The sequence below is a fragment of the Magnetospirillum moscoviense genome, assembly GCF_001650635.1.
Taxonomy (GTDB): domain Bacteria; phylum Pseudomonadota; class Alphaproteobacteria; order Rhodospirillales; family Magnetospirillaceae; genus Magnetospirillum; species Magnetospirillum moscoviense.
Genome location: NZ_LWQU01000123.1, coordinates 1 through 53644 on the forward strand (window position 1 = coordinate 1; position 53644 = coordinate 53644).

The 53644-nt window shown below is 66.8% G+C and carries 49 protein-coding genes; 26 read left to right on the forward strand and 23 right to left on the reverse strand.

Going from position 1 to position 53644, the window contains the following annotated elements; all coding sequences use genetic code 11:
* Positions 1–320: 320 nt before the first annotated feature.
* Complete coding sequence (locus A6A05_RS06500) at positions 321–1985, reverse strand: methyl-accepting chemotaxis protein (RefSeq protein WP_068498628.1); 1665 nt, start codon at positions 1983–1985, stop codon at positions 321–323.
* A gap of 189 nt (positions 1986–2174) precedes the next feature.
* Positions 2175–3050 carry a branched-chain amino acid aminotransferase gene (locus A6A05_RS06505; RefSeq protein ID WP_068498630.1) on the reverse strand — a complete coding sequence of 292 codons (876 nt, stop codon included), beginning with the start codon at positions 3048–3050 and terminating at the stop codon, positions 2175–2177.
* A 92-nt stretch (positions 3051–3142) separates the two neighbouring features.
* Between A6A05_RS06505 and A6A05_RS06510 the strand changes: the two genes are divergently transcribed.
* The 3 genes from A6A05_RS06510 to A6A05_RS06520 are packed head-to-tail and all read left to right on the forward strand — an operon-like array spanning position 3143 to position 5653.
* Positions 3143–3640: a MarR family winged helix-turn-helix transcriptional regulator gene (locus tag A6A05_RS06510; RefSeq protein WP_068498632.1), complete on the forward strand. Its 498-nt coding sequence runs from the start codon at positions 3143–3145 to the stop codon at positions 3638–3640.
* Between the two features lie 5 nt (positions 3641–3645).
* A complete protein-coding gene (locus tag A6A05_RS06515) occupies positions 3646–4326 on the forward strand; it encodes a response regulator (protein WP_068498634.1) in 681 nt (226 codons plus the stop codon).
* Position 4327: 1 nt separating this feature from the next.
* Positions 4328–5653: an ATP-binding protein gene (locus tag A6A05_RS06520; protein ID WP_068498637.1), complete on the forward strand. Its 1326-nt coding sequence runs from the start codon at positions 4328–4330 to the stop codon at positions 5651–5653.
* A gap of 142 nt (positions 5654–5795) precedes the next feature.
* On the opposite strand, the gene A6A05_RS20720 is transcribed toward A6A05_RS06520, so the two are convergent.
* Positions 5796–5933 carry a hypothetical protein gene (locus tag A6A05_RS20720; RefSeq protein ID WP_156520941.1) on the reverse strand — a complete coding sequence of 46 codons (138 nt, stop codon included), beginning with the start codon at positions 5931–5933 and terminating at the stop codon, positions 5796–5798.
* 250 nt (positions 5934–6183) lie between these two features.
* Between A6A05_RS20720 and A6A05_RS06525 the strand changes: the two genes are divergently transcribed.
* The 8 genes from A6A05_RS06525 (at position 6184) to A6A05_RS06560 (ending at position 15583) form a co-directional block, all read left to right on the forward strand.
* Complete coding sequence (locus A6A05_RS06525) at positions 6184–7104, forward strand: cytochrome c3 family protein (protein ID WP_172822208.1); 921 nt, start codon at positions 6184–6186, stop codon at positions 7102–7104.
* Entirely contained in the window at positions 7101–7715 is a 615-nt protein-coding gene (locus A6A05_RS06530) for a cytochrome b/b6 domain-containing protein (RefSeq protein ID WP_068498639.1), read from the forward strand. The genes A6A05_RS06525 and A6A05_RS06530 overlap by 4 nt, the downstream gene beginning before the upstream one ends.
* A 37-nt stretch (positions 7716–7752) precedes the next feature.
* The gene (locus tag A6A05_RS06535; RefSeq protein ID WP_172822210.1) at positions 7753–8802 is read left to right on the forward strand and encodes an ethylbenzene dehydrogenase-related protein; all 1050 of its coding nucleotides are present in this window, start codon (positions 7753–7755) and stop codon (positions 8800–8802) included.
* A 179-nt stretch (positions 8803–8981) separates the two neighbouring features.
* The gene (locus A6A05_RS06540; RefSeq protein ID WP_068498644.1) at positions 8982–10151 is read left to right on the forward strand and encodes an isovaleryl-CoA dehydrogenase; all 1170 of its coding nucleotides are present in this window, start codon (positions 8982–8984) and stop codon (positions 10149–10151) included.
* A 2-nt stretch (positions 10152–10153) separates the two neighbouring features.
* On the forward strand, positions 10154–11761 hold the full coding sequence (locus tag A6A05_RS06545; protein ID WP_068498645.1) for a carboxyl transferase domain-containing protein: 1608 nt from the start codon (positions 10154–10156) through the stop codon (positions 11759–11761).
* 4 nt (positions 11762–11765) lie between these two features.
* On the forward strand, positions 11766–12548 hold the full coding sequence (locus A6A05_RS06550) for an enoyl-CoA hydratase/isomerase family protein (RefSeq protein ID WP_068498648.1): 783 nt from the start codon (positions 11766–11768) through the stop codon (positions 12546–12548).
* A gap of 4 nt (positions 12549–12552) precedes the next feature.
* Positions 12553–14556, forward strand: coding sequence for an acetyl/propionyl/methylcrotonyl-CoA carboxylase subunit alpha (locus A6A05_RS06555; protein ID WP_068498651.1), 2004 nt, complete (start codon positions 12553–12555; stop codon positions 14554–14556).
* Between the two features lie 115 nt (positions 14557–14671).
* Positions 14672–15583, forward strand: coding sequence for a hydroxymethylglutaryl-CoA lyase (locus A6A05_RS06560; RefSeq protein ID WP_068498653.1), 912 nt, complete (start codon positions 14672–14674; stop codon positions 15581–15583).
* 226 nt (positions 15584–15809) lie between these two features.
* Here A6A05_RS06560 and A6A05_RS06565 read toward each other — a convergent pair whose 3' ends face one another.
* From A6A05_RS06565 to rfaD, 6 genes are all read right to left on the reverse strand, one after another.
* Entirely contained in the window at positions 15810–16736 is a 927-nt protein-coding gene (locus A6A05_RS06565; RefSeq protein WP_068498655.1) for a ribose-phosphate pyrophosphokinase, read from the reverse strand.
* Positions 16733–17854, reverse strand: a complete 1122-nt coding sequence (locus tag A6A05_RS06570; RefSeq protein WP_068498656.1) for a hypothetical protein — start codon at positions 17852–17854, stop codon at positions 16733–16735. Before A6A05_RS06570 ends, A6A05_RS06565 begins: the two co-directional genes overlap by 4 nt.
* Positions 17855–17934: 80 nt before the next feature.
* On the reverse strand, positions 17935–18702 hold the full coding sequence (gene pgeF, locus A6A05_RS06575; protein WP_068498658.1) for a peptidoglycan editing factor PgeF: 768 nt from the start codon (positions 18700–18702) through the stop codon (positions 17935–17937).
* Between the two features lie 11 nt (positions 18703–18713).
* Positions 18714–19781: a class I SAM-dependent methyltransferase gene (locus A6A05_RS06580; RefSeq protein WP_068498660.1), complete on the reverse strand. Its 1068-nt coding sequence runs from the start codon at positions 19779–19781 to the stop codon at positions 18714–18716.
* 1 nt (position 19782) lies between these two features.
* Positions 19783–20589, reverse strand: a complete 807-nt coding sequence (gene lgt / locus A6A05_RS06585) for a prolipoprotein diacylglyceryl transferase (RefSeq protein ID WP_068498663.1) — start codon at positions 20587–20589, stop codon at positions 19783–19785.
* Entirely contained in the window at positions 20586–21572 is a 987-nt protein-coding gene (gene rfaD / locus A6A05_RS06590) for an ADP-glyceromanno-heptose 6-epimerase (RefSeq protein WP_068498665.1), read from the reverse strand. The genes lgt and rfaD overlap by 4 nt, the downstream gene beginning before the upstream one ends.
* A 189-nt stretch (positions 21573–21761) precedes the next feature.
* Here rfaD and A6A05_RS06595 point away from each other — a divergent pair, with 189 nt between their 5' ends.
* Entirely contained in the window at positions 21762–22109 is a 348-nt protein-coding gene (locus tag A6A05_RS06595) for an accessory factor UbiK family protein (RefSeq protein ID WP_068498667.1), read from the forward strand.
* Here the strand turns inward: A6A05_RS06595 and A6A05_RS06600 are convergent.
* On the reverse strand, positions 22098–23279 hold the full coding sequence (locus A6A05_RS06600; RefSeq protein ID WP_068498669.1) for a pyridoxal-phosphate-dependent aminotransferase family protein: 1182 nt from the start codon (positions 23277–23279) through the stop codon (positions 22098–22100). The genes A6A05_RS06595 and A6A05_RS06600 overlap by 12 nt on opposite strands.
* Positions 23280–23285: 6 nt before the next feature.
* Positions 23286–24275 carry a DUF2125 domain-containing protein gene (locus A6A05_RS06605; protein ID WP_068498671.1) on the reverse strand — a complete coding sequence of 330 codons (990 nt, stop codon included), beginning with the start codon at positions 24273–24275 and terminating at the stop codon, positions 23286–23288.
* Between A6A05_RS06605 and A6A05_RS06610 the strand changes: the two genes are divergently transcribed.
* Entirely contained in the window at positions 24274–24855 is a 582-nt protein-coding gene (locus A6A05_RS06610) for a gamma-glutamylcyclotransferase (protein ID WP_082910757.1), read from the forward strand. The genes A6A05_RS06605 and A6A05_RS06610 overlap by 2 nt on opposite strands.
* On the opposite strand, the gene A6A05_RS06615 is transcribed toward A6A05_RS06610, so the two are convergent.
* Positions 24856–25869 (reverse strand): ion transporter, encoded by a 1014-nt coding sequence (locus tag A6A05_RS06615; RefSeq protein WP_082910758.1) that lies wholly within the window; start codon positions 25867–25869, stop codon positions 24856–24858.
* A gap of 137 nt (positions 25870–26006) precedes the next feature.
* On the opposite strand from A6A05_RS06615, the gene cobA reads away from it, so the two are divergent.
* On the forward strand, positions 26007–26759 hold the full coding sequence (gene cobA, locus A6A05_RS06620) for a uroporphyrinogen-III C-methyltransferase (RefSeq protein WP_245644213.1): 753 nt from the start codon (positions 26007–26009) through the stop codon (positions 26757–26759).
* Complete coding sequence (locus A6A05_RS06625) at positions 26756–27517, forward strand: CbiX/SirB N-terminal domain-containing protein (protein WP_068498677.1); 762 nt, start codon at positions 26756–26758, stop codon at positions 27515–27517. Before cobA ends, A6A05_RS06625 begins: the two co-directional genes overlap by 4 nt.
* 38 nt (positions 27518–27555) lie before the next feature.
* Here A6A05_RS06625 and addA read toward each other — a convergent pair whose 3' ends face one another.
* Entirely contained in the window at positions 27556–31011 is a 3456-nt protein-coding gene (gene addA, locus A6A05_RS06630) for a double-strand break repair helicase AddA (protein ID WP_068498679.1), read from the reverse strand.
* 112 nt (positions 31012–31123) lie between these two features.
* Here addA and A6A05_RS06635 point away from each other — a divergent pair, with 112 nt between their 5' ends.
* Positions 31124–31903, forward strand: a complete 780-nt coding sequence (locus A6A05_RS06635; protein WP_172822211.1) for a substrate-binding periplasmic protein — start codon at positions 31124–31126, stop codon at positions 31901–31903.
* Positions 31904–31976: 73 nt separating this feature from the next.
* Here A6A05_RS06635 and pnp read toward each other — a convergent pair whose 3' ends face one another.
* The 10 genes from pnp to A6A05_RS06685 all read right to left on the reverse strand — a co-directional run bounded on the left by pnp (position 31977) and on the right by A6A05_RS06685 (position 43947).
* On the reverse strand, positions 31977–34166 hold the full coding sequence (gene pnp / locus A6A05_RS06640) for a polyribonucleotide nucleotidyltransferase (RefSeq protein WP_068498680.1): 2190 nt from the start codon (positions 34164–34166) through the stop codon (positions 31977–31979).
* Positions 34167–34355: 189 nt separating this feature from the next.
* Entirely contained in the window at positions 34356–34625 is a 270-nt protein-coding gene (gene rpsO / locus A6A05_RS06645) for a 30S ribosomal protein S15 (RefSeq protein WP_068498682.1), read from the reverse strand.
* Positions 34603–35559, reverse strand: a complete 957-nt coding sequence (truB, locus tag A6A05_RS06650) for a tRNA pseudouridine(55) synthase TruB (protein WP_068498684.1) — start codon at positions 35557–35559, stop codon at positions 34603–34605. Before truB ends, rpsO begins: the two co-directional genes overlap by 23 nt.
* Positions 35560–35561: 2 nt before the next feature.
* Positions 35562–36554 (reverse strand): acyl-ACP desaturase, encoded by a 993-nt coding sequence (locus A6A05_RS06655; RefSeq protein ID WP_342670015.1) that lies wholly within the window; start codon positions 36552–36554, stop codon positions 35562–35564.
* 66 nt (positions 36555–36620) lie between these two features.
* Complete coding sequence (locus A6A05_RS06660) at positions 36621–37028, reverse strand: F0F1 ATP synthase subunit epsilon (RefSeq protein WP_068498687.1); 408 nt, start codon at positions 37026–37028, stop codon at positions 36621–36623.
* 60 nt (positions 37029–37088) lie between these two features.
* Positions 37089–38513, reverse strand: coding sequence for a F0F1 ATP synthase subunit beta (gene atpD / locus A6A05_RS06665; RefSeq protein WP_068498689.1), 1425 nt, complete (start codon positions 38511–38513; stop codon positions 37089–37091).
* A 19-nt stretch (positions 38514–38532) separates the two neighbouring features.
* Positions 38533–39420 (reverse strand): F0F1 ATP synthase subunit gamma, encoded by an 888-nt coding sequence (locus tag A6A05_RS06670; RefSeq protein WP_068498691.1) that lies wholly within the window; start codon positions 39418–39420, stop codon positions 38533–38535.
* Between the two features lie 21 nt (positions 39421–39441).
* Positions 39442–40971: a F0F1 ATP synthase subunit alpha gene (atpA, locus tag A6A05_RS06675; protein ID WP_068498693.1), complete on the reverse strand. Its 1530-nt coding sequence runs from the start codon at positions 40969–40971 to the stop codon at positions 39442–39444.
* Complete coding sequence (locus A6A05_RS06680) at positions 40971–41525, reverse strand: F0F1 ATP synthase subunit delta (RefSeq protein WP_068498695.1); 555 nt, start codon at positions 41523–41525, stop codon at positions 40971–40973. Before A6A05_RS06680 ends, atpA begins: the two co-directional genes overlap by 1 nt.
* A gap of 229 nt (positions 41526–41754) precedes the next feature.
* The gene (locus A6A05_RS06685; RefSeq protein WP_068498697.1) at positions 41755–43947 is read right to left on the reverse strand and encodes a primosomal protein N'; all 2193 of its coding nucleotides are present in this window, start codon (positions 43945–43947) and stop codon (positions 41755–41757) included.
* Between the two features lie 42 nt (positions 43948–43989).
* On the opposite strand from A6A05_RS06685, the gene A6A05_RS06690 reads away from it, so the two are divergent.
* From A6A05_RS06690 to A6A05_RS06735, 10 genes are all read left to right on the forward strand, one after another.
* Complete coding sequence (locus A6A05_RS06690; protein ID WP_068498699.1) at positions 43990–44703, forward strand: DUF484 family protein; 714 nt, start codon at positions 43990–43992, stop codon at positions 44701–44703.
* A 60-nt stretch (positions 44704–44763) separates the two neighbouring features.
* Positions 44764–44994: a FitA-like ribbon-helix-helix domain-containing protein gene (locus A6A05_RS06695; protein WP_068498701.1), complete on the forward strand. Its 231-nt coding sequence runs from the start codon at positions 44764–44766 to the stop codon at positions 44992–44994.
* Positions 44991–45398 (forward strand): type II toxin-antitoxin system VapC family toxin, encoded by a 408-nt coding sequence (locus A6A05_RS06700; protein WP_068498703.1) that lies wholly within the window; start codon positions 44991–44993, stop codon positions 45396–45398. Before A6A05_RS06695 ends, A6A05_RS06700 begins: the two co-directional genes overlap by 4 nt.
* A 4-nt stretch (positions 45399–45402) precedes the next feature.
* Positions 45403–46350: a tyrosine recombinase XerC gene (locus tag A6A05_RS06705; protein WP_068498705.1), complete on the forward strand. Its 948-nt coding sequence runs from the start codon at positions 45403–45405 to the stop codon at positions 46348–46350.
* Positions 46347–46820, forward strand: coding sequence for a tRNA (adenosine(37)-N6)-threonylcarbamoyltransferase complex ATPase subunit type 1 TsaE (tsaE, locus tag A6A05_RS06710; RefSeq protein WP_425411938.1), 474 nt, complete (start codon positions 46347–46349; stop codon positions 46818–46820). Before A6A05_RS06705 ends, tsaE begins: the two co-directional genes overlap by 4 nt.
* Entirely contained in the window at positions 46817–47812 is a 996-nt protein-coding gene (locus A6A05_RS06715; RefSeq protein WP_068498707.1) for an aminoglycoside phosphotransferase family protein, read from the forward strand. Before tsaE ends, A6A05_RS06715 begins: the two co-directional genes overlap by 4 nt.
* Positions 47809–48525, forward strand: coding sequence for a nucleotidyltransferase family protein (locus A6A05_RS06720; protein ID WP_068498709.1), 717 nt, complete (start codon positions 47809–47811; stop codon positions 48523–48525). Before A6A05_RS06715 ends, A6A05_RS06720 begins: the two co-directional genes overlap by 4 nt.
* Entirely contained in the window at positions 48522–51446 is a 2925-nt protein-coding gene (gene addB / locus A6A05_RS06725; protein ID WP_068498712.1) for a double-strand break repair protein AddB, read from the forward strand. Before A6A05_RS06720 ends, addB begins: the two co-directional genes overlap by 4 nt.
* 60 nt (positions 51447–51506) lie before the next feature.
* The gene (locus A6A05_RS06730) at positions 51507–52850 is read left to right on the forward strand and encodes a TldD/PmbA family protein (RefSeq protein WP_068498714.1); all 1344 of its coding nucleotides are present in this window, start codon (positions 51507–51509) and stop codon (positions 52848–52850) included.
* 246 nt (positions 52851–53096) lie between these two features.
* Positions 53097–53459: a hypothetical protein gene (locus A6A05_RS06735; protein WP_068498716.1), complete on the forward strand. Its 363-nt coding sequence runs from the start codon at positions 53097–53099 to the stop codon at positions 53457–53459.
* Positions 53460–53644 lie beyond the last annotated feature (185 nt).

Sequence of the window (53644 nt, forward strand, 5' to 3'; positions counted from 1 at the left end):
CAAGTCATGAAAAACGCTATTCTGATGCCGCACGGTGTTGCTCCAATTCGTGTCCAGGAGACGCGCCAAACGTCTGAACACGAGTAGAATCAACGCCGTGCACTCAGTCCACTAAATTAAACCGGACAGCAGTGGGCTTGACCCGGCCATCCCCGCGGTTCCACCCAACCCATTGTTAAAATGACTTTTGTGGTCGGACGCGTGGACCCTCGGGTCAAGCCCGAGGGTGACGAGACAGGGGTATGGGAAAACGCATCCCCCCAGCCGGAGAGGCGCTGAAACCTCCGGAAGACCTGTGGCGCGGCCGGAACCGGCCGGCCTTACGCCTCGCGGATGGCGGCCAGGAAGCGGTCGACCTCGGCCCGCAGGTGGCTGGCCTGGGCCTGCACCAGTTCCACAGCGCTCAACACCTCTCGGGCGGCCTCGTCGGTCATGTGGATGGCCCGGCTGACCTCGTTGATGTTCTCGTAGACCTGATTGGTGCCCGAAGCCGCATGGTCGATGTTGCGGGCGATCTCTTGCGTGGCGGCGCCCTGTTCCTCGATGGCGGCGGCGATGGTGGTGGTGATGCCGTCCATCGACGAGATGGTGTTGCCGATATCCTTGATGGCGCCGACGGTCTGGTTGGTTTCGTTCTGGATGGTCGAGACCTGGGCCGAAATGTCCTCGGTCGCCTTGACGGTCTGGCGGGCCAAGTTCTTGACCTCGGACGCCACCACGGCAAAGCCCTTGCCGGCATCGCCGGCGCGGGCCGCCTCGACCGTGGCGTTGAGGGCCAAAAGGTTGGTCTGCTCGGCGATGCCGGTGATCAGCTCGATGATCTCGCCGATCTTGTCGGCGGCGCCGGCCAGGCCGTTGACGCGGGTGTTGACGCCGTCGGCTTCGCGCGATGCGCTGATCGCCACCTGGTTGGACATGCCGACCTGCTGGGCGATCTCGGTAATCGAGTTCGACAGTTCCTCGGCGGCTTGGGCCACCATCTTGACGTTGGCGTTGGCTTCGTTGGCGTATTGCGCCGCCGACTGGGCGTCGGTGGCCGCCGAGTCCGCCACTTCCACCAGATGGCGGGTGGTGTTGGTCATGGTCTCGGCCGAGGCGGCGACGGTGTTCAGCACTTCGGCCACCGCGGTCTCGAAGCCTGCGATCAGGCCTTCCAGGCGACGCATGCGAGCCTCGCGGGTGGCGGCCGCCTTGCGGGCCTCTTCCTCCATCACCTGCTTGGCGATGGAATTTTCCTTGAACACCTGGACGGCGCGGCCGATGTCGCCCACTTCGTCACGGCGGTCGAGCGCCGGAACCTCGACCGAGATGTCGCCGGCGGCCAACGCGCCCATGCGCACCGTCATGTCGCGGATCGGGGTGGCGATGATGCTGTTGAGAATCCAGCGCACGCCCAGCACCGACAAGATCGCCGCGATGATGCCGCCAATGGTCAGGAAGGTCAGGATCTGGCGCAGCTTCGCTTCGGTATCGGCGGTCGATAGCGACGAGGACAAAACGGCGATGACGTCGCCAGATTCCATTCCCATGCCGCCATGGCAGGCGAAGCACACCTCTTCCTTGGCGCCTTCGGTGACGCCCAGGACGATGGGATAGGCATAGCGGTAATAGCCGTCGATCATGCGGCCGACCGGCTCCTTGCTGGAAAAGGCTTCGGCGTCGATGGCATCGACCGGCTTCTTGGGCGCCTTCGATGGCTCGGTCTCGGCCATGTAGGCGGTGACCTTCTCGCCCCAGGCGCTCCACACCTTGCCGGGATAATGGATGTTGCGGCTGTCGAACCAGTTGTTGAACACCTGGATGCCGATATTGTCGCCATCCTCGGGCCGCTTGGCCATGACGTTCAGAATCAAGGCATGCAGCGACGTCATCTCGTTATGAGACAGTTGCTGAAGCTGGCGCTCCATTTCGGAGCGCTCGAAGCGGGCGATAACCAGGACGACACTGGCCACCAAGGTGATGACGCCGACGCCGACGATGATCATGAAGCGGCTCGAGAGCCTGAGATTCCGCCAAGCCTGCACGCTTGTCCGTCCTTCCTGAGTTCTTCGGCCGTCGCCCCCAACGCCCTGCCGAATAAGGTCCTTGACCCAGTCAGAGACTATTATGAAAGGCCGGTATTGGGAATACCGGCCTTTCGAGAAACGCACAAAAAGTTTTGTGGACTGGAATGATTATTCCCTGACCAACGCTTCGTAGTCGGCGATCAACTGCCGCGAGACCTCGCCGGGAGTGAAAGTATAGGGGCCGATCTCGCGGACCGGGGTGACCTCGGCGGCGGTGCCGGTCAGGAAACACTCGCTGGCCTTGGCCATTTCCTCGGGGAAGATCGCCCGTTCCACCACCTTGATGCCGCGCTGCTTGGCCAGGGCGATCACGGTCTGACGGGTGATGCCGTTCAGGAAGCAGTCGGGGGTGGGGGTGTGCAGCTCGCCGTCAAAGACGAAGAACACGTTGGCGCCGGTGGCTTCGGCGACCTGGCCGCGCCAATCCATCATCAGGCTGTCCTCGAAGCCGTCACCCTCGGCCTTGTGCTTGCTCATGGTGCAGATCATGTAAAGGCCGGCCGCCTTCGAGGCGGTGGGCGCGGTCTCGGGGTGCGGGCGCTTCCATTCGCTGATGTTGAGGCGGATGCCGCGCATGCGGGCCTCGGGCGACCAATAGCTGGGCCGGCTCCACACCGCGATGGCGACATGGATGCGGTTGGCCTGGGCGGCGACGCCCATCATTTCCGAACCGCGCCAAGCGACCGGGCGGACATAGCCGTCGACGATGTTGTTGGCCTTGATCACCTGGGTGGTGGCGGCGTCGATCTCGGCGGCGCTAAAGGGCACCTTCATGCCCAGGATCTCGCCCGACTTGACCAGCCGCTCGGAATGTTCGGTCAGCTTGAACACCTTGCCGCCATACACCCGCTCGCCTTCGAACACGCAACTGCCGTAATGCAGGCCGTGGGTCAGCACGTGAACCTTGGCGTCACGCCACGGCAACAGCTTGCCGTCGAACCAGATGAAGCCATCACGATCGTCGAAGGGGAGGACACCAGCCATCGGAGTTTCCGTTCGCAAGAGGGGTGGGCAGAGTTATAAAGTTACCGTTACGCACTTGCGTCGAGTAACATTTTGAGGCCATATATGTCAATATGACTGACATAAAGACCGGCATCAATCCCCTCTTCCTGCGCGAGGAGGAGCTGCGCCAAGGCATCGAACTGCTGTTCTTCGCCTATCGCGACTTCACGTCCGAGCCCGACGCCATCCTGGCCGATTACGGGTTCGGCCGGGCGCATCACCGGGTCATCTATTTCGTCGGCCGCAATCCCGGCATGACGGTGTCGGAGCTGCTGGACATTCTGCGCATCACCAAGCAATCGCTGTCGCGGGTGCTGGGGCAATTGGTGGACGAAGGGTTTGTCACCCAGAAGCCGGGCATCCGCGACCGCCGCCAGCGCCTGTTGGCCCTGACCGAGAAGGGCATCGAGCTGGAGCGCCAGCTGACCGAGCGTCAGCGCGCCCGGATCGCGCGGGCCTATCGCGAGGCCGGGGCCGAGGCGGTCGAGGGCTTCCGCAAGGTCATGCTGGGCCTGATCGACGAGGCCGACCGCCCGCGCTTCCCCCTGCGGCAGCCCCCCCGACGGTAGGTGCCATGGACGACAAACCGCACATCCTGGTGGTCGACGACGATAAAAGGCTGCGCGAGCTGCTGCGCAAATATCTGGCCGACAACGATTATCTGGTGACGGTGGCCGAGGATGCCGCCGACGCGCGGGCCAAGCTGGCGGTGCTGGCGGTCGATCTGATCGTCCTGGACGTGATGATGCCGGGCGAGGACGGCATTTCGCTGACGCGGGGCATTCGCGGCGAGTTGGGGGTGCCGATCCTGCTGCTGACCGCCATGGGCGAGGTCGAGGACCGCATCAACGGGCTGGAGGCCGGGGCCGACGATTACCTGACCAAGCCGTTCGAGCCGCGCGAGCTGCTGTTGCGCATCGCCTCGATCCTGCGCCGGACCCCGAAGGCCGAACCGGCCGGCCAGCTGTTGCGGCTGGGCCTGTTCACCTGGGATCCGGCCCGCGCCGAATTGATGCGCGGCGACGACATGGTGCACCTGACCACCGCCGAGCGCGACCTGATGACCATCCTGGCCGGTGCCGCCGGGCAGGCGGTCGAGCGCGACGATCTGGCGGCCAGGACCGGCAATTCGGCCAATGCGCGCGCCATCGACGTCCAGGTGACGCGCCTGCGCAAGAAGCTGGAGGACGACCCGCGCAGCCCGCGCTATCTGCAAACGGTGCGCGGCCAGGGCTATATGCTGAGGCCCGACTGACATGATCCACCCGGGCGCCTGGTTGAAAAGACTGGCCCCGCAGGGCCTGTTGGCGCGCTCGCTGTTGATCATCGTGACGCCGCTGATCGTGGTCCAGCTGGTCAGCACCTTCATCTTCTATACCAGCCACTGGGACACCATCGCCAAGCGCCTGGCGCAAGGCCTGGCCGGCGATGTCGGCGGGGTGATCGAGATGATGCGGGCCTTCCCCGACCCGGAAAGCCAACTTCGGGTGATGCGCATCGCCGCCAACAAGATGGACCTGGACATCCGCTTCCATGCCGGCGGCATCCTGCCCAACGTTCCGCCGCCCAAGACCTTAGGCATCATGGAGGCGTCGCTTTACGACGCGCTGGGCGAGCGGGTGCAGCGCCCGTTCATGGTCGACTTCACCTCGTTCGAGCGCGAGGTGCCGATCAGGGTGCAATTGTCCGACGGGCTGCTGGAAGTGTTCGTGCCCAGGAAGCGCCTGTTCTCGTCGACCACCTATATTTTCGTGCTGTGGATGATCGGCACCTCGATGCTGCTGTTGGGCATCGCCATCGTCTTCATGCGCAACCAGGTGCGCAGCGTCAGGAAGCTGGCCACCGCCGCCGACCGCTTCGGGCGCGGCCTGGAAGTGCCCAACTTCAAGCCCGAGGGCGCCATCGAGGTGCGCCAGGCGGCGCACGCCTTCAACGTCATGCGCGAGCGCCTGAAGCGCCAGATCCAGCAGCGCACCGAGATGCTGGCCGGCGTCTCGCACGATCTGCGCACGCCGCTGACCCGGATGAAACTGCAATTGGCCATGCTGGGCGAGATCGAGGGCCGCGCCGACCTGGAAGAGGACGTCCACGAGATGGAGCGGATGGTCGAAGGCTATCTGGCCTTTGCGCGGGGCGAAGGCAGCGAGGCGCCGGAACCGGCCGAGCTGGGCGCGCTGGTCGAAGAGGTGGCCGGGCGCTTCCGGCGCGAGGGGCGTGAACTGGACGTCCATGTCGAAAGCCGGATCACCCTGGCATTGCGCAGCCATGCCCTGGCCCGTGCGCTGTCGAACCTGATCGGCAACGCCTTTCGTTATGGCGGCCATGTGTGGGTGCGGGTGGTGCGCCTGGACGACGCGGTCGAGGTGATCGTCGATGATGACGGCCCCGGCATCCCGGCCGACAAGCGCGAGCAGGTGTTCAAGCCGTTCCTGCGGCTGGAAGGATCGCGCAACATCGCCACCGGCGGCGTCGGGCTGGGCCTGACCATCGCCCGCGACATCGCGCGCGGCCATGGCGGCGAGGTGGTGCTGGAAGACAGCCCGCTGGGCGGCCTTAGGGCCAGGCTGCGCCTGCCGGCGTAAGACAGGCCGCGTGGGCGGCGTGCGGACAGTTGTAATCGACGGTGGCGCAGGCGCCCGGGCGGCACCGCGTCCTGGTCGGGCGCATTTCCCACTTGTCGGGCATGAACCACGCGCGGGTGAAGGCTTGGGCGTCCTCGTCCCGTTAGAACCCGAACTCGCCATGGTCGATGACGGTGAAGGTGCTGCGGCAATTGGCCTGGCACCAGCGTTCCATCGCCAGATGCATCTCGACCACATAACCGCCGGCGACGCCGTCGTCGCCCAGAACGCAGTATCGCATCGCTCTTATCCTGTTGGTATGGGTGAAGGCAGCGCACCTCATGATTGTGTCGAGGGGCTGGGCGTGGCGACAGACTCGGCTTGTAAGGAGAAGCGCCCAATTGTGACGGACGCAAAGCTTCGCCGGTTCTTCAACCAGCTTGCAAACTAGGCCAATGGGCGTACCATATGGAGTTTGATATTTGTCAATCCCGGGGGCATGGATGACGGTCCTGAAGGAATTCCTCCCGAAGATTTGGCTGTTACTCGCCGTGTTTTTGGTCGTCTCGCCCGCTTGGGCGCAAGGGGACGCCAAGTCGATCAATCCGGAACTGCTGGAAAAGATCCGCAAGTCGAATGCCGAGTGTTTCGCTTGCCACAGCGAAGCGGGGCTGAAAAATCCGCCGCTTCCGGGCCTGGACCTCGCCAAGCTTCGCGAAACCATCCGCGACGACGAGGTGTTCAAGAACTCGAATCACGGCAAGATGGAATGCCGCCAGTGCCATGGCCAGGGCTACCAGGCCTATCCCCACGCGGTCGGTTCCAAGCAATTGATCAGTCCTTGCGAACAGTGCCACGCCGTCCAGGTGATGAAGGCCGAGATGCAGTTCGACAACTCGGTGCACGCCAAGAACCTGAAGGACAAGTTCACCTGCAGCACCTGCCATGACCCGCATGTGGCGCTGGCGGCGGCCAAGCTTGGCGATCCGCGCAAGGCGGCGGCCCAGGACAACCACATGTGCCTGGAATGTCACAATTCAGACCTGACCTTCGCCAAGTATGCGCCGGCCGACAAGAAGCGCCCGAACATCGACAAGATTCATGCCTGGCTCCCCAACACGCGCCTGCACTGGGACGCGGTGCGGTGCGTCGATTGCCACACCCCGGTCGCCAAGACGCTGTCGCACGAGATCGCCAACAAGGACAAGGCCGAGCGCAATTGCGTGACGTGCCACAGTACCAACACCGCGCTGGCGACCAGGCTTTACCGGCATGTCGCCAAGACCGAGGCCAACACCTACGGCTTCGCCAACAGCGCCTTGCTGAACTCGATCTACGTGGTCGGGGCCACCCGCCATCCGCTGCTGGACTGGGCGATGGTCGGACTGGTCGCGGCTACGGTCGCCGGCGTGCTGGGGCACGGTCTGGTACGCATCATCCTGGCGTGGCGTCGTAACAGGAGCGGACGATGAGCGAGCGCATCTATCTCCTGCCGGTATGGATCAGGGCCTGGCATTGGTGCAATGCCGTGCTGATCCTGACCCTGATCGTCACCGGGGCCAGCCTGCATTTTTCCGACCCGAACCTGCCCTTGCTGGAATTCTCGCGGGCGGCCAGCGTCCATAACGTGGCGGGTGTGGCCTTGGCGTCGCTTTACGGGTTGTTCGTGGTCGCCAACATCGTCAGCGGCAATTGGTGGCAGTACGTGCCCAAGCCGCCTGGCATCGGTCACCGCTGCATGGTCCAGGCCCGCTATTACGCCTATGGCATCTTTCGCGGCGAAAGCCACCCCTATCCGCCCACGCGTGAGGCCAACTTCAACGCCCTTCAGGCCTTGGTCTACTGGTTTGTCATGTACATTCTGGTGCCGACCGTGGTGGCCACCGGCCTGGTGTTCATGAACCCGGAAATCGCCCCAGAGCGTCTGTTCGGCTTGGACGGGCTGCTGCCGGTCGCGGTGCTGCATTACCTCAGCGGAACCATCATCACCCTGTTCGTCGTCGCCCACATCTATCTGGGCACGACCGGGGTCACGGTGACCAGCCTGTTCAAGATGATGATTACCGGTTGGCACGAACATTGAACAACAAATTTTAGGAGTGAACGTCATGAAAAAACTGATGAGTTCAGTTGCGATCGTTCTGCCGTTGCTGCTGTCCGCTGGCGTGGCCAACGCCCAGGAAAAGCCCAAGAGCTTCAAGCCGGTCCCGGTCACCGCCGTCAAGGCCGCCGCCGCGCCGGTCCTGGACGGGGACGCCTCGGACGCCGTGTGGAAGGCCGCCCCGGTGGTCAAGTTCGACGCCATCAAGGGCGTCAACTTCAAGGACAATCTGGGCAACACCAGCGGCACCGTCCAGGCGGCCTATGCCGGCGACATGCTGTACATGCTGGTGACCTATGACGACCCGACCTTGTCGGTTCGCCGGTCGCCTTTCGTCAAGCAGCCGGACGGCTCGTGGGTCAAGCTGAAGGACCCGGACGACAAGGGCGGCGACAACAACAAGTTCTACGAGGACAAGATGGCCGCCATCTGGAACAGCGGCGGCACGATCTTCGGTTTCAACGAGCGTTTCTCGTGCCAGGCCGCCTGCCATGCCGGCGAGCCGGGCAAGCCCTATGGCAACAAATACACCATGGAAGAAGGCGAGATGGGCGATATGTGGCATCTGAAGTATGTCCGCGGCGGCGCCATCGGCCAGATCGACGACCAATATCTCGACCATACCCGCTATGACCCCGAGAAGGCCAAGGAAGCCGGGCGCAAGTCCGACGCCAAGACCGGCGGCGGCTACGAGGACGTCAAGCTGGTCGATGGCAAGCCGGAATTCATGAGCAAGGACGCCAAGGCCGCCAACAAGGGCGGCACCTATTGGCTGAAGGCCGAGGACAAGGTGGCCTTCGACAATTCCAAGTTCGCGGCCGGCGACGAGATCGCCTCGATCATGGTGGCCCCCTTCACCGGCGACCGCGGCGATATCGCGACCGGGGCCAAGTGGGCCAACGGCAAGTGGACGGTGGAAATCGCCCGCAAGCTGGTGACCGGCTCGAAGACCGACGTCCAGTTCGACGACATGGCCAAGGCCTATGGGTTCGGACTGGGCTTCTTCGATAACGCCCAGGTCCGCCACGCCTTCATCCAGGAGCCGCTGCATCTGGTCTTCCAGAAATAGCTGCTGGCATGGACGAAAGGGGCCGGCCGGTCACGCGGCCGGCCCCGCTTTTTTATGAGTTTCGTTTGTGGTGACAAGTGGTCGGTTGTGACGTCCAATCGTCGCCACACGACACTTGATCTCCGATTAAAAAAACGTATGCTCGTTTAAATTCCGTCACGCGAGGCAGGGAGCGCCCGATGTACGCCTTCAACGCCACCATGAATTTCGACCTGGGCGAGACCGCCGACATGCTGCGCGACCAGGTCGCCGCCTTCGCGGCCGCCGAGATCGCCCCCCTGGCGGCCGAGATCGACCAAACCAACGAGTTCCCCAACCAGCTGTGGCGCAAGCTGGGCGACATGGGCCTGTTGGGCATCACGGTGGAAGAGGAATATGGCGGCACCGGCATGGGCTATCTCGAACATGTCATCGCCATGGAGGAAATTTCTCGCGCCTCGGCCTCGGTCGGCCTGTCCTATGGGGCGCATTCCAACCTGTGCGTCAACCAGATCCGCCGCAACGGCAGCGCCGCCCAGAAGGCCAAGTACCTGCCCAAGCTGATCACCGGCGAGCATGTCGGCGCCCTGGCCATGAGCGAGCCCAATGCCGGTTCCGACGTGGTGTCGATGAAGCTTCGGGCCGAGAAGAAGGGCGACCGCTACATCCTGAACGGCACCAAGATGTGGATCACCAACGGCCCCGACGCCGACACCCTGGTGGTCTATGCCAAGACCGACATGGCCGCCGGCCCCAAGGGCATCACCACCTTCATCATCGAGAAGGGCTTCAAGGGCTTCTCGGTGGCGCAGAAGCTGGACAAGCTGGGCATGCGCGGCTCGAACACCGGGGAATTGGTGTTCACCGATTGCGAGGTGCCGGAAGAAAACGTGCTGGGTTTCGTCGGCAAGGGCGTCAACGTGCTGATGAGCGGCCTGGATTACGAACGCGCCGTACTGGCCGCCGGCCCCTTGGGCATCATGCGGGCCTGCATGGATGTGGTGGTGCCCTATATCCACGAACGCACCCAGTTCGGCCAGGCCATCGGCACCTTCCAGCTGATGCAGGGCAAGATCGCCGACATGTACACCACCATGAATGCCTGCCGCGCCTATGCCTATGCGGTGGCCAAAGCCTGCGACCGCGCCGAGACCAGCCGCAAGGACGCCGCCGGCGTGATCCTTTACTGCGCCGAAAAGGCCACCTGGATGGCGCTGGAAGCGATCCAGACCCTGGGCGGCAACGGTTACATCAATGAATTCCCGGCCGGGCGCCTGCTGCGCGACGCCAAGCTTTACGAGATCGGCGCCGGCACCTCGGAAATCCGCCGTATGCTGATCGGTCGCGAACTGTTCGAAGAGACCAAATAGCCATGTCGGTGATCAAAAGCGCCATCAACCCGCGGTCGGACGAGTTCAAGAAGAACGCCGCCGTGACGCAAGAGCTGGTCGACGACCTCAAAAGGGTGGTGGCCCAGGTCAAGCAGGGCGGCGGCCCGGTCGCCCGCGACCGCCACCTGGCGCGCGGCAAGCTGTTGCCGCGCGAACGCATCCGCCGGCTGCTCGATGTCGGCTCGCCCTTCCTGGAATTGTCGCAGCTGGCCGCCTGGGAGATGTATTCCAAGGACGTCATGGGTGCCGGCATCATCACCGGCATCGGCTCGGTGGCCGGGCAGGAATGCATGATCGTCGCCAATGACGGCACGGTGAAGGGGGGGTCCTATTACCCGCTGACCGTCAAGAAGCACCTGCGCGCCCAGGAAATCGCCAAGGAAAACAACCTGCCCTGCATCTATCTGGTGGAATCGGGCGGCGCCAACCTGCCCAACCAGGACGAGGTGTTTCCCGACCGCGACCATTTCGGCCGCATCTTCTATAACCAGGCGCAGATGAGCGCCCAGGGCATTCCGCAGATCTCGGTGGTGCATGGTTCCTGCACGGCGGGCGGCGCCTATATCCCGGCGATGAGCGACGAATCGGTGATCGTCAAGGGCCAGGGCACCATTTTCCTGGGCGGGCCGCCGCTGGTGCGGGCCGCCACCGGCGAGATCGTCACCGCCGAGGAACTGGGCGGCGCCGACGTCCATTGCCGCACCTCGGGCGTCACCGATCATTATGCCCAGGATGACGGCCACGCGCTGGCCATCGCCCGGCGTATCGTCGGCACCTTGAACCGGTCCAAGCCGGTCGGCCTGGATGTCGTCGCCCCGGAAGAGCCGCGTTACGATCCCAAGGAACTGTACGGCATCATCCCGGCCGATCCGCGTAAGCCCTATGACGTGCGCGAGGTCATCGCCCGCCTGGTCGATGGATCGCGGCTGGAAGAGTTCAAGCAGAATTACGGCACCACCCTGGTCTGCGGTTTCGCGCGGATCTGGGGCTATCCGGTCGGCATCGTCGCCAATAACGGCATCCTGTTCTCGGAATCGGCGCAAAAGGGCGCCCATTTCGTCGAATTGTGCAGCCAGCGCGGAATTCCGCTGATCTTCTTGCAAAACATCACCGGCTTCATGGTCGGCAAGAAGTACGAAGCCGGCGGCATCGCCAAGGACGGCGCCAAGATGGTGACCGCCGTGGCCTGCGCCAAGGTTCCCAAATTCACCCTGATCATCGGCGGCAGCTTCGGGGCCGGCAATTACGGCATGTGCGGGCGCGCCTATCAGCCGCGCTTCATGTGGATGTGGCCGACCGGCCGGGTCTCGGTGATGGGCGGCGAACAGGCGGCCGGCGTCATGGCCCAGATCAAGAAGGATGCCATGGCCGCCAAGGGCGAAAGCTGGGACCCGGCGGAGGAGGAAGCCTTCAAGGCCCCGATCCGCGCCCAGTACGAAACGCAAGGCCATCCCTATTATGCCGGCGCGCGGCTGTGGGACGACGGTCTGATCGACCCGGCCGACACCCGCATGACCCTGGCGCTGGGGATTTCCGCCTCTCTTAACGCACCGATCGAGCCGACCCGGTTCGGCGTGTTCAGGATGTAAGACCATGAGCGCGCTGATCATCGACACCAAGACCTGTGTCCGCTTCATCACCCTGAACCGGCCCGAGCGCCACAATGCGTTCGACGACGGTCTGATCGCCGAACTGACCCAGGCCTTCCTGGCCGCGTCCGCCGATGATGGCGTGCGGGTGGTGGTGCTGGATTCGGTCGGCAAAAGCTTTTCCGCCGGGGCCGACCTCGAATGGATGAAGCGGATGGCCGGCTATGACCGCGCCCGCAACCTGGAAGACGCCAAGGCGCTGGCCCGGCTGATGCAGGTGATCGACCAATGCCCGAAGCCGACCATCGCGGTGGTGCAAGGTGCCGCCTATGGCGGCGGAGTCGGGCTGGCCGCGACATGCGACATGGTGGTCGCCGCCGACCATGCCCTGTTCTGCCTGTCCGAGGTCAAGCTGGGCATCATTCCGGCGGTGATCAGCCCCTATGTGGTGCGCGCCATCGGGGCGCGGGCGTCCCGGCGCTATTTCCAGACCGCCGAGACCTTCGCGGCGACCAAGGCGGCCGAGCTGGGGCTGGTGTCGGAAGTGGCTTCGCCCGAGCAGTTGATTGCCGTCCGCGATCGCTGGATCGCGGCCTTGCTGGTCAACGGGCCGGCGGCCATGGCGGCGGCCAAGGATCTGGCGGTGCAGGCGGCCGAGCGAACGCTCGATGATTCCTTGCGGGTGTGGACCGCCGAACGCATCGCCGATCTTCGCGCTTCCGACGAAGGCAAGGAAGGCGTCACCGCCTTCCTGGAACGGCGCAAACCATCGTGGATCGGGGGCTGATCCGATGTTCGACAAAATCCTGATTGCCAACCGGGGCGAGATCGCGGTCCGTGTCATCCGCACCGCCAAGCGCCTGGGCATCCGCACCGTGGCGGTCTATTCCGAGGCCGATGCCAACGCCCTTCATGTCCGCTTGGCCGACGAAGCCATCCTGATCGGGCCGGCGGCGGCGGCCGAATCCTATCTGGTGGCCGACAAGATCCTGGCCGCCGCCAAGGCGACCGGGGCCCAGGCCATCCATCCCGGCTATGGTTTCCTGTCGGAAAACGCTTGCTTCGCCGAAGCCTGCGCGGCCCAGGGTGTCACCTTCATCGGCCCGCCGGCCGGGGCGATCCGCGCCATGGGCTCGAAGGCGGAATCGAAGCGGCTGATGGAAGCGGCCCGGGTGCCGATGGTGCCGGGCTATCACGGTGCCGACCAGTCCGACGCGGTGCTGACCCAGGCGGCCGGCGAGATCGGCTATCCGTTGCTGGTCAAGGCCTCGGCCGGCGGCGGCGGCAAGGGCATGCGGGTGGTTCGGGCCGAGGCCGAACTGGCCAGCGCCATCGCCGGTGCCAGGCGCGAGGCCAAGGCTTCGTTCGGCGATGATTCGCTGCTGCTGGAGCGCTATCTCGACCATCCCCGCCATGTGGAAATCCAAGTGTTCTGCGACCGCTTGGGCAACGGCATCTATCTGTTCGAGCGTGACTGCTCGGCCCAGCGCCGCCACCAGAAGGTGATCGAGGAGGCGCCGGCCCCGCTGCTGCCCGACGAGATCCGCCAGGCCATGGGCGAGGCGGCGGTGCAGGCGGCCAAGGCGGTGTCCTATGAAGGGGCCGGCACCGTCGAGTTCCTGTTCCAGGACGGGCAGTTCTATTTTATCGAGATGAACACCCGCCTGCAGGTCGAGCATCCGGTGACCGAGATGATCACCGGCCAGGATCTGGTGGAATGGCAATTGCTGGTGGCCGCCGGCCGGCCGCTGCCCCTGGGCCAGCACGAGCTGATCCGCAAGGGCCATGCCTTCGAGGCCCGCCTTTATGCCGAGGACCCGGCCAAGGACTTCCTGCCGGCCACCGGCCGGCTGGTCCATCTGGTGCCGCCGCTGTCCAGCCCCCATGTCCGTGTCGATACCGGCGTGGTCGAGGGTGACGAGGTCACCGCCTTCTACGACCCGATGATCGCCAAGCTGATCGTGTGGGACGAGGACCGCGATTCGGCGCTGCGCCGTCTGCGCCGGGCCTTGGCCGATTACGAGGTGGCCGGGCTGGTCACCAACATCTCGTTCCTGGCCGCCATCGCCGGACATCCGGCCTTCGCTGCCTTCGAGATGGATACCGGCTTCATCGACCGCCACCGGGCCGACCTGATCCCGGCTTCGCGGCCGGTGCCGGCCGCCGCCCTGGCTTTTGCCGCCGCCGCCCTGCTGCTGGACCGGGAAGACCATGCCGCCGCCGCCGCGGCTCGCTCGGGCGATCGCTGGTCGCCCTGGCACCAGACCGGCGGCTGGCGGATGAACGACGACAACCACCATGATTTCCGCCTGATCGACGCCGATGCGGTGCGGCTGGTCACCGTCCATTTCCGCACCGATGGCTGGGAGGTCGATCTGGACGGCGGGACCATGCGGGTCCGCGGTGCCGGCCGTCAGGGCCGACGCATCACCGCCGAACTGGACGGCGAGCGCCGCTCGGCCTCGGTGGTGACCGACGGTTTCGACATCACCGTGCTGCTGGACGGCGCCAGTTGGCGCCTGAAGCTTGACGATCCGTCGGCCAAGGCCGCCGACCAGGATGGGCCGGGCTCGTTGGCGGCGCCGATGACCGGGCGGGTGGTGCAGGTGCTGGTGGCGGCCGGCGACCGGGTCGAACGCGGCCAGCCCTTGATGGTGGTCGAGGCGATGAAGATGGAACACACCATCGCAGCACCCGCCGACGGCACGGTCAAGGAGGTGCTGTACGCGGTGGGCGATCAGGTGGCCGACGGCGCCGAATTGCTGGCCTTCGACGCCGACGAGGCCAAGAAATGATGAGGCGCTCTCCCGTCATTCCCGCGAATGCGGGAATCCAGGAACCGGGGACGCGGCGGCGGTACACCCCCTGGGTCCCCGCCTGCGCGGGGACGACGACAGAGGGGAGTTGGCGATGACCTTGCCCCGCGCCGTCAGGATCGTCGAGGTCGGCCCGCGCGACGGACTGCAGAACGAGGCGCAGCCGGTGCCGGTCGCCGTCAAGGTCGAGCTGATCGAGCGGCTGGCCGCCGCAGGCTTGACAGCCATCGAGGCCGGCAGCTTCGTGTCGCCCAAATGGGTGCCGCAGATGGCGTCGTCGGCCGAGGTGATGGCCGCCATCACCCGCTGTCCGGGTGTCAGCTATCCGGTTCTGGTGCCCAACCTGCAAGGGCTTGAGCAGGCGCTGGCGGCCGGCGCCGCCGACATCGCGGTGTTCGCCGCCGCCTCGGAAAGCTTCTCGAAGAAGAACATCAATTGCACCATCGCCGAAAGCCTGGATCGCTTCGCCCCGGTGATCGACAAGGCGCTGGCGGCGGGGCTGGTGGTTCGCGGCTATGTCAGTTGCGTGCTGGGCTGTCCCTATGAAGGCGACATCGCCGCCGAAGCGGTGGCCGATGTCGCCCGCCGCCTGCTGGATATGGGCTGCGCCGAAATTTCCTTGGGCGACACTATCGGCACCGGCACGCCGGGCAAGGCCCAGGCCCTGATCGAGACGGTCGCCGCCCGGGTGCCGGTCGAGCGCCTGGCGGCCCACTTCCACGACACCTACGGCCAGGCGCTGGCCAACATCTTCGCGGTGATGGAAAAGGGGGTGGCGGCGGTCGATTCCTCGGTCGCCGGCCTGGGCGGCTGCCCCTATGCCAAGGGCGCCTCCGGCAATGTCGCCACCGAGGACGTGGTCTACATGCTGAACGGCCTGGGGATCACCACCGGCATCGATCTGGACAAGCTGGTCCAGGCCGGCGATTTCATTTGCCGCGAGTTGGGTCGTACCACCGAATCGAAGTTCGCCAGGGCCAAGGGCTGCGCGATGATTTCAGGTTGAAATCCTCGCGCCCCAGCGGCCATTGCGGCCGCGGCCAAGCATGCCGGAGGCATGCGCTAAGGCAGAGGGGCAGAAAAGAATGAGACCAAGATGATTTCATCTTGGTCCAAGGATCCCCGGCCGTCCGTCGGTTCAGGGCGTCCGGGTCGACCCCTCCACAGGGGGGAGGTTGTCTCCCATGAACCACACCTCGAAAGGGCCGGGCGGTTTTCCGCCCGGCCCTCTTTCAATCGAACAGGCTGGAAACCGAGCGCTCTTCCGAGATGCGCTGGATGGATTCGGCCATCAGCGGCGCGATGGTGATCTGGCGGATGTTGTGGGCCATCTTGACCGCCTCGGTGGCGGGGATGGAATCGGTGATGACCAGCTCTTCCAGCGGGCTCGAGGTGACGCGGGCCACCGCGCCGCCCGACAGCACGCCGTGCGTCACATAGGCCGACACCGACACCGCGCCGGCCTTCATCAGGGCTTCCGCCGCGTTGCACAAGGTGCCGGCGGAATCGACGATGTCGTCGACCAGCACGCAGCGCCGTCCATGCACTTCACCGATGATGTTCATCACTTCCGACACGCCGGCCCGTTCGCGGCGCTTGTCGATGATCGCCAGGTCGGCGTCGATGCGGCTGGCGATGGCGCGGGCGCGCACCACGCCGCCGACGTCGGGCGACACCACCATGACGTTGTCATAGCGGGCGCGGATGTCGTTGACGAACACCGGGGCGGCATAAAGATTGTCCAGCGGGATGTCGAAGAAGCCCTGGATCTGGCCGGAATGCAGGTCCAGCGTGACGACGCGGTCGGCGCCGGCGGTGGTGATCAGGTTGGCGACCATCTTGGCCGAGATCGGCGTGCGCGGACCCGACTTGCGGTCCTGGCGGGCATAGCCGAAATAGGGAATGACGGCGGTGATGCGCCGGGCCGAGCCGCGCTTGAGCGCGTCCAGGCTGATCAGCAGCTCCATCAGATTGTCGTTGGTGGGATAGCAGGTCGACTGGATGACGAAGACATCCTCGCCACGAACGTTCTCGTGGATCTCGACGAAAATCTCCATGTCCGAGAACCGGCGCACGCTGGCCTTGGTGATGGACATGGTCATGTATTCGGCGATCGCTTCGGCGAGCGGGCGATTGCTGTTGCAGGCGAGGATTTTCATCGAGCTGGCACCTTGGGTGAGCGCGGGGCGTTGGGCTTTGGCGAAGAAGCTTTCTTCACCGTCTTGTTCTTGGAGGGACTGGCCTTGACCCCCTTGGCAGGCGTCGATTTCACCGTTTTGACCGGAGAAACCTTGGCAGGCGGTTTGGTCGCCGCCTTCACCTGACCCGGGGCCGTTCCCGCCACAATTTTCTGCTCGCTTGAATTGGCCCTTCCTATATCAGCCGGTCTCATTTCTGTAAACGGGCTTGGGGCCGGTGGCGGAGTCTCGGCGGGCCGGGCCTCGGTTTCCGGGGCGGCCATGCCGGCCCTTTCGGCGGCGCGGACCACCTGGATGATGCCGGCGGCGCCGCCTTCGGCGACGTCGCGGGCCAGCCCGCCCCACGGTCCTTTCAGGCGCCCCTTCGGCACCTCACCCTCCTGGTCGATCAAGGCCATCTGGCCGCCATCGACGGCGCGCTTGACCTGCCAGGCCACCGACAGCAGGTCGTCGCCGCTTTTGGCCGGGCCCACCGAGACCAGGCCGCGCACCACATAGGCGCCGCCCGCCGGCACCACGTCGAAGCCGGCCGAATCCAGGGCCTGGCGCAGCGCTTGCGGCAATGCCTTGTCGCCATCGCCGGGCAGGCCGGCGATGGGCTCGACGCGAATCTTGGGCCGGGTCGCTTCGGCCACCGGGGCGTCGCGGCGCGGCAGGGCGTCGGGGTCGGTCAGGCGGGCCGCGAGGATTCCGGTCGCCTCGGCGGCGACAGCCTTCAGACGCCGGGGATCGGGACTTTGCCAGACCGCGCGCGGGATCGGCTGGGTGAAGGCGGTGACGACCGTGCCGTCGGCGGCAGCCAATGACCAGTCCAGTCCGTTGTCGATCACTTCGGCGGTCAGGACGTGGCCGAAGGCGGCGTTGGTACTGATGGTCGCCGGGATTTCCTTGAGTTCCAGCGCCTTGACCATTTCCTCGGCCAGGTCGGGGAAGGCCAGGACCGGCCGGATGGTCAGGCCGCGCCCCATCTTCGGCCGCGCCAGCGACGGCGGCGGCCCTTCATGGCGGAACGGTTGGGGAATGTCGCCACAGGCGGCGACCATCGCCGTCAGCACCAGAAGGGCCCAGCGCAGTCGCATGGTTCAGCCCACCATCAGGCCGACGCAGGTGGTCAGGGTGGCGATGGCCAGGAACGCCAGCAGCATCATCAGGTGGGGCATCAGCGCTCCAGCACGATCACCGACAATTGTCGGCCATAATCGGGTTCGCCTGCCAGGGTGGTGCGGCGATAGCTGAAGAAGCGGGCCTTGTCGCGCAGGGTGTCGGCCGGAAGGCGGGTGACGTCTTGCACTCCCAGCCGGGCCAGCTTGCGCGACACATAGCCCGGCAGGTCGAACAGGAAGTGTCCGGCCTTCGGAGACGGCGCGAAGAAATCGGCATTGTCGGCGGACTCGGCCAGGAAGGCGGCGGGAAAGTCAGGCCCGACCTCGTAAGAGCGCTGGCCGATGCAGGGGCCAATGGCGGCGACGACGTTCTTGGCCTTGGCGCCCTGCTCGGCCATGCGGGCCAGGGTGTTGTCGAGAATTCCGGCCAGCGCGCCTTTCCAGCCGGCGTGGGCGGCGCCGATCACCCCCCCTTTGCGGTCGGCGAACAGCACCGGCGCGCAATCAGCGGTCAGGATGCCCAGCGCCAGGCCGGGCCGGGTGGTGACCATGCCGTCGGCGACCGGGCGGGAATCGGAGGCGAACGGGGCATCGACCAGGATGGACTCGGCGGTGTGGGCCTGGTGCACGGTGACCAGGGCCTTGTCGGGCAGATTAAGCATGGCCATGGCGCGCGACCGGTTTTCCGCCACCGCCGAGGGCTCGTCGTTCGAGCCGGGACCGCAATTCAGCGAGGCGTAGATGCCGGTCGACACCCCGCCTTCACGGGTGAAGAAGGCGTGACGAATGCGCATGATCTCGTTTAAGGCGGACAGCGTGATCATCCAGCTTCCTTTCAGCCGACGAATCCCGGCGGCGCCGGCAATGCCGGATGGGCCAGGGCCAGGACCTTGAACAGGGTGCCCATTTCATCGGAATCGATCAAGCGGCGCAACTGGCCGGCAATGTCGGCGCTGACCTTGGGGCCGCCGGCCTGGGCCAACAGGGCGGCCCGGGTCTCGATGCCCAGGCGCTTCAGGAACTCACCCTGGGTCACCGTGCCCCAGGCCCGGGCCGGCATGGCCGCCTGGGCCAGTGCCTCGAAATCGACATGGGCGGTCAGGTCGGCGCTGCCGGGGGCTTCCAGCACCGGGTGGAAGCGATGGCGGCTGACCGCCTGCAAGGTCTCGCCCAGAGCCGAACGCGGATGGCCGTAATCGATGACCAGGGCCAGGCCGGGCTGGCGGGCGATGCGGGCGCCGATGGCGGCGGCCAGGGTGCGGCCGGCCGGGCAGGTCTCGGCGATGGCGCCGTCGGGGGCATCGTCCAAAAGCGCGTCGGGCAGGTCGGGGCGGGAGTGGGGGCCGGCGGTGAAGGCGAAGCCGGGGGCTTCCAGGTTCACCATCCGCTCGTGCCAGCGGCCTTGGTGGTGGACATGCTGGCGGATCGGCAGGGCGTCGAACAATTCGTTGGCCACCAGCACCATCGGCCCATCGGGCAGGTCGTCGAAGCGTTCGGCCCAATGGATGTCGTGGCCGACCAGGGTCTGGGCCTGGCGGGCGGCCAGGCGCGGGCTGGCTTCCACCAGCCAGATCTCGAGGGCGGCGCGGCAGGCGCCCACGTTGGCGATGGTGCGCAGCATGTCGCTCATCAAGGTGCCGCGGCCCGGCCCTAATTCGACGAAGACCAGGCGCTCGGGGCTGCCCAGCATCTGCCAGGCGACGATGGCCCACAGGCCGATCATCTCGCCGAACATCTGGCTGATTTCCGGCGCGGTGGTGAAGTCGCCCTGCGCTCCGAACGGCTCGCGGCTGGTGTAATAGCCCAGTTCGGGATGGAACAGCGCCTCGGCCATGAAGTCGGCGACGGCTACCGGCCCGCCCAGGCGGATACGCTCGGCCAGCAGGGCGGTCAGCGAGGCCATGTCAGACGCGTGGACGGCGCTTGCCGGCCCACCAGATCACCAGGCCGCCGGCGGCGAACAGCGGCACCGACAGCAACTGGCCCATGGTGGCGCCGCCGACCAGGAAACCCAGATGGGCGTCGGGCTGGCGGAACAGTTCGCCGATGACCCGGGCGATGCCATAGCCGATCAGGAAGGTGCCGGCGATGGTGCCCTTGCGGTTGCGGATGGCCGGCACCCGCCACATCAGGGCCAGCACCACCACCAGGGCCAGGCCTTCCAGGCCGGCCTGGTACAATTGGCTGGGATGACGCGGCTCGGGGCCGCCGGCCGGGAACACCATGGCCCACGGCACGTCGGGGGCGACGCGGCCGAACAGCTCGCCATTGATGAAATTGGCGATGCGGCCGAAGAACAGGCCGATCGGCACCGCGCAACAGACGGCGTCGCCGACGGCGAACAGGTCCAGTTTGCGCCGATGGGAAAACAAGATGATGGCCAGGATCACCCCCAGGGCACCGCCGTGGAAGGCCATGCCGCCATGCCAGACCATGAAGATCTCGGCCGGGTGGGCCAGATAGTAAAGCGGCTTGTAGAAAGCCACATAGCCCAGCCGGCCGCCCAGCACCACGCCCAGTGTCGCCCACACCAGGAAGTCATCGACGTCGGTGTCGCGCATGGCGTGTGGCGGCCGCGCGCACAGGAACTTGACGTAATGCCAGCCCAGCATCAGCCCGGCGATATAGGCCAGGGCGTACCAGCGGATGGCGATCGGGCCGAATTCGATGGCGATCGGGTCGATGGCCGGGAAGGCGATGGCGAACATCACTTGTACCGATCGGCCTGGTCGAGATAGTCGCGCACATATTTGGTGACGCCGTCTTCCAGGCTGGTGAACGGCTTGTGATAGCCGGCGGCGCGCAGGCGGTCCATGTTGGCCTGGGTGAAGTACTGGTACTTGTCGCGGATGGCGACCGGCGTGTCTTGGAACTTGATGTTGGGTTCCTTGTCCAGGGCGTGATAGACGGCGCTGGCCAGGTCCTTGAAGGTGCGGGCCTTGCCGGTGCCGACATTGAAGATGCCGCTGACGTTCGGGTTGTCCAGCATCCACATCATCACGTCGACGCAATCGTCGATCCAGATGAAGTCGCGCATCTGGCCGCCATCCTTGTAGTTCGGATTGTGCGAGCGGAACAGCTGATAGGCGGCGTCGGCCTTGGCGTGCGGATAGATCTGCGACACCACGCTTTGCTGGCCGCCCTTGTGGTACTCGTTGGGGCCGTAGACGTTGAAGAACTTGAGGCCGACGAATTGCGGCGGCTTGCGCGAGCCGGTGGCGATCTTGCGGGCGACGCGGCGGTCGAACAGGTGCTTCGACCAGCCATAGGCGTTCATCGGGGCCAGCGTCGCCAGGTGCTCGATCGACCAATCGTCGTCGAACCCTTGCGTGCCGTCGCCATAGGTCGCCGCCGACGAGGCGTAGATGAAGCGCACGTTGGACAGCGCGCACCACTTCCACAGAGCCAGGCTGAGCGAGAAATTGTTGGCGGCGATCTTGTCGGCGTCGGTCTCGGTGGTGGCCGAGATGGCGCCCATGTGGAAGATCACCTGGACGTGCTTGCGGTTGGCTTCCAGGAAGTCGAACAATTGTTCGGGATGAACGATGTCGGCCAGTTCGCGCTTGGCGACGTTCTTCCACTTGTCGTTGGCGCGCAGACGGTCGCACACCACCAGCTTGCCGGCATCGCGGGCTTCCAGAGCAGCCAGGATGTTCGAGCCGATGAAGCCGGCTCCTCCGGTGACGACGATCATGGCAATCCCCTCGCGCTCAGCAATCCAATCGAGAGCTGTTTATAGGCCGCGTCGCCATGCGGGGCAAGCCGCAGGGCTTCAGGTGTAACGAAACCGGTGCGGGCCTGCGAACAGCGTGAGCGCGATTGAGGTTTTTTCCGCCGACGCCCATAATGGGCGAAGCTTTCCCGAACATTCGCGAGTCCGATCATGCAGACCCAGAACCCCTTCTTCGACGACCTCGCCCGCATGGCCGGCGGCGCCATGAGCGCGCTTTCCGGCCTGCGCGCCGAGATGGAAGCGATGATGCGCCAGCAGATGGAACGCTTCATGTCCGGCGCCGACATGGTGCCGCGCGAAGAGTTCGAGGTGGTGCGCGACATGGCCATCAAGGCCCGGTCCGAGCAGGATGCCCTGCAAAAGCGGGTCGAGGCGCTGGAGGCCCAACTGGCCGGCCTGGCCCCCAAGGCCGCCCCGGTGAAGGCTGCCGCCGCCAAGGCCCCGGCGAAGCCCAAGGCCCCGCCGAAGGCCAAGGCGGCCAAGCCGTCAGCCGAATAGGATCTGGCTGGCTGCGCCTGTCGCCCGGCCGGTGGCGATGGGCGCCTGCATCTCGGCCAGCACGGTTTCCAGGCCGGTCAGGCAGGCCATGACATGGGCCGGTGACGCACTTTGGCCCATCAGGCCGATGCGCCAAACCTTGCCGGCCAGGGCGCCCAGACCGGCGCCGATTTCCAGTCCGAAGCGCGACAGCAATTGCGCCCGCACCGCCGCCTCGTCGATGCTGTCAGGGACAGTGACGGCGTTCAGTTGCGGCAAGCGGTGGGCGGGGGCGACCGGCAGGCCTAGGCCCATGGCTTCCAGCCCGGCCACCAGGGCGCGGTGCTGCAGGGCATGGCGCGCCCACGACTGTTCCAGCCCTTCTTCTTCCAGCAGCACCAGGCTCTCGTGCAGGCCGTACAGGGCGTTGACCGGCGCGGTATGGTGATAGGCCCGCTTGGCGCCGCCGCCCCAATAGCCCAGCAGCAGACTGAAATCCAGGAACCAGCTGGGGCACTTGGTCTTGCGCGCCTTGACCGCCTCGACGGCCCGGGGCGAAAAGGTGATGGGCGACAGGCCGGGCGCGCAGGACAGGCACTTCTGGGTGCCGGAATAGACCGCGTCGGCGCCCCACGCATCGACCGCGACCGGAATGCCGCCCAGCGAGGTGACGGTATCGACGATGGACAGCGCACCGTGTTTGGCAGCCAGGGCGCACAGGGCGGCGGCGTCGGACTGCACGCCGGTCGAGGTCTCGGCATGGACGAAGGCCAGGGCCTTGGCGCCGGGATGGGCGGCCAGCGCCGCTTCCACCTTGGCCGGATCCACGGGCGAGCCCCAGGCATCCTCGACCAGCACGGCGTGACCGCCCATGCGCTCGACATTTTCCTTCATGCGGCCGCCGAACACGCCGTTGACGCACACCACCACCACGTCGCCCGGTTCGACCAGATTGACGAAGCAGGCCTCCATGCCGGCCGAGCCGGGGCCGGAAATCGGCATGGTCAGCTCGTTGGCGGTGCCGAAGGCCGCTTGCAGCCGGCGCTTGATGTCGTCCATCAGGTCGATGAAGGCGGGGTCGAGATGGCCGATGGTCGGCTGGGCCATGGCCGCCAGCACGCGTGGATGCAGGTCGGACGGGCCGGGGCCCATCAACAGGCGCTTGGGCGGATGGAACGAGGCGGATTTCATGGCGGGTTACTCCTCGGGCCAGATGATCGGCGGGATACGGGTCAACAGCGCCGGCCCCAGAAAGACAGCGCCGTCTTGCAGCGTGACCGGGGCGTTGATGGCCGGGCGGCCCTGCGCGTCGGGTTTGGACAGCATCATCAGCAGGAATTTCATGGCGTTGGCGGCGTCGGGCTGGATCAGCCCCGCTTCGGCCAACTGGTCCAGCAGCACCGGCAGGCCGCGCACCCGGGTCGAAAGTGCCGCCAGCGGCTGGCCGGCCGGGTCCAGGGCCAGGGTGCCCTCGCCGTCCAGGGCCAGCTTGCCCCATTCGATCCCCAGCCGGGTCAGTTCGATGGTGCCGCCCGACGCCGCCCAATCCTTCAGCGAACGCGGCCGGGCATCGACGGGAAGGGCGCCCTTCCACTGGGCGGCCAGGTCGACCAAGCCGATGGTGCGGCCCAGGAAGGCCGGCACATCCTCGGCCAGGGTCAGCTCGCGCGCGGCAAGGCGTGCCTGCAAGGTGGCGGTCTGGTGGTCGATGATGGCGGGCGCCAAGGGCGTGACCGACAGCTCGATCCGCCCGACCTGCCAGCCGGAGCTGGCGATGCCGTCGCCGGTCACCGCGACATCCTCGAGCCGGCCGGCCAGGTCCAGGCGCACCAGGGCGGTCAGGGTCTCGGCCGTCAGTTCGACATCGCCGTGGGCCGAGGTCAGGTGATGGTGGCCGGGCGCGCTGACGGTGATCCGGGTCAGGTCGAACGGCGAGGCCTGGGCCGTGACCGCATCGGCCTGCCAGCCGGTGCCGTTGACGGTCAGGCGCGGCGCGGTCAGGGTCAGGGTCAGGCGAAACGGGAAGCCCGAGGTCTCGGCCTTATCCCATTGGGCGCCGACGCGCGCCGCCCATTCATCCAGCCCCTTGCGCAAGGTACCCGCGACATGAAACCAATAGGCTGAATAAGCCGCCGCCAGGACGGTCAGGGCGGCAACCAGGATCGGCAACGGGCGACGCAGGGTCATGACTTCATCCAACGCCAACGGGGCGAGTGATTCGTCTACTCCGCCCGTCGGCTCGACGCAAGGCGATCCGGACGTGTGGGTGTTCGCCTACGGATCGCTGATGTGGCGGCCCGACTTCCGCCCGGCGGAAATTCGTCCGGCCCGGCTGGCCGGCTGGCACCGGGCGATGTGCGTGCTGTCGACCATCTATCGCGGCACCGAACAATGCCCCGGCCTGGTGCTGGGGCTGGACCGGGCCGGCTCGTGCGTTGGCCGGGCGCTGAAGGTCGCAGGTGCCGATTGGCCGGCGATCAAGGAGATGCTGGATGCCCGCGAATTGGTGACCGGGGTCTATCTGCCGCGCTTCCTGCCGGTGCGATTGTCCGATGGCCGCCAGGTGCCAGCCTATGCCTATGTGGTCGATCGCGACCATTGGCAATATTGGTCCGGCCCGCAATCCGAGGCGGTGCGGCTGGTGCGCCAGGGCGAGGGCAAGGGCGGCCGGGCCCGCGACTATCTGGCCGCCACCGTCGAGCATCTGGATCGCCTGGGCATCCACCGGACGGCCATGCACCGCCTGCTGCGCCTGGTGGACGAATGATCAATCCTCGGGCTCGGAATGTCCGTGGATGGTCTTGCCGCAATGGGGACAGGGGTGGGGGTGGCGCACGGCGTCTTCCAGCACCAGCGAGGCCTCTTCCTCGGACAGGCCCAGGCGCAGACGGGTGTCGTCGAGCAGGCGGCGTTCGCGCTTGGTGATGGCGCCGTCTTCCAGGGCGCGCTCGACCGCCTCGCGATATTCCTCGCGGCGCATGCGCATCTGCTCGGAAAAGCCCGAGGCCAGCACACCGGTCGGAAGGGCGATCATGCCGATACCCAGCACGGCGGTGAAGCCGCCCAGCAGCCGGCCCATGGGCGTGATCGGCACCATGTCGCCATAGCCCAGGGTGGTCAGCGTCACCACGCTCCACCACATCGAGGTGGGAATGTCGGCGAAGACATGGGGCTGGGCGCGGTGCTCGAACAGGTACATCAGGGCCGAGGTGAAGACCAGCACCACCGCCATCACGAACAGCACGGCGCCGATGGCGCGGGCTTCCTGGCGCGCTACCGCCACCATGACGTTGATGGCCATGGAATAGCGGCCCAGCTTGAACACCCGAAGCACGCGCAGCACGCGGATGGCCCGCAGGTCCATCTCGACGAACATGCCCAGATAGAAGGGCAGCACGCTCAGCAGATCGACGATGGCCATCGGCGACACCATCCAGCGCAGCCGTCCCCACACCGGATGGCGATAGCGCGGCTCGTCCATTTCGACCGCCGTCCACAGGCGCAAAAGGTACTCGACCGAGAACACCGCCACCGAAAACAGGTCGAAGACGTGAAAGGCCGGACCATGGGCGATGGCCAGGTGCTCCATGGATTCCAGCACCACGGCGATGACGTTCAACACGATCATCACGATCAGGAACCAGTCGATCACCTTGACCAGCCGGTCGTCGTGGCCTTCGCCGCCCAGCATGTGATAGACGGTGCGCCGTGCCGTGCGGGCATGGCGGGGGCGGTGGTGCTGGACGCGCGGACGCGGGTGTGGGGTGCTACTGGCGGGCATGACGCATCAAAATAGCCGGGCGGGCCGGGCCTCGCAATCGCCGTGGAAACATGCCAAGTTCAGCGGCTTGCGAAAGTTCTGGCACTTTGGTCGGGACCGCCGCTAAATTAGAACAAAATGATATGACGGAGACGGGGATGCCGGCAGGCAAGGTATTTCTGGTCGGAGCCGGTCCCGGCGACCCCGACCTGCTGACGGTCAAGGCGCTGCGGTTGATCCAATCGGCCAAGACGGTGGTGTTCGACCGTTTGGTCAGCCCCGAGATCATGGCCCTGATCCCTGAGCAGGCCGAGTGCATCTATGCCGGCAAGCAGATGTCGAACCACCATCTGGTGCAAGACGAGATCAACGCCCTGCTGGTCAGCCTGGCCGGCGAGGGGCGCGAGGTGGTGCGCCTGAAGGGCGGCGACCCCTTCGTATTCGGTCGCGGCTCGGAAGAGGCCGAGGTGCTGGCGCGTGAAGGCATCGCCTTCGAGGTGGTGCCGGGCATTTCGTCGGCCTCGGGCTGTGCCACCTATGCCGGCATTCCGCTGACCCATCGCGGCCTGGCGCAGGGGGTGCGGCTGCTGCCCGGCCACACCAAGGACGGCAAGCCCTTGGATTACGACTGGGCCAAGCTGGCCGATCCCGACTGCACCCTGGTCATCTATATGGGTCTCAACAGCCTGGACCATATCGCCGACGAATTGATGAGCGCCGGCCTGGCCTCGGACATGCCGGCGGCGGCGATCGAGAACGGCACCACGCCGCGCCAGCGCACCATCGTCGGCACCATCGGCAGCCTGCCGCGTCTGACCCTTGAAGCCAAGATGAAGGCGCCGACCCTGATCGTCATCGGCCGCGTCGTCGGCCTGGCCGGCCAGCTCGACTGGTTCGGAGCCCGGCAATGAGCCCCGGCCCGGCCATTCTGCTGGTCGGGCACGGCTCGGCGCGCCATCCGGACAGTGCGGCGCCCATCCTGGCGTTGGCCCGGGCGCTGCAACAACGCGGCGCGTGGTCCGATGTCCAGGCCGCCTTCATGAAGCAGGACCCCGGGCTGGACGGCGCCCTCGATCGCCTGACCGCGTCTGAAGTGGTGGTCGTCCCGGTGTTCGCCGGCAAGGGCTATTACACCGACACGCTGATCCCCAGGGCGCTGGGACTGGACGGGCCGGTGACCCGCAAGGACGGACGGGTGCTGCGCCTGACCGAGCCGGCCGGCGGCCATCCCCGCATCCCCGATTTGATGGCGGCGCGCGCCCTGGCGGTGGCCGAAGCCGCCGGCCTGACGGGGGCCGAAACCAGTCTGCTGCTGATCGCCCATGGGTCGTCGCGGCCGGGCGGGGCGGGCGACACGCCCAGGGCCATCGCCGCCGCCATCACCCGGACCAACCGCTTCGCCGAAGTGGCACTGGCCTTTCTGGAACAAGCCCCGTTCGCGGCCGACTGGCCCGATCTGGTGGCCGGCCGCCAGGTGGTCGCCCTGCCGCTGTTGGTGGCGCAAGGCATGCACGCCAGCCAGGACATTCCGCCCTTGTTCGGTCTGGTGTCGGGCCAGACCGGCCCGGTCGAAAGCCACGGCCGCATTGTCCGCCTGGCCTCGGGCCTGGGGGCGGAACCCGACCTGATCGACATCATCGCCGAAATGGCCTTGCAGGCTTTGGCGTGACGCGCCCTTAGCCGGGCTTGCTCAAACGCCCCGCGGGCTCAACCCAGCGCATCATCCATGTGGGCGGCATCGATTTCCGCCAGGCGCGGTCCGTCGGTCCACACCAGGGCGCAGCGGATGCGTTTTCCCGGATAGATGCAGGCCAGCGCCAGCCGATAGGCGGCCATCTGCTTGACGTAAATAGCCGGAATCGGATCGCCGGCGGCCGGCGGGCGGCGGTTGGTCTTGTAATCGACCACCAGCACCTCGTCGGCGGTGACCACCAGACGATCGACCCGGCCGGAAATCGCCCGGTTATCGCCGACCAGGCCGACGATGGGCACCTCGGCGCGGCTGCCGGGCGCGAACAGGGGCGCGAAGCGGGCATGGTCCAGGATGTCGGCGACCTCGCCGGCGATGGTCAAGGCCTGGCCCGAATCGCGGATGCCGGATTTGGTCAGGAAGCGGATGGCCGCCCTGGCCCGGCCCTCGCGCGGGATTTCCGGCAGCAATTCCAGCAGGCGATGGATCAACCGGCCGCGCTGGAAGCGGGCATTACCGTCGGTGCCGCCCAGCGGCGAGCGCACCGGCGGTTCCTCGCCCTCGGGGGCCGACGGCGCCAGCGGGCGCGGCGGGGCCGGCTCGGGCGGCGGCGACTGACGCAGCCATGACGGTTCCGGCAGTTGCGCCTGCGCGTGCGCGTCCGGCGACGAGGCCTTGCGATCGGGCGGGGCGGTCTGCGGGCAGGTCAGCCGCAGGATGGTGGCGGTCTCGGTCTCGGCGGCGGCGGCCAGGAAGGAATCCTCGACCCGTTCGGCCAATGGCTCCAGCCCGGCCTTGACCAGCTTGTACCAGCATGCCGCCGGGGCTTGGCGTTTGGTTTCCCAGCCGCAGACGATCAAGCGATCCTCGGCCCGGGTCATCGCCACATAGAGCAGGCGGCGATATTCCCGTTCGGCTGCCAGCTTGCGGGCGGCGCGCGCGGCGGCGCACATGGAATCGTCGGATTCGGCGCTGGGCGGCCACAGCAGCATTTCCGATTCAGGTGGACCGCTCCACAGCAGGCGCGGCCCCTTGGTCGGCATCTGCAAGGTGTCGGGCAGGAAGACGATGGGCGCCTGCAGGCCCTTCGAGCCGTGCACGGTCATGATCCGCACCGCGTCGCGCCCGCCTTGTTCCAGGTCGCGCTTGATCTCGACGGCGCCTTGTTCCAGCCAGCGCAGGAAGCCCTGCAGGCTGGGCGGATGGCCGCGTTCGAAGGCCAGGGTCAGGTTGACGAATTCGTCGATGGGGTCGGCGGCGTCGGGGCCCAGCCGGGCCAGCAATGCCCGCTTGCCGCCCTTGGGGCCCAGGATGTGGGCGAACAGGTCGGCCGGCCCCAGCCGGTCGGTCAGGGCCATCAGGCCGGTCAGATAATCCAACGCGGCGGCGGCGGTGCGGTCGAAGCCGGCGCGCCGCTGCAACGCCTCCCACAGCGGGACCGGGCCGCGATTCCACGCCAGCTCGAACAATTGCTCCTCGGTCAGGCCGACCAAGGGGCCTTTCAGAACGGTGGCCAGCGTCAAATCGTCCTCGGGCAGCAGCAAGACCGCGCCCAGCGCCATCAGATCCATCACCGCCAATTGCTCGGTCAGCACCATGCGGTCGGCGCCGGCCACCGGCACCGCCAGCGCCTTCAACTCGCGCACCAGATCCTCGACGAAGCCGCCGCGCCTTCGCAGCAGCACCATGATGTCGCCGGCCCGCACCGGGCGGCCCTGGCTTTCCAGACTCTCGCCCCCGACCATGGCGGCGATGCGGCCGGCCACCAGCCGGGCCAGGCGGGTGCTGGGGGAATCGCCCTTGATGCGTTCGATCGGCGGTTTCCACGGCGGCGGATCATCCACGGCGCGCGGGCAGACCGGCGGCCACAGCTCGACCAGGCCGGCTTGGCCCTGGCGGAAGGCGATGTGGCGCTGGTCGTCGCCCTGCTCGGGTTCCAGCACGCCGTCGCGGGCCGGGCCGGTGAACACCGCATCGACCGCGTCCAGCACCGCTGACGTCGAGCGAAACGACAGGTTCAAGGGGATTTCCGCCCAGTCCTGGCCGGCGGCGGGCACATGTTCAGCGAACAGCCGGCGCATGGCATCGAAGGCGGCCGGGTCGGCGCGCTGGAAGCTGTAGATCGATTGCTTGACGTCGCCGACGGCGAAGATGGTGCGCACCAGCTCGCGGCTGCCGCGGCCGGCGAAGAACTCGGCGGTCAGGCGTTCCACCACCGCCCATTGGTCGGGGTTGGTGTCCTGGGCCTCGTCGATCAGCACGTGGTCGATGCCGCCGTCCAGCTTGTAAAGCACCCACGGCGCCACCCCGGGATGGGCCAAGAGGTCGCGGGCGGCCAGGATCAGGTCGTCGTAATCCATCACCGCGCGGGCGCGCTTACGGGTCTCGTAACCGGCCAGCAGCGCTTGGCCCAGGGTCAGAAGCGCCAATGTGGCCTGGCCGACGCGGACCGACTTCAGGCGATCGGTCAGCCGCAGGACCCGCTCGGCCTCGGTGGCGAGAGCCGCCTCGACACCCGGGATCGCCAACACCTTCTTGGTCGCCAGGGACTTGCGGATGGTGCCGTCATTGGTCAGGAACACCCGAACCCACTCGTCCAGGGCATCGGCGCGGCGCTCGGGCGCGGCCAGCCAGGCGGCCATGGTTTCGCCCTTGCGGGCATCGGCGTCGGACCCGTTCAGCAGGGACTGGGCGGCGTGGACCAGGCCGGCCCGGTCGAAGGCATGGTCGGCGGTGGCGGCCCGGACGACCGCCTCGGCGCTGTCGGTGGGGTCCAGGCCCAGGGCCGACCACAGGGCATCCTTCAAGCCGGCCAGGCCGCCATGGCGATCGATCAGCCGGCGCAGGCGGCCGCGATCGCCGGCCAGTTCGGCCATCAATTCGGGAAAGGCGGTTTCGTGCACCAGGCGGGTCACCGCGCCCAATGCTTCGGCCAGGGTCGGATCGGCGCCGTCGCGGGCCTGGGTCAGAACCTCGTCCTTGGAATCTTCCAGCAATTCGCCGGCATCTCGTTCGTCCATCACCTGGAAGTGCGGCGCCAGGCCGGCTTCCAGCGGGAAGCGGCGCAGCAGCGATTGGCAGAAGGCGTGGATGGTCTCGATATGCATGCCGCCCGGCGCGTCCAGCACGGCGGCGAACAATCGCCGCGCCCGGGTCTGTTCGAGCTCGGTGGCGTCGCGGCCCAGCAGGGTGACCAGGTCCCGCGCCAACTGGGCATCGGCGGCGGTGGCCCAGCCGGCCAGCCGGCCGTTGATGCGGATGCTCATCTCGGCAGCCGCCGCCTTGGTGAAGGTCAGGCACAGGATACGGGAAGGCGGCGTGCCGGCCAGCAGCAGGCTCAGCACCCGGTCGGTCAGAACCTTGGTCTTGCCGGTGCCGGCGCTGGCAGCCACCCACACCGACGAAGCCGGGTCGGCGGCCCGGCGTTGGCGGGTGGTGGCATCGTCCAGCAGGGCGGTGGATGGGGTGTTCATGGCCCCCAACTATAACCTGTGACCAATGCGGTGGCAGCAGCCTTTCCATTGCCTGCTGCGGGCGTGATAATGGCGGCCAATGGCGTGGTCGGGCGCTGACGGGGGGCGGAAGATGAAGTCTTGCAGATGGATGAGGGGGCTGTGCTTTCTGGCGGTCGGGCTGGCGAGCCAGTTGGCGGCGGCCACCCTGGGCGCCGCCGAGGTCCGGGTGGCGGTCGGGTTGTTCCTGCCGCCCTATGTGATCGCCGACGAGTGGCGCGGCATGGAATACGACATCGTCCGTCGCGCGCTGGAGCTTGAAGGCCACACCATCGTTCCGCAGCCGACCTATCTGGCCCGCGTCGCCAAGGACTTGGAGCACGGCGCGGTCGATGCGGCGATGCCGGTCCAGGTCCGGGCCGGGGCCAAGGAATTCTATTCCGAGCCGCACATCCAGTATCAGAACTTCGCCATCACCTTACGGTCCAGCAACCTGGAGCTTAGGAAGATCGGCGACCTGGCCGGGCGCTCGGTGGTGGCGTTCCAGGAAGCCTCGCGTTATCTGGGGCCGGAATTCGAGGCGATGGCCAAGGCCAATCCCAATTACCGGGAAGAGGCCAAGCAGGTGGTCCAGCCGATCCTGCTGTTCCACGGCCGGACCGAGGTGGTGGTGGCCGACCGTTACATCTTCAACTGGTTCGCGGCCTCGCCCGAGGTCCGCCAGAAGGTCGATGTCACCCAGCCCTTGCGCTTCCATCCGCTGTTCCCGCCCACCGACTACCGGGTCGCCTTCCGCGACGAGGGTTTGCGCGACGCCTTCAATCGCGGTTTGAAGCGCCTAAGGGACAGCGGCGAATACCAGCGGATCATGGACAATTACGACCGGACCTTGACCGCCGCCCTGCCGAAATAGGGCTATTCCACCCCACCAAAAGAAAACGGGCTGCCTTTCGGCAGCCCGCATCCTGACTTCGCCCTGTTGGCGATCAATCCTCGGAATGATCGTCGCGCGAGCGCTTCTTCTTCTCGTACTGTTCCTTGCGTTCGGCCTTTTCGGCCTCGACCTGGGCGGTGATGTCCTCACCGGTGGCCTGATCGACGCACTTCATCGACAGCTTGACCTTGCCGCGGTCGTCGAAGCCGATGACCTTGACCTTGACCGCGTCGCCGACATTCAGGATGTCGGCGGTCTTGGCGACCCGCTCGCGGCTCAGTTCCGAGATGTGGACCAGGCCGTCGCGGCTGCCCAGGAAGTTCACGAAGGCGCCGAAATCGACGACCTTGACGACCTTGCCGGTGTAGATCACGCCGATTTCGGGCTCGGCGACGATGCCGCGGATCCAGTCGATGGCGCGCTGGCCAGCGTCCGAATCGGTCGAGGCCACCTTGATGGTGCCGTCATCGTCGATGTCGATCTTGGCGCCGGTGTTCTCGCAGATCTCGCGGATGACCTTGCCGCCGGTGCCGATGACTTCGCGGATCTTCTCCTTCGGGATGTTGAAGGTGACGATGCGCGGAGCATTGCCCGACACTTCGGTGCGGGCGCTGTCCAGACCCTTGGACATCTCGCCCAGGATGTGCAGACGGCCGTCCTTGGCCTGGCCCAGGGCGATCTTCATGATCTCCTCGGTGATCGAGGTGATCTTGATGTCCATCTGCAGGGCGGTGACGCCCGCATCGGTGCCGGCCACCTTGAAGTCCATGTCGCCCAGGTGATCTTCGTCACCCAGGATGTCGGACAGCACGGCGAAGTCGGACCCTTCCTTGATCAGGCCCATGGCGATGCCGGCCACGGGGCGAAGCAGCGGAACGCCGGCATCCATCAGCGCCAGCGAGGTGCCGCAGACGGTGGCCATCGAGGACGAGCCGTTCGACTCGGTGATCTCGGACACCGAACGCAGCGTGTAGGGGAAGGCCTCCTTGGTCGGCAGGCAGGGGTGGATGGCGCGCCAAGCCAGCTTGCCGTGGCCGATCTCGCGACGGCCCGGGCTGCCCATGCGGCCGGTCTCACCCACCGAGTAGGGGGGGAAGTTGTAATGCAGCATGAAGTTCTCGCGGTACTCGCCCGCCAGAGCGTCGATGATCTGCTCGTCCTGACCGGTGCCCAGGGTGGCGACCACCAGGGCCTGGGTCTCGCCACGGGTGAACAGGGCCGAACCGTGGGCGCGGGACAGCACGCCGACTTCCGCCACGATCGGACGCACGGTCTTGGTGTCGCGGCCGTCGATGCGGATGCCGGTCTTCAAGATGTTGCCGCGCACCACGTCGGATTCCATGTGCTTCAGCACGCCCGGAGCGACGGCCAGCTCGGCCTCGTCGGTGATCAGGGCCATGGCCTTGGCCTTGACGGCGCCGACGGCGCCGTAGCGGTCCTGCTTCTTGACGATCTTGTACGCCTCGGCCATCTCGGCCGGGATGCCGGCGGCTGCCAGCTTGGCGTTGACGGTCTCGATGGCCGGCGGCGGCGGGGCGATGTCCCACGGCTCGTTGGCGCAGGCTTCGGCCATCTCGATGATCGCCTGGATCACCGGCTGGAACGACTTGTGACCGAAGGTCACGGCGCCCAGCATGATCTCTTCCGACAGCTCCTGAGCCTCGGACTCGACCATCAGCACGCCTTCGACGGTGCCGGCGACCACCAGGTCCAACTGCGAGGCCTTGATCTGGTCCATGGTCGGGTTCAGCACGTACTGGCCGTCGACCCAGCCGACGCGGGCGGCGCCCAGCGGACCCATGAACGGCACGCCCGAAATGGTCAGCGCCGCCGAGGCGCCCACCATGGCGACGATGTCGGGGTCGTTTTCCATGTCGTGCGACAGCACGGTGCAGACGATCTGGGTCTCGTTACGGAAACCATCGACGAACAGCGGGCGGATCGGACGGTCGATCAGACGCGAAACCAGGGTTTCCTTTTCGCTGGGGCGTCCCTCGCGCTTGAAGAAGCCGCCGGGGATCTTGCCGGCCGCGAAGGCCTTTTCCTGGTAGTTGCAGGTCAGCGGGAAGAAATCCACACCCGGGCGGGGGGCCTTGGCAGCGACCGCGGTGCACAGCACGACCGTGTCACCATAGGTGGCGAGAACCGCGCCATCGGCCTGGCGGGCGATCTTGCCGGTCTCCAGAACCAGCTTGCGACCGCCCCACATGATTTCCTTGCGGGTGACGTTAAACATGGACATTTCGTGTTAATCCTTATCCCAAACGCAAAGGCCGCCGGATTGCGGCCCTGCACCGTACTGTCCGCCCCATGGCGGAAACTCGCCCAATGGCGACCGCCCGCGAAGGGACCATTCCCCGCGCGGGCGAAAAGATAACCGCACGAGTGCGGCCAAAAAACAAGCCCCCGGACTGGCCGGGGGCTTGGTACCTTACTTGCGCAGACCCAGGCGGGCGATCAGCTGCTCGTAGCGGCCGACATTGATGCCCTTCAAATAGTCCAGCATGCGACGGCGCTGACCAACCATGATCAGCAGGCCACGACGCGAGTGGAAATCCTTCTTGTGGTCCTTCAGGTGCTCGGTCAGGTTGCGGATACGCTCCGACAGGATGGCCACCTGGACTTCCGGAGAACCGGTGTCGCCTTCGTGGGTCGCATATTCCTTGACCAGCTCGGTCTTACGCTCGGCAGTGATCGACATCGTCTTCTCCTGATGAAGAGGTTTCGAGATTGAGCCCACGCAGCGAGCGGACAAGGCCGCCCTCGACTTGGGCCAACGCCACCAGCCGTCCGTCGCACAAGGCCTTGACCACCTGGGTCGGGCCGAATGCACTGGGCGTTTCGCGCAGGCTGAAAACCTGACCGCTGCCGAGGCGCCGGGCTTCATCTTCCGTCAAGGCCAGGGCCGGGATGTCGTCCAGCGCGGTCAGAATCGGAAGCAGCAAAGCCCGAAGGGCGGGACCATGCCCGAGCGAGCGGGCCTTGTCCAGAGGAATCGCATTGGTTTCATTGAACGGACCGCAGGCGGTGCGGCGCAGCCGGGCGACATGGCCGACGGTGCCCAGGCAAGCCGCGATGTCGCGGGCCAGCGAGCGGACATAGGTGCCCTTGCCGCACGCGACCTCGAAGGTGGCAAGGTCGGGGCCGGTGCGTTCGATCAGCTCGAGGCGGTCGATGCGCACGGTGCGGGCCGCCAATTCGACCGTTTCGCCGGCGCGCGCCAGGTCATAGGCCCGCTCGCCGTCGATCTTCAGGGCGGAAAAGGCCGGCGGCACCTGGGAAATCTCGCCGACAAAGCGGGGCAGCACGGCGCGGATGGCTGTATCGTCGGGGCGGACATCCGACGTGGCGGTGACCTCGCCCTCGCGGTCGTCGGTCGAACGGGCCTCGCCGAATTGGACGGTGAATCGGTAGGTCTTGGCCCCGTCCATCACATAGGCCACCGTCTTGGTGGCCTCGCCCAAGGCGATCGGCAGGATGCCCGAGGCCAGCGGGTCCAGCGTGCCGCCATGGCCGGCCTTGGCGGCGTCGAACAGACGGCGCACGTCGGACACCACCTTGGTCGAGCCGATTCCTTCCGGCTTGTCGATGGCGATCCAGCCGTGGACCGGCTGGCCCTTGCGCTTTCTGGCCAAGATCAGGCGGCCGGCTTCATCTGGGCGACGCGCGACTGCATCTTCTTGACGGCGAAGGCCTTGGCCCGGGCCCCCAGCCAGCCCTGCGGATCGAAGCCGACCACCTTCAGGACCATGTTGACGGCGCGCTCGGCGTGCTTTTGCCGGTAGACGGCATAGGCGCGGCCGGCATATTCGCGATTGCAGCGGGCCAGGTCATATTCCATGCCCTCGGGGTCGTTGGCGGCGTGCCAGGCGCTGGCCAATTCGTCGTCGTCGGTTTCCTTGATGCGGCCGGCGGCGACCATGGCGCGGCGGAAGATGCCGACGCCTTCTTGCTGGATATAGCGCTTCATGAAGACGTAGAAGGTCTTGTAATGACGGAATTCGTCACCGGCGATGCGGTGGCACAAATCCTTCAGCACCGGCTCGTCGGTGGCGTCCCGCAGCGCCGAATAGAAGCTGGAGGTGCCGGTCTCGACGATGCAGCGGGCCAGCAATTCGCCGGTACGCGAGCCGCGCACCGAAGCGGCGACATCCTGGGGCACCTGATAGATGTCGGTGAACTTCTTGAAGCGGGCGGCGAAATTGAAATTCGGGTCGGCCAGCTCGGCATAGTGGCCCAGCATGTCGCCGTGCTGCACTTCCTCGATCTGCCATTCGGCGGCGATGGACAGGAATTCGTCGTCGCCCTTGAACACCGTCGACAGATAGGCGGTGTAGTCGCCGGCATTGCGTTCCACCATCGCCGCCGCCTTGACCACCATCAGCGTGTCCGGGTCAAGCTTCGAAGCGTCGAAAGCGGCCCAGTTGATGTCGTCAGGCGTCCAATGCGGCATGGTGTGGTCCCTTATGAAATCCGTGGGCGGATATCTTGCCCGCGGCGCGGCGGCAATCAAGCAGAATGAAACGACGAAGGGCCGGCACCAATGGGCCGGCCCCCGACGATTCGTGCGGCTGATCCTAGTGTGGTGATTCTGAAATTCGCACGACCATGCTAATTTCAGAATCACCACACAATTCAACCAATTAGTGGCCTGCTTATCCCCGGAATTCGCCTTGCGAATTTCGGGGGCAGGACACTAGTGGCGGGGCGCCGCGGCCTGCATGGCCTGGGCAATCGACAACAGCTGCTCGGCGGCGATGCGGGCGCCATCGGTCTTGGCGTCGGCCAAAGCCTCCTTGGCGGCCTGCAGGCGGGCCGAATACATGTCGTGGGTGATGTCGGCCACCGGCAAAGCCTCTTCGGCCAGGACGGTGATGCGCTCTTCATTGACCTCGGCGAAGCCGCCGGCCACGAAAATGCGATTGGACACCTTGCCGCCGTCATGGACGTCGATGACGCCGGGACGGACGGTGGTGATCATCGGCGCATGCTGGGCCAGGGCGCCGAAGTCACCTTCGGTGCCGGGAACAATCACCATGTCCACCGGCGAGCTGATCAGCAGCTTGGCGGGCGACACCAGTTCGAACTTGATCTTGTCGGCCATGAGCCAATGTCCTCAAAGGATGGCGGGGCAAGGTGCCGCGGCACCTTGCCCCAAAGGTCCTTACGCGGCTTCGGCAGCCAGCTTCTTGGCCTTCTCGACCACTTCGTCGATGCCGCCGACCATGTAGAAGGCGACTTCCGGCAGGTGATCGTATTCGCCGGCGACGATGGCCTTGAAGCCCTTGATGGTGTCTTCCAGCGACACCAGCTTGCCCGGCGAACCGGTGAAGACTTCGGCAACGTGGAAGGGCTGCGACAGGAAGCGCTGGATCTTACGAGCGCGGGCAACGACCAGCTTGTCTTCTTCCGACAGCTCGTCCATGCCCAGGATCGCGATGATGTCCTGCAGCGACTTGTAGGTCTGCAGGATGCGCTGCACTTCACGGGCGACGCCGTAATGTTCCTGACCGACGACGCGGGCGTCCAGCGCACGGCTGGTCGAGTCCAGCGGATCCACCGCCGGATAGATGCCCAGCTCGGCGATCTGACGCGACAGAACGGTGGTGGCGTCCAAGTGGGCGAACGAGGTGGCCGGCGCAGGGTCGGTCAAATCGTCGGCCGGCACGTAAATCGCCTGCACCGAGGTGATCGAGCCCTTCTTGGTCGAGGTGATGCGTTCCTGCAAGGTGCCCATGTCGGTGGCGAGAGTGGGCTGATAGCCCACCGCCGACGGGATGCGGCCCAGCAGAGCCGACACTTCCGAACCGGCCTGGGTGAAGCGGAAGATGTTGTCCACGAAGAACAGCACGTCCTGGCCTTCTTCGTCGCGGAAATATTCGGCGACGGTCAGACCCGACAGGGCGACACGGGCGCGGGCGCCCGGCGGCTCGTTCATCTGACCGTACACCAGGGCCACCTTCGAGCCCGGGCCGTCGGTCTTGATGACGCCTGATTCCATCATTTCGTGATAGAGGTCGTTGCCTTCGCGGGTACGCTCGCCGACACCGGCGAACACCGAGTAACCACCGTGGGCCTTGGCGACGTTGTTGATCAGTTCCATGATCAGCACGGTCTTGCCCACGCCAGCGCCGCCGAACAGGCCGATCTTACCGCCCTTCACATACGGGGCCAGCAGGTCGATGACCTTGATGCCGGTGACCAGGATCTCGGTCTCGGTGGCCTGATCGACGAATTCCGGGGCATCGGCGTGGATCGGGCGGGTGGTCTTGTGACCGACCGGGCCGCGCTCGTCGATCGGCTCGCCGATGACGTTGAGGATGCGGCCCAGGCATTCCGGCCCGACCGGCATCTGGATCGACGAACCGGTGTCGGTCACCTCGGCGCCGCGAACCAGGCCTTCGGACGAGTCCATGGCGATGGTGCGGACGGTGTTTTCGCCCAGATGCTGAGCCACTTCGAGAACCAGGGTGTGGCCCTGGTTCTGGGTGTGGAGCGCGTTCAGGATGGCCGGCAGCGGGCCCTCGAAGCGCACGTCCACGACGGCGCCCATAACCTGGGTGATCTTGCCGACGTTCTTGTTTGCCATTGTGAGCTCCTAGTCTTCCTTACAGCGCCTCAGCGCCGGAGATGATTTCGATCAGTTCCTTGGTGATCTGAGCCTGACGCGACCGGTTGTACTTGATGGTCAGGCCGTTGATCATGTCGCCCGCGTTGCGGGTGGCATTGTCCATGGCGGTCATACGGGCACCCTGTTCCGACGCCTGGCTTTCCAGGATCGACCGGAAGATCTGCACCGCCAGATTGCGCGGCAGCAGGGAATTCAGGATGTCTTCCTCGCTCGGTTCGAACTCGTAGAGAGCCTTGGCCGCGGCGTCAGCCTTGACCGGGCCTTCGGCGGGCACCGGGAAGGGGATCAGCTGCTGGCGGGTCACCACCTGGGCGATGGCCGACTGGAAGCGGTTGTACACCACGGTGCAGACGTCGAACTCGTTCTCGTCGAACAACTGGGTGATACGGGTCGCCACCTGATCGGCTTCGGCGAAGGAAATGCCCTTGCGGCCCAGGCCCTCGAAGCCTTCGATCAGATGCGGGCCGAAATCACGGCGGATCTGTTCGCGGCCCTTGCGGCCCACCGGAAGGATCTTGACGGTCTTGCCTTCCTTGAGAAGCTGACCGGCAAGCTGCTTGACGTTACGCACGATGGACGAATTGAAGCCGCCGCACAGGCCGCGATCAGCGGTCACCATGACGATCAGCTGGACATCGTCCTTGCCGGTTCCGGCCAGCATGCGGGGTGCACCCGACTGGCCGGCAAGCGAGCCGGCCAGAGTGCCCAGCATGCGCTCCATGCGCTCGGCGAAGGGTCGCGCCGACTCCGCCGCCGTCTGGGCGCGGCGGAGCTTGGAAGCGGCGACCATCTTCATGGCTGACGTGATCTTCCTCGTCGATTTGACGGAGACGATCCTCAGCCGTAGGTCCTTAAGGCTCGGCATCGGGTTTCAGACCCCTTCCGATTACGCGAAGGTCTTGGAGAAGGCGTCGAAGAACGCCTTCAGCTTCTCTTCGGTTTGCGCGGAAATCTGCTTTTCGGTGGCGATGGCGGTCAGGATGTCGGCGTGCTTGGCCCTCATCTCCGACAGCATGGCCGTTTCGAAGCGGCCGACATCGCGCAGGTCCAGCTTGTCGAGGTAGCCCTTCACGCCGGCATAGATGGCGATCACTTCTTCCTCGGTCGGCATCGGCGAGTACTGCGGCTGCTTCAGCAGTTCGGTCAGACGCGCACCGCGATTGAGCAGCTTCTGGGTCGCCGGATCGAGATCCGAGGCGAACTGGGCGAAGGCGGCCATTTCACGATACTGAGCCAGTTCCAGCTTGATCGAGCCGGACACCTGCTTCATCGCCTTGATCTGGGCGGCCGAGCCGACGCGCGACACCGACAGGCCGACGTTCACGGCGGGGCGGATGCCCTTATAGAACAGGTCGGTTTCCAGGAAGATCTGGCCGTCGGTGATCGAGATCACGTTGGTCGGGATGTAGGCCGAGACGTCGTTGGCCTGGGTCTCGATGACCGGCAGAGCGGTCAAGCTTCCAGCACCGGCGGCGTCGCCCATCTTGGCGGCGCGTTCCAGCAGGCGCGAGTGCAGATAGAACACGTCGCCCGGATAGGCTTCGCGGCCCGGCGGACGGCGCAGCAGCAGCGACATCTGACGATAAGCGACGGCCTGCTTGGACAGATCGTCATAGATGATCAGGGCGTGCATGCCGTTGTCGCGGAAGTACTCGCCCATGGCGCAACCGGCATAGGGGGCGATGAACTGCAGCGGGGCGGGTTCCGAGGCGGTGGCGGCCACGACGATGGTGTAATCCATCGCGCCGTAGTCGGTCAGCGTCTTGACGATCTGCGCGACGGTCGAGCGCTTCTGGCCGACGGCGACGTAGATGCAGAACAGCTTGGCCTTCTCGTCCGAGGCGTCGTGCCAGCGCTTCTGATTGATGATGGTGTCGATCAGAATGGCGGTCTTGCCGGTCTGACGGTCACCGATGACCAGCTCGCGCTGGCCGCGGCCGACAGGGATCAGGGCATCGACGGCCTTGATGCCGGTGCTCATCGGCTCGTGCACCGACTTGCGCGGAATGATGCCCGGCGCCTTGACATCGACGCGCGAACGCTGGTCCGAGGCGATCGGGCCCTTGCCGTCGATGGGGTTGCCCAGGGCGTCAACGACGCGACCCAGCAGGCCCTTGCCGACGGGGACGTCGACGATGGCGCCGGTGCGCTTGACGACGTCACCTTCCTTGATGTTGCGGTCGTCACCGAAGATCACGACGCCGACATTGTCGGATTCGAGGTTCAGCGCCATACCCTTGATGCCGCCGGGGAATTCGACCATCTCGCCGGCCTGGACCTTGTCGAGGCCGTGGACGCGGGCGATACCGTCACCGACAGACAACACCTGTCCGACCTCGGCGACTTCCGCCTCGGTTCCGAAATTGGCGATCTGTTGCTTGAGGATCGCGGAGATCTCAGCCGCGCGGATTTCCATTATCCAACCCCTTTCATGGCAAGCTTGAGGTGCTGCAGCTTCGTCTTCAACGAGCTGTCAACCATACGAGAGCCGACATTCACCATCAGGCCACCCAGCAGGCTGGGGTCGACGGTGACGTCAACGGCAACATTTCCAACGAAAGCCGTCTTCAACGAGGCTTCCAGCGCGGCGATCTGACCCTTGGTCAACTCGACCGCCGACAACACCTTGGCGGCAATCTCACCACGCTTCGCGGCCAGCAGGCCAAGGAAGCACTCGATGATGCCGGGCAGGGAGGACAGGCGGCGGTTGGTGGCGGCCAGGCCAAGGAAATTCGCGGTGAGCGTATTGAACTTGGCGGCGGTGGCCAGGGCCGCAACGGCCTTGCCCTGCTCGGCGCGGGTCAACACGGGACTGTCGAGAAGGCGATTGAAGTCCGCACTGTCGCGGATCATGGCCTTCAGACTCTTGAGGTCGCTCGCCACCAAATCGAGAGCATTCTGGCTTTCGGCCAGCTCGAAGAGCGCGGTAGCGTAGCGTTCGGCGATCACGCCAATGGTTTCGGATGGCACCTGGGCAAGTCCTTCGGATCAGGTCGAAAACGAATTCGCCGGCAGCCTACAAAGCATTGAAGTATAAAAATATTGCGCCTCGGGCGAGGGCTGACCCACCCGCAAGCGCGACGGTTAACTAGCACATCGGTTGCTGCGTTGCAAGACGACTCGAGTGCCTTTTGTGCAAGCGCGGCCAGAAAGTCGCCCCACCCGGTCGGGCGGTGACCTTTCCACCCGACTCACTACCCTAAACGAAAGAGTACGGATCGATGTCCACCTGCACCCGCAGGGGCTGTTTCGCCGGACAGATGGCCAGCCACTCCTTTAACGCTGCCTGCAGCGCCACGGTGCGCGCCGCCTTGATCAGGAAGCGGCGGCGGTGGCGGCCGCGCAGCAGGGCCATGGGCGCAGGTGCCGGGCCGATCACCTCCAGCCCCTCGGTGTGGGGGGCGGTGCGGGCCAGGCGGCGGGCATAATCGTCGACGGCGCCGGCATCGGGGCCGGAGACGATCAAGGCCGCCAGGCGGGCAAAGGGCGGCATGCCGGCGTCGCGACGGCATTCGGCTTCCGCCGCGATGAAGGAATCGCGGTCGCCCGCCACCAGCGCCCGCATCACCGGATGGTCGGGCTGGAAGGTCTGCAGCAGCACCCGGCCGGGCCGCTCGGCGCGGCCGGCGCGGCCGGCCACCTGCGACAGCAATTGGAAGGTGCGCTCGCCGGCCCGCAGATCGCCGCCTTCCAGCCCCAGATCGGCATCGACCACGCCGACCAGGGTCAGCATCGGGAAGTGATAGCCCTTGGCGACGATCTGGGTGCCGACCAGCAGGTCGATCTCGTGGTCGGCGACCTGGCGGACGAACTCGGCGGCGGCATGGGGGCCGGAGACGGTGTCCGACGCCATCATCGCCACCCGGGCGCCGGGAAAGCGGTGGGTGGCTTCCTCGGCGATGCGCTCGATGCCGGGGCCGCAGGCGGCGAAGCTGTCTTCGGCCTCGCATTCCGGGCAGACCGAGGGCAGGCGGGTGGCGTGGCCGCAATGGTGGCAGATCAGGCGGCCGGCCTGGCGATGCTCGACCAACCACGCGGTGCAGTGCGGGCATTGCAGGCGGTGGCCGCATTTGCGGCACAGCGTCAGTGGCGCATAGCCCCGGCGATTGAGGAACAGCATGGCCTGCTCGCCCTCGGCCAGGGTGCGCTCGATGGCTGCCACCAGCGGCGGGGCCAGCCAGAAGCCGCGCGGCGGCGGGGTGCGGCGCAGGTCGACCATACTGATCTCGGGCAGCACCGCGCCGGCATGACGGTCGGGCAGGTGCAGGCGGTGGTAGCGCCCGGCCTGGACGTTGGCCAGGGTTTCCAAGGACGGCGTCGCCGAGGCCAGGATCACCGGACACGCCCCGATGCGGGCGCGGACCACCGCCATGTCGCGGGCGTGATAGCAGACGCCGTCTTCCTGCTTGAAGGCGCCGTCATGTTCCTCGTCGACGACGATCAGGCCCAGATCGGGGAAGGGCAGGAACAGCGCCGAGCGGGCGCCGACCACCACGGCCGCTGTGCCGTCGGCCACCGCCCGCCAGGTGGCGCGGCGCTTGCCGTCGGACAGTTCGGAATGCCACACCGCCGGCTCGACCCCGAAGCGCGAGCGGAAACGTCCCAGCCATTGCGCCGACAGGGCGATCTCGGGCAGCAGCACCAGCACCTGGCGGCCGCGCTTCAGGGCGGCGGCCACCGCCTCGAAATAGACCTCGGTCTTGCCCGATCCGGTGACACCGTCCAGCAGCCAGACATGGAAGCCAGCGATTTCGGCCAGCGCAGCCGCCGCCTGGGCTTGGCTCTCGGACAGGGCCGGGCCGTCGCGATGGGCCTGGGGGGCGGCGAAGGGGGCAGGCGGCGCCAGCGCCACCTTTTCCAATGCGCCGGCCTCGACCAGGCCCTTGACGACGCTGTCGCCGGTCCCGGCCTCGCGGGCCAGGTCGGCCATGGTCAGGGGCGGGTGGGCGGCGGCGGTCTCCAGGACCTTGCGTCGCGTCGCGGTCAGTTTCAGGCCGTCCGGGATGGGCCGCGCGCGCACCGCCCAGATCGGGGCGGGCGGCTCCAGCGCCGCCGGAACGCTGATCGCCATCTTCAGCACCGCGCCCGGCGGGGCCAGGGTATAGGCGGCGACCCAATCGACGAAACGGCAGAGCGCCTCAGGGATTGGCTTCGCCGGCAGACGGCGCAGGATGGTCCTGAGCTTACCGGGATCGGTGGCGGCACTGCCCGGTCCCCACACCACCCCCAGGCTGGTGCGGCCGGCCAGCGGCACCTCGACGACGTCGCCCTGGGCCACCGGATCGGCGCCGACGCGATAGTCATAGGCGCCGGCCAGCGGCAGCGGCAGCAGCACCGCGACACGCGAATCGCAATAAAAGTGTCGGGCGGGGTTGGCGGCGGCGGAAAGCATGGTCTATTGTCTGGCTCGCTTCTGTTATGGGACCTGCCCTGCATGGTGCGCAAGCACGACGATAAAGCCGACGCCGCTCCGCCGCTGTCCGACCAGCAGGTGGCCGATTATCTGCGCCGCCACCCCGACTTCCTGTTGCGCCACACCGAACTGGCCGCTTTCCTGGCGCCGCCGTCGCGCTGGCCCGGCTCCGAAGCGGTGGTCGATCTGCAGACCTTCATGATCGAGCGCCTGCAGGAAGAAGTCGATCGCGTGCGCGGCGCCGCCGAGCATCTGATCCACACCAGCCGCTCGAACATGAGCACCCAGAACCGCACCCACCAGGCGGTGCTGGCGCTGTTGTCGGCCGACAGCATGGCCGAACTGGCCGGCGCCGTCGCCGACGATCTGGCGCCGATGCTTGACGTCGATGTCGCCACCCTGGCCTTCGAGGAAAGCGGCGAGGCGCTGCCGGAGTTGGCCGCCGCCGCCATCTTGCGCCTGCCGCCCGGCCATGTCGATCGGGTGCTGGGCGGTCCCGACCGCGCCTGCGCCCTGGCCGAGCAGATGCCGGGCGATCCCTTGGTATTCGGCGAAGGGGCGGATCTGGTGTCGTCGTCGGCGCTGGTCCGCCTGGATGCCGGCGGACGCTGCCCGGCCGGCCTGCTGGCCCTGGGCTCGCGCCATGGCCGCACCTTTCATTCCGGCCAGGGCACCGAACTGATCGCCTTCCTGGCCCAGGTCGCCGCCCTGTCGGTCCGCCGTTTCGTCGGCTGATGGACGAACGGTGACGGCCGGTGCTATCATCTTTGATAGCATCCACCGGAGGCATGGGCCATGGGATCGGTCCTGATTCGTAATCTAGACGACGCGTTGATCAATCAGTTCCGCACCAAGGCGGGGCTGAACAACCGTTCGCTGGAAGCCGAACTGCGCGAGGCGCTGGCGGCTCAGGCGCCGTTGTCGCCCGAGCAGAAGCTGGCCTTGCTTGACCGCGTGCGAATCAGGTTGCCCGAGGGCGCGCCCGACAGCGCCGACCTGATCCGCGAGGATCGCGACAGGCGATGAGCGGATTGGTCATCGACGCCAGCGTCGCCATCAAATGGGTCATCGAGGAAAGCGGTTCGGCGGCAGCGATCCAGTTGGTCGGCTCTGCGCCGCTGATGGCCCCCGATCTGATCGGCGCCGAACTGACCAACGTATTGTGGCGCCATGTCGCCGCCAACCGGCTGGGTGAGTCCGCCGCCCAGGCGGCGTGGCAGGGCTGTCGCGCCATGCTGGACCGTGTCTACGCCCATGACGAACTGTCCGGCCCGGCCCTGCGCATGGCCTGCGCGCTGGGCCACCCGGCCTATGACTGCTTCTACCTGGCCCTGGCCGAGCAGTTGGATTGCCCGATGGTCACCGCCGACCGGCGGTTCCACGATCGCGTCGCCGATTCGGAATGGCGCCACCGGGTCACGGCATTGTAACGCTATGACCAAGGCTCCCATCCACTTCGCCGCCGCCCCCGATCTGGCCAAGGCGGTCGAGCATTGGCAGGGCTGGCTGTCGGGCGAGAAGCGGGCCAGCAAACACACAATCGATGGCTATGGCCGCGACCTCGCCGCCTTCTTCACCTTCCTGATCGGCCATCTGGGCGGCGAGGCCGACCTGGCCGCCCTGATGGCGTTAAGCCCGGCCGACTTTCGCGCCTTCCTGGCGGCGCGCCAGCATGACGGGTTGTCGCGCTCGTCGATGGCGCGGCAGATGAGCACGTTGCGCGGCTTCTTCCAATTCCTCGACAACCATGATTACGGTCATAATCCGGCGATCGGCGCGGTCAAGGCGCCCCGGCCGCCCAAATCGGTGCCCAAGGCGCTGTCGGCCGACGCCGCGTTGGAGACCTTGGATCAGGCGGCGCTTTTGCAGGATGAGCCGTGGCTGGCGGCCCGCGACGCGGCGCTTTTCACGCTGCTTTACGGCTGCGGCCTGCGCCTGGGTGAGGCGCTGGCGATGACCGGGCGCGACCGGCCGAAAGCCGACGCCATGGTCATCACCGGCAAGGGCCGCAAGCAGCGGCTGGTGCCGGTGCTGCCGCTGGTGCGCCAGGCCATCGACGATTATGTCGGCCAATGCCCGTTCGCCATCGGCGCCGACGATCCGCTGTTCGTCGGCGCGCGCGGCAAGGTGTTGAATCCCGGCGTGGTGCAGCGGCAGATGCGCAAGATGCGCCCGCTTCTGGGCCTGCCCGACAGCGCCACCCCGCACGCCCTTCGCCATTCCTTCGCCACCCATCTGCTGGCCGGCGGCGGCGATCTGCGCACCATCCAGGAATTGCTGGGCCACGCCACCTTGTCGACCACCCAGCGTTACACCAAGGTCGATGCCGAACGGCTGACCCGGGCCTATCGCGACGCCCATCCGCGGGCGCGTAATCCATGAACGGGGCCATGAACCGGGTGTTCGAGCTGGCCTGTGAGGCCGACACCGTCAAATTGGGTGCCGCCCTGGCCCGGCTGGCCCGTCCCGGCGACGTGCTGCTGCTGGCCGGCACCCTGGGCACCGGCAAGAGCACCCTGGCGCGGGCCTTCATTCGCGCCCTGACCGACCCCTTCGAGGAAGTCCCCAGCCCGACCTTCACCCTGGTCCAGACCTACGAATCCGACGCGGGCGAAATCTGGCATTTCGACCTTTACCGACTGGAAAAGCCGGATGATTCCTGGGAACTGGGCATCGAGGACGCCTTCGTCGACGGCATCTGCCTGATCGAATGGCCCGACCGGCTGGGGCCATTGGTGCCGCGCCGCCGGCTCGAGGTGACCTTGGAATCCGGCGAAGCCGAAGGCAGCCGGCGCGCCACCCTGACCCCCGTCCATCAATGGGACGACCGCTTGGGAGACCTTGATCCATGACAGACCGTGACGCCCTGATCGCCGCCTTCCTGAAGCGGGCCGGCTGGGGGGCTGCCGAGCGCGGCCGGCTGGCCGGCGACGCCAGCTTTCGCCATTACGACCGCCTGAAGGATGGCGAACGGCGCGCGGTGCTGATGGACGCTCCGCCGCCCAAGGAAGATGTCCGCCCGTTCGTGCGCATCGCCATGCATCTGGAACGGCTGGGCTATTCCAGTCCGCGCCTTCTGGCGGTCGATCTGGATAACGGCCTGCTGCTGCTGGAGGATCTGGGCGACGACACCTATACCCGCCTGCTGGACAATGGCGGCGACGAGGAAGCGCTGTATGCCCTGGCGGTCGATCTGCTGGCCGACCTGCACGGCCAGGGTGAACAGGCCATCCCGCTGGGCCTGGCCCCTTACGACGACGACAAGCTGCTGACCGAGGCGGCCCTGCTCACCGACTGGTACATGCCGGCCATGCTGGGGGCCGAGACCGCCAAGGCGGTCCGGGCGGAATATCTGTCGCTGTGGCGCGAATTGATCCCGGTGGCCCAAGCGGTGCCCGATACCCTGGTCCTGCGCGACTTCCACGTCGATAATCTGATGAAGCTGCCGCGCGAGGGTCTGGCCGCCTGCGGCCTGCTGGATTTCCAGGACGCTGTGACCGGCCCGGTCACCTATGACCTGATGAGCCTGCTGGAAGACGCCCGGCGCGATTTGTCGCCCCAGCTGGTTGCCGCCATGATCGACCGCTATCTGGCCCGCTTTCCCGCTCTCGACCGCGACGCCTTCGCCGCGTCGTGGGCGGTGCTGGCGGCGCAGCGCCACGCCAAGGTGATCGGCATCTTCACCCGCTTGTGCAAGCGCGACGGCAAGCCCGGCTATCTGGTCCACATCCCCCGCGTCTGGCGCCTGCTGGACGGGGCCTGCGCCCACCCGGCCCTGGCGCGGATGAAGGGCTGGCTGGACCGCCACATCCCGCTCCAGGCCCGGGGCGTGCCGACCCCATGAGCACGCGCCCGACCCACGGCATGGTCCTGGCCGCCGGCTTGGGCCTGCGCATGCGCCCGATCACGCTGACCATCCCCAAGCCCTTGGTCGCCGTGGCCGGGCGGACCATGCTGGACCGCGCGCTGGACCATCTGGGGGCGGCCGAGGTCGGCCATCTGGTGGTCAACACCCATTGGCTGCCCCACTGCATCGAGGCCCATCTGGCCGGCCGCCCGAACATCAGCCTAAGCCCCGAGACCGAGCTGCTGGAAACCGGCGGCGGCGTCGCCCGGGCCTTGCCGCTGTTGGGCGAAGCCCCGTTCTATGTGGTCAATTCCGACATCATCTGGACCGATGGCGCCGTGTCGGCCCTGACCCGGCTGGCCCAGGCGTGGGACGATGCCCGCATGGATGCGCTGTTGCTGCTGGTGCCGACCGCGCGCGCCGTCGGCTATGACGGTCCCGGCGACTTCTTCATCGATGCCAATGGGGTGCCGTGGCGGCGGCGCGGCCAGGAAGTGGCGCCGACCCTGTTCTCGGGGGTGCAGATTTTGCATCCGCGCTTGTTCGGCGGCTGCCCGTCGGGCAAATTCTCGTTGAACGTGCTGTATGACCGCGCCCTGGAAGACGGCCGCCTGTTCGGTCTGCTCCATGACGGACGCTGGTACCATGTCGGCACCCCCGAGGCGCTGCCCGCGGTCGAGGCGGCGCTGATCGAGCAGGAGCCCGAATGACGTCAGGCGGTCCGGCGCGCAAGGTCTTCACCATCCCCGCCGGACTGGCCTTCGCCGACGTCCTGGCCGGCCACCTGTTGGCGCGGGCCGAGCATGATCCGCTGAAGCTGGCCGAGATGGTGGTGCTGCTGCCCAATCGCCGCGCCTGCCGCACCCTGGAACAGGCCTTCCTGCGGGCCTCGGGCGGGCGGCCCTTGCTGCTGCCGCGCCTGAAGCCCATCGAGCCGGACGAGGCCGACGAGGACGTCCTGACCCTGCTGGGCGAGGGCGATCCGGACCTTCCCGAGCCGGTGCCGCCGACCGAGCGTCTGCTGATCCTGACCCGGCTGGTGCTGGGGGCGGGGGCGGCCCGGGGCGGGCGGGCCCCATCGCCCGATCAGGCCGCCCGCCTGGCCGCCGAGTTGGGCAAGCTGTTGGACGGCGCCGCCATCGAGCGGGTGGGCTTCGACCGCCTGGGCCAACTGGTCCCCGACGAGCTGGCCGCCCACTGGCAGGTGACGCTGGATTTCCTGAAGATCGTCACCGAACATTGGCCGGCCCTGCTGGGCGGCCGGCTGGATCATCAGACCCGGGTCAACCGGGTGCTGGATGCCCAGGCCGCCCATTGGCGGGCCAACCCGCCCGATTATCCGGTGATCGCCGCCGGCTCGACCGGTTCGCGCCCGGCCACCCTGGATTTGCTGGCGACCATCGCCGGATTGCCCCAGGGCATGGTGGTGCTGCCCGGCCTGGACAAGGGCCTGGACGAGGATTCGTGGGCGGCCCTGGACGAGACCCATCCGCAATTCATGCTGGCCCGGCTGTTGAAAGTGCTGGGCCTGACCCGCAAGCAGGTGGGCGAACTGACCGCCAACCCCGATCCGCGCGCCGCCCGCCTGGCGCTTTTATCGCAGGCGCTGCGCCCGGCAGCCACTTGCGAGGCCTGGAAGGACCTGCCGGAATTTCCCGCCGCCACCCTGGCTGGAATCAGTCGGCTGGACGCGCCGACGCCGCGTGAGGAAGCCGGCGCCATCGCCCTGATGCTGCGCGAGACCTTGGAACAAGACGGCCGCACCGCCGCCCTGGTCACCCCCGACCGCGATCTGGCCCGCCGGGTCGCGGCCGAGCTGGAACGCTGGGGCATCCTGATCGACGATTCCGCCGGGCGGCCGCTGGCGCTGACCGAGCCCGGCGCCTTCCTGCGGCTCTTGGCCGAGATGGTGGCCGACCATTTCGCCCCCCACGCGGTGCTGGCCTGCCTGAAGCATCCGCTGGCGGCCGGGCCGGATTTTCGCCATCAGGTGCGCCGTCTGGATCGGTTGTGTCTGCGCGGGCCGCGTCCGGCCGCCGGCATCGCCGGCCTGCGCCTGGCGGTGGGCGGCGATGCCTCCCTGGTCCGCTGGCTGGAGGGCCTTGAGGCCTCGCTCGCGCCGTTCCTGGCGGTGATGGGCCGCGATCAGGCCAGCCTGGGCGAGTTGCTGGCCGCCCATATGGAAGCGGCCGAGGCGCTGGCCGGCCCGGAAATGCTGTGGCGGGGCGAGGCGGGCGAGGCGCTGGGTCGTTTCGCCGGCCAGTTGGCCGAGGCGGCGGCGGCGGTCGGCACGGTGTTTCCTTCCATTGCCCCTGCCAGCTATCCGGCCCTGTTCGACCAGTTGCTGTCGGGTCAGGTGGTGCGGCCGCGTTGGGGCCGCCATCCGCGCCTGTCCATCTTGGGGCCGATGGAAGCCCGCCTGCAACAGGCCGACCTGATGATCCTGGCCGGCCTGAACGAGGGCACCTGGCCCGCCATCGCCGATGCCGACCCGTGGATGAGCCGGCCGATGCGGGCCAAATTCGGCCTGCCGGCGCCCGAGCGGCGCATCGGCCAGGCCGCCCACGATTTCGCCCAGGGTTTCGGGGCGGCCCGGGTGGTGCTGACCCGTTCGGTGCGGGTGGAAGGGGCGCCGACGGTGCCGTCGCGCTGGCTGATGCGGCTGGATGCGGTGGCCCAAGCGGCCGGTCTGTCCTTCGATGCCGAAAGCGCCGGCTGGCTGGCCTGGCACGAGGGGCTGGACCGCCCGCCGGCGCGTGCCCCGGTCGAACGGCCGGCGCCCCGGCCGCCGGTGGCGGCCCGGCCGCGCAAGCTGTCGGTCACCGAGATCGAGACCTGGATGCGCGATCCCTACGCGCTGTACGCCAAGCATGTCCTGGGCTTGCGCAAGCTGGACCCCATCGACGCCGATCCCGGCGCCGCCGATTACGGCTCGCTGGTCCATAAGGCCATCGAGACCTTCCTGAAGGCCCATCCGAGCGGGCCGCTGCCCTTGGACGCCCTGGCCCGCCTGGAAGCCATCGGCACCGACATCTTCGCCGCCGCCCTGGCCCGGCCCGGCCTGTGGGCGTTCTGGTGGCCGCGCTTCACCGGGGTCGCCGCCTGGCTGGTCGAGCACGAGCAAGCCCGGCGGGCGGACATCGCCGCCACCTTCTCGGAGGTCAAGGGCGGCATCGAGATCGAGGCTCCGGGTGGTCCCTTCCTGCTGCATGCCCGCGCCGACCGCATCGATCGCCTGAAGGACGGCACCCTGGCGGTGATCGATTACAAGACCGGCCAGCCGCCCTCGGCGAAAGAGGTCGCGGCCGGCTATGCCCCGCAATTGTCGCTGGAGGCGGCCATCGCCCGTTTCGGCGGCTTCGACGGGGTGGCTCCGGCTCCGGTCGGGCAGATGCTGTTCTGGCGCCTGAAGGGTGGCAGCCCCGGCGGCGAGGAAAAGAAAGCCGGCGACGATCCCGCCAGCCTGGCCGACCAGGCTTTGGATGGCCTGGCCGCCCTGGTCGCCGCCTTCGACGACCCGGCGACGCCTTACGAGGCCCGGCCTCATCCCGACCGGGCGCCGCGTTTCAGCGACACCAACCACCTGGCCCGCCTGCAGGAATGGGCCAGTGCCGGCGAGGATGATGAATAGGTCCTGACAGGGCGCGCGATCCGGGTTAGCCTTTCGGTCCAAGCGCATCGGAGGAACCCCATGTCCCCTTCCCAGACGGTCGCCCTGCTGCAGGATCTGGTCGCCCAGGCCAAGAAGGCCGGCGCCGACGCCGCCGATGCCGTGCAGATCGATTCGGTCAGCCTGTCGGTGGGGGTGCGCCTGGGCAAGATGGAGCGGCTGGAGCGCTCGGAATCGGGCGATCTCGGCCTTCGGGTGCTGATCGGCAAGCGCCAGGCCATGGTGTCGTCGTCGGACCGCTCGTCCCAGGCGTTGGCCGAACTGGTCGAGCGCGCGGTGTCGATGGCCCGCATCGTCCCGGAAGACCCCTATGCCGGCCTAGCCGATCCGTCGGAACTGGCCACGGTGTTTCCCAATCTCGACACCTGCGACGCCTTCGAACCCAGCGCCGAGCAATTGCTGGACATGGTGCACCGGGCCGAGGATGCGGCGCGCGCCGTGCCCGGTGTCACCAATTCCGAAGGGGCCGACGCCGGCTGGGGCCGGTCCGAGGTCGCCTTCGTCGGCTCGAACGGCTTCGCCCATTCCTATGCGGTGACCTCGGGCTCGCTGTCGGCCGCCGTGCTGGCCGGGGGCGGCGATGCCGGCATGGAACGCGATTACGATTACACCTCGGCGGTCCACATGGCCGACCTGCGCGCGCCCGAGGATGTCGGCCACGAGGCCGGCAAGCGCGCGGTGCGCCGGCTTGGCGCACGCAAGATGAAGACCTGTCAGGTCCCGGTGGTGTTCGACCCCCGGGTCAGCCGCGGCCTGGTCGGCTCGCTTTTGGGCGCCATCAACGGGGCCGGCGTGGCGCGCGGCACCTCGTTCCTGAAGGACAAGATGGGAAGCCGCATTTTCGCCCCGGGCATCCGCATCGTCGACGATCCGCACCGCCTGCGCGGCCCGCGCTCGCGCCCGTGCGATGGCGAGGGGGTGGCGACCCGCCGCCTGGACCTGATCGAGGACGGCGTGCTGACCACCTGGCTGATGGATTGCCGCTCGGCCCGCCAGTTGGGTCTTAAGACCACCGGCCATGCCAGCCGGGGCACCGCCTCGCCGCCCAGCCCGTCGGCCAGCAACGTCTATATGGAAGCCGGCGCCCTGACGGTGGCGGAAATGGTCGGCGACATCCCCTCGGGCTTTTACGTCACCGAACTGTTCGGCCAGGGCGTCAACGGGGTGACCGGCGATTATTCGCGCGGGGCCGCCGGCTTCTGGATCGATGGCGGCGAGATCGCCTTTCCGGTGTCGGAAATCACCGTCGCCGGCAACCTGAAGGACATGTTCCTCAATCTGACCCCGGCCAACGATCTGGTGTTCCGCTATGGCGTCGATTGTCCGACGGTGCGGGTCGACGGCTTGACCATCGCCGGGCGCTGAACGGATTTTGTTCATGCCCCTCAGGCGCCGGGCGCTCCCTCCGGTCGCTTGGCTACGCTCCGTTATGCGCGTTCCGCTGCGCGTCACGCCGACTCTGCGGGGCCTCAACGGCCCAGGCGCCCGCCCCGGCGGGCTTCAGCCAATAGCCCCTGCGATTCCATCCTTCCCAAGGTCTTAACCATTTGGTAAGAGTCCTGACCAGACGGACCTTGCAGAAGGCAAGGTCCCAGGGAAAGGACCGACATCATGATCCGTTCGATCGCCGTTGCCACCGCCATGCTGGCCCTGGCCGCCTGCGCCGACCGCCCGTGGCCCAACGCCGAGATGTCGGGCGATTCTCCGGCTCATTTCAACTTCCGGTCGGATGACCAGCACGCCCTGGCCACCGTCGCCGCCGCCGAGCAGGGCAAGCCGGTGACCTGGAAGGTATCGGATCGGACCTATGGCTCGGTGATCCCCGCCGCCACCCAATATGCCGACCGCGCCGGCCGGCCGTGTCGCGGCCTGAAGCAGGAACGCACCGGCTGGACTGCCCGCGACGTCACCGCCTGCAAGGGCGCCGACGGGATTTGGGTGGTCAGCGACTACAGCCCCGACAAGGCGGATTAAGTCGGTTAGGCTGAAGCACAATTCCTCCACCCGTCATGGCCGGGCTTGACCCACTGCTGTCCGGTTTAATTTAGTGGACTGAGTGCACGGCGTTGATTCTACTCGTGTTCAGACGTTTGGCGCGTCTCCTGGACACGAATTGGAGCAACACCGTGCGGCATCAGAATAGCGTTTTTCATGACTTG

What these genes read in the sequence shown, in the direction of transcription:
- A6A05_RS06500 (WP_068498628.1), bottom strand. Translation starts at nt 1,985, where the DNA reads ATGATCATCGTCGGCGTCGGCGTCATCACCTTGGTGGCCAGTGTCGTC.
- A6A05_RS06505 (WP_068498630.1), bottom strand. Translation starts at nt 3,050, where the DNA reads ATGGCTGGTGTCCTCCCCTTCGACGATCGTGATGGCTTCATCTGGTTC.
- A6A05_RS06510 (WP_068498632.1), top strand. Translation starts at nt 3,143, where the DNA reads ATGACTGACATAAAGACCGGCATCAATCCCCTCTTCCTGCGCGAGGAG.
- A6A05_RS06515 (WP_068498634.1), top strand. Translation starts at nt 3,646, where the DNA reads ATGGACGACAAACCGCACATCCTGGTGGTCGACGACGATAAAAGGCTG.
- A6A05_RS06520 (WP_068498637.1), top strand. Translation starts at nt 4,328, where the DNA reads ATGATCCACCCGGGCGCCTGGTTGAAAAGACTGGCCCCGCAGGGCCTG.
- A6A05_RS20720 (WP_156520941.1), bottom strand. Translation starts at nt 5,933, where the DNA reads ATGCGATACTGCGTTCTGGGCGACGACGGCGTCGCCGGCGGTTATGTG.
- A6A05_RS06530 (WP_068498639.1), top strand. Translation starts at nt 7,101, where the DNA reads ATGAGCGAGCGCATCTATCTCCTGCCGGTATGGATCAGGGCCTGGCAT.
- A6A05_RS06535 (WP_172822210.1), top strand. Translation starts at nt 7,753, where the DNA reads ATGAGTTCAGTTGCGATCGTTCTGCCGTTGCTGCTGTCCGCTGGCGTG.
- A6A05_RS06540 (WP_068498644.1), top strand. Translation starts at nt 8,982, where the DNA reads ATGTACGCCTTCAACGCCACCATGAATTTCGACCTGGGCGAGACCGCC.
- A6A05_RS06545 (WP_068498645.1), top strand. Translation starts at nt 10,154, where the DNA reads ATGTCGGTGATCAAAAGCGCCATCAACCCGCGGTCGGACGAGTTCAAG.
- A6A05_RS06550 (WP_068498648.1), top strand. Translation starts at nt 11,766, where the DNA reads ATGAGCGCGCTGATCATCGACACCAAGACCTGTGTCCGCTTCATCACC.
- A6A05_RS06555 (WP_068498651.1), top strand. Translation starts at nt 12,553, where the DNA reads ATGTTCGACAAAATCCTGATTGCCAACCGGGGCGAGATCGCGGTCCGT.
- A6A05_RS06560 (WP_068498653.1), top strand. Translation starts at nt 14,672, where the DNA reads ATGACCTTGCCCCGCGCCGTCAGGATCGTCGAGGTCGGCCCGCGCGAC.
- A6A05_RS06565 (WP_068498655.1), bottom strand. Translation starts at nt 16,736, where the DNA reads ATGAAAATCCTCGCCTGCAACAGCAATCGCCCGCTCGCCGAAGCGATC.
- A6A05_RS06570 (WP_068498656.1), bottom strand. Translation starts at nt 17,854, where the DNA reads ATGCGACTGCGCTGGGCCCTTCTGGTGCTGACGGCGATGGTCGCCGCC.
- pgeF (WP_068498658.1), bottom strand. Translation starts at nt 18,702, where the DNA reads ATGATCACGCTGTCCGCCTTAAACGAGATCATGCGCATTCGTCACGCC.
- A6A05_RS06580 (WP_068498660.1), bottom strand. Translation starts at nt 19,781, where the DNA reads ATGGCCTCGCTGACCGCCCTGCTGGCCGAGCGTATCCGCCTGGGCGGG.
- rfaD (WP_068498665.1), bottom strand. Translation starts at nt 21,572, where the DNA reads ATGATCGTCGTCACCGGAGGAGCCGGCTTCATCGGCTCGAACATCCTG.
- A6A05_RS06595 (WP_068498667.1), top strand. Translation starts at nt 21,762, where the DNA reads ATGCAGACCCAGAACCCCTTCTTCGACGACCTCGCCCGCATGGCCGGC.
- A6A05_RS06600 (WP_068498669.1), bottom strand. Translation starts at nt 23,279, where the DNA reads ATGAAATCCGCCTCGTTCCATCCGCCCAAGCGCCTGTTGATGGGCCCC.
- A6A05_RS06610 (WP_082910757.1), top strand. Translation starts at nt 24,274, where the DNA reads ATGACTTCATCCAACGCCAACGGGGCGAGTGATTCGTCTACTCCGCCC.
- A6A05_RS06605 (WP_068498671.1), bottom strand. Translation starts at nt 24,275, where the DNA reads ATGACCCTGCGTCGCCCGTTGCCGATCCTGGTTGCCGCCCTGACCGTC.
- A6A05_RS06615 (WP_082910758.1), bottom strand. Translation starts at nt 25,869, where the DNA reads ATGCCCGCCAGTAGCACCCCACACCCGCGTCCGCGCGTCCAGCACCAC.
- cobA (WP_245644213.1), top strand. Translation starts at nt 26,007, where the DNA reads ATGCCGGCAGGCAAGGTATTTCTGGTCGGAGCCGGTCCCGGCGACCCC.
- A6A05_RS06625 (WP_068498677.1), top strand. Translation starts at nt 26,756, where the DNA reads ATGAGCCCCGGCCCGGCCATTCTGCTGGTCGGGCACGGCTCGGCGCGC.
- addA (WP_068498679.1), bottom strand. Translation starts at nt 31,011, where the DNA reads ATGAACACCCCATCCACCGCCCTGCTGGACGATGCCACCACCCGCCAA.
- A6A05_RS06635 (WP_172822211.1), top strand. Translation starts at nt 31,124, where the DNA reads ATGAAGTCTTGCAGATGGATGAGGGGGCTGTGCTTTCTGGCGGTCGGG.
- pnp (WP_068498680.1), bottom strand. Translation starts at nt 34,166, where the DNA reads ATGTCCATGTTTAACGTCACCCGCAAGGAAATCATGTGGGGCGGTCGC.
- rpsO (WP_068498682.1), bottom strand. Translation starts at nt 34,625, where the DNA reads ATGTCGATCACTGCCGAGCGTAAGACCGAGCTGGTCAAGGAATATGCG.
- A6A05_RS06660 (WP_068498687.1), bottom strand. Translation starts at nt 37,028, where the DNA reads ATGGCCGACAAGATCAAGTTCGAACTGGTGTCGCCCGCCAAGCTGCTG.
- atpD (WP_068498689.1), bottom strand. Translation starts at nt 38,513, where the DNA reads ATGGCAAACAAGAACGTCGGCAAGATCACCCAGGTTATGGGCGCCGTC.
- A6A05_RS06670 (WP_068498691.1), bottom strand. Translation starts at nt 39,420, where the DNA reads ATGCCGAGCCTTAAGGACCTACGGCTGAGGATCGTCTCCGTCAAATCG.
- atpA (WP_068498693.1), bottom strand. Translation starts at nt 40,971, where the DNA reads ATGGAAATCCGCGCGGCTGAGATCTCCGCGATCCTCAAGCAACAGATC.
- A6A05_RS06685 (WP_068498697.1), bottom strand. Translation starts at nt 43,947, where the DNA reads ATGCTTTCCGCCGCCGCCAACCCCGCCCGACACTTTTATTGCGATTCG.
- A6A05_RS06690 (WP_068498699.1), top strand. Translation starts at nt 43,990, where the DNA reads ATGGTGCGCAAGCACGACGATAAAGCCGACGCCGCTCCGCCGCTGTCC.
- A6A05_RS06695 (WP_068498701.1), top strand. Translation starts at nt 44,764, where the DNA reads ATGGGATCGGTCCTGATTCGTAATCTAGACGACGCGTTGATCAATCAG.
- A6A05_RS06700 (WP_068498703.1), top strand. Translation starts at nt 44,991, where the DNA reads ATGAGCGGATTGGTCATCGACGCCAGCGTCGCCATCAAATGGGTCATC.
- A6A05_RS06705 (WP_068498705.1), top strand. Translation starts at nt 45,403, where the DNA reads ATGACCAAGGCTCCCATCCACTTCGCCGCCGCCCCCGATCTGGCCAAG.
- tsaE (WP_425411938.1), top strand. Translation starts at nt 46,347, where the DNA reads ATGAACGGGGCCATGAACCGGGTGTTCGAGCTGGCCTGTGAGGCCGAC.
- A6A05_RS06715 (WP_068498707.1), top strand. Translation starts at nt 46,817, where the DNA reads ATGACAGACCGTGACGCCCTGATCGCCGCCTTCCTGAAGCGGGCCGGC.
- A6A05_RS06720 (WP_068498709.1), top strand. Translation starts at nt 47,809, where the DNA reads ATGAGCACGCGCCCGACCCACGGCATGGTCCTGGCCGCCGGCTTGGGC.
- addB (WP_068498712.1), top strand. Translation starts at nt 48,522, where the DNA reads ATGACGTCAGGCGGTCCGGCGCGCAAGGTCTTCACCATCCCCGCCGGA.
- A6A05_RS06730 (WP_068498714.1), top strand. Translation starts at nt 51,507, where the DNA reads ATGTCCCCTTCCCAGACGGTCGCCCTGCTGCAGGATCTGGTCGCCCAG.
- A6A05_RS06735 (WP_068498716.1), top strand. Translation starts at nt 53,097, where the DNA reads ATGATCCGTTCGATCGCCGTTGCCACCGCCATGCTGGCCCTGGCCGCC.